Source organism: Prosthecobacter debontii, from assembly GCF_900167535.1.
Classification (GTDB): Bacteria; Verrucomicrobiota; Verrucomicrobiia; order Verrucomicrobiales; family Verrucomicrobiaceae; genus Prosthecobacter; species Prosthecobacter debontii.
Window position 1 is genome coordinate 515,861 of sequence record NZ_FUYE01000002.1, and the last position, 45,478, is coordinate 561,338.

Here is a 45,478-nt window from a genome sequence, read left to right on the forward strand (position 1 = left end):
TACTGAACCACGGACAGGTCCACGTCATAGAAGGTGCAGTTCGTCACCTTCACCCCAATATCCACGAGCTTCATGGGGGCGATGAATTGCCCAGTAAACACACACTGATTGAAGGTCCATTTTGAGGAGTGGTAGCGGACAAACCAAGCCCCGCCCTTCCGCAGCACGCAGTCTTGGAAAAGGGAGTTGGTCGCCACCAGCTCACCACCCAGATCGATTTTCAATTGGGTGTCCGCAAAGCGTGTGCCTTGCGCATTCCATTGGCCTTCGTCGATCAGGATATCGGCCTTTTCGATCTCCGTGCCACTTCCGGTGGTCACCTGTGCAGGCTCCAGCTTCTTATCCCCGGGGATGAGTCTCGCCCCCAAGACCACTTTAAATTTGGGCTGATACTTTCCTGGAGCGATGTCCACCTGCCCCCGCCAATCTTTTTCAACATCGAAAGGCGAGGATTGAGCCAGGACAAAAGCTGGAGATGCCATCGTAAGCACCGCGAGCGAAAACATTAAAATATCCTGGATGGATTTAAATAAGATTTTCATGGCGAGGCCATGCTGAGGCATAACCTCACCCTAGGAAAGCGTTTATTTTACCACCGGCTCACCCAGGTGTTTCTTGAAGAATGCTGCGGCAATTTCCACGGTCTCTGCACACCACGGATCACTCATCCAGAAAGGATGCGGAGCGAATTTTAAGGTGTGCACTTCGGTTTCGATGCCCAGGCTTTTCAGCTTCTTCATCATCTCCGCGCGGCCCACTTTCAGAGTGTCCTTTTCACCTTCAATGAAAATGGTCGGAGGCACTCCTGCACGCACGTGGGTGATGGGGGACGCTGCTTTGTAGAGTTCGGGATTCTCATCGCACGTCACCCCAAAGAACAACAGACTGCTCTCGTTTTTCTTGCCTAGATTGGCTGCCACGAGGTCCTGTGTCGCTGCCATGACGATGGCCGCTTTCACAGTGCTGGATTGATCTTTAAAAGGGCCTTGGCCTTCAAATTCGGGCAAGCCGCTGGTCATCGCTGTCAAACCTGAAAGGTGGCCCCCTGCCGATCCCCCCATGCAGCCAATGCGCTCAGGATCAATTTTGAGCTCCTTGGCATGGGCACGCAGGCAACGCAGAGCAGCCTTACAATCGTGAATGGCCGCCGGATATTTTGCCTCTGTGGAAAGGCGATAGCTGACCAAAGCCGTGACAAAACCGCGCTGAGCCAGCCGCTCCATCATCGGCTTATCCGCCTCCACCTGGCGCTTCTGCCAGCCACCACCGTGAATGTCCAGGATGCAGGGCCAGGTTCCCTCCGCCTCCGGCACATACACATAAAGCTCCACGGTATGCTCCGGGTATTTGGCCACCTCCAGGGTCTTCAGAGTGAAACCAGCCGGGGTCTGGGGATTCAGCTTCTTCCACTTAGGGCCTTCATTCGCTGTGGAGGGCTTGGGTTTCGCGGTTGCGGGCTGAGTAGCCTCAGCAGCCTGAGCTGCTGAGGCAGCGAGTGCCAAAGAGAGGGAAAGAGAAAGAAGTAACAGTGGCTTCATGAGGCAATGGAGAACGGAGAACGTCACAGAACTCCGATCCCCATCAGCATTTACCGTCAAAATCAGGGCCTCAAAGGTTTAATCCAGCTTTTAATCCAGCTCTTCTTCCTCTTCATCAAGGTCGTTGAGATAGATTCGGATGCTGCGGTCCTCCAAGGCATCCCGCACATCGGCGATATCTTGAGCGTCAAGCCCCAGCCAAAAAGTCGCCACACCCCGTTGAAGATCAGCGCGGTCTTGATTCACCTTTTGCAGGGCGAAGCCGAAACGGCCATAAAACGGCAGCACATTCTTACCTGCGCGCATCCACAGCTCCAAAGGCCGCTCCTCGGGCTCTAACAAGGCAATGCGCGCTGCCAAAAGTGTGGTGCCGAATCCACGCCGATGATAATCCCGATGCACCATCCCGTTAACCAGGGCTGCACTGTCTGAGTCTCCGATCAATTCCAAGCCGCCACAGGCGACAATATCGCCGTCATACTCGAGAACCAGTATATACGAGGTGCCGACATTCAAAAACTCCTCAAATCTCTCCAATCCCTGGGGATGCAGGAACTCGGGTGAATTGGAGCGATAAATCTCAAGACAGGCCTCCAAGTCTTCGGGGACGTATTCCCGGATGCGGCAGGGCATTAATTTCGGCGCGATGGCCTGGATCAGTTCAGAAGGGGGAAGGGGCTCGCCTTCGACAGCTTCGAAATCGGATTCAAACTCAGAGTAGGACATGCGGACAGCCAGTGCGGGTGAAGTGAGAAACGGTCAAGGCTAAGGACGAAAAAGCCTCTGAAAACAAAAAACCGCCGTCTCAAAGGGTGAGACTGGCGGTTTATTTTGAAAGGGAAAAGAGATTAGCGAGCAGCCACGGCCGTATTACGGGCGGCAATCGTCGCCTGATGTGCGGCACGCAGACCTTCCAGGCCGCGGTAAGTCTTAGCGACTTTAGCACAAAGACCACGGCTGACGAGTCCCTGCAGCTTCTCATAAGAGCGCAGACGCAGCATTTCCTCACCTCCGCTCACAGCGTTCTTCAGCTTCAGATTGTCGTAGACCATTTTGAACAACTGGTTGAACTCCAGTGTTTCCCCTGAGGACAACACATTGACGAGCTCATCGGTGACATGGTCTGGGACGCGGCGGGAGAAACGTGTTTTGCGAATCGGTGTCGTAGCCATAGAGGCCTTCATAATAACATGGTTTTCGAGCTTTGCGACGTATTTATGCGGGGAAATGTGATTTATCCGACGCCCGATTTTCCTTGATAGAATGCGGAATCCAGCGCGTTTTAGCCTTTCTGTCCAGTTTTCCGATCTGCTTTTGATCGCTGTCAAGGTGTGGCGATTTTAAAAAGCTGTTTTTTAGTCCGGATAAATAGAGCTCCGTCCGCCACGGCAGGTGCCGCCGTCATCGCATCAGGAAGGGTGTTTTCGGCCAAGACCTCGAATTTTGGACCTGCGCGCAGCACTCGAGTATCTCCACGGTCATTGCTGAAATAGAGTCGGTCTCCTGCGGCGATCGGGCTAGGCAGGTGTTGACCGGTTAGGCGTTCTTCCCAGACGTCTTCACCACGGATCGGGTTCATGCAGGTCACGATCCCTCCGCGTGTGATCTGGAACAACAGATCCCCGACCAGAACCGAGTTAGCTTCACTCGCATTTCGCTTCTCGCGATCCCAGATCACATGACTCTCGGTGATGTCACCTTTCATCTGACCATCGATGCGCACGCCGAGGGTGTGGGACCGCTCCGAACCTGTATTCAGGATCAATACGTCCTTGCAGACAAGCGGGCGGATGGCCGCGTTGAATCCGCCGTGACGAACCGTCCACAATTCCTTGCCGCTATCCACAGCATAACCAAAAGCAGCGCGAGAGCCGATGGAAACGAGTGTTTCCACACCTGCTAGATTGAAAACACTGGGGGTATGATACGCCTTACGCATATCCCCATCACGCGTGGGATGTCCTTCGGCATCGAGGTCACCGTAATCCGTGGTTCGTGGTGTTTTCCACAGGGTCTCCCCAGTCTTCTTGTTCAGGGCGGTAACGAACTGCTGATCGATGCCATCGAAGGTGAGGATCAGCATGTCCCCATGAAGGATCGGAGATGACCCAGGACCGCGATAGTGGCGCACATTGATATCCCGGCGTTCCCACACCTTTTGACCTGTCGCCGGATCCAGACGCGCGGTGCCATAGGTGCCGAAATGCACATAGAGAGCGTCTGCTTCCAAGACGGGTGAAGGTGCCGCATAATTGTTGAGCGGGTTCCCTAACTCTTCGGGTGCTGCATTTTCAAAGACCAACAGATGATGGATCACCTTTCCCGTGTGGCGATCAATCCCATAAACATACTGCTTGGTCCCATCCGTCTTAGCTGACGTGAACCAGATCATGTCGCCACCGATGACGGGACTGCTGTGACCTTCATCTTCGAGGTCGGTTTTCCAGGCAATATTCTCGCCGGTTTCAGCATTCCATTTTAATGGCAACCGGGCAGCCTCATCGGCAGGCACGATACCATCAAAGGTGGGACCGTTCTTGTCAGGCCAAAACACCGGCGTGGTGGCAGGCTGCGCCAGAGCGGCAGAAACAGTGAAAAGGGACAGCAGGGCGGCGCGGAAGGTCATGCGAAAGATAAAAATTAACGACAAATGGCGGTCGATCCGAGACAAAAAGAAGTCACGGTGCCACCGCCGTGCTTCTTTCCTGCGGAATGTCTTCTCTCCGTGGAAATGACGTGTTCGGCGTCAGACCACGCCAAAGGCAGTCACTTCGTTTTTATTGGCGCATAACCGCATGAGACGAAAATCGCTGCAGAGGGGTGCCGCTTGTTCTTTGAGCTGATCCAGCAACGCATATTCCTCTGTGCCTTTGAACTTGATGGTCACGATGAACTGACTCATCTGCCCTTCACGCAGCCATTCCAGCAGGAGGTCGATGCTGCGTTGTGGAGCGGCGATGATATCGCAGATCAGCCAGTCCACAGGTTGAGGGGGGCGGAACTTGAAGGCATCGGCCTGCTGAAAAGTGAGCCTTGGATTGCGCATCAAATCTTCTCGCAGCGGGCTGCGATCAATCGCCGTCACATAAGCACCACGCTGAATGGCCACATAGCTCCAACTCCCCGGCGAAGCACCCAAATCCACACAGGTTTGGCCTTTCTGAATGTGACGCCCGAGCCGGAGTTCCGCCTCAATCACCTTGGCAAAAGCCCGACTCGGAGCAGCCTTGTCTTCGGCATGCGCGATGACACCCCCTGGAAACGTCGAGATCAAAGCACGTCGATCAAAAGGCTGTGGGGCCACAGCCACGGAAAGGAAGCCCGCATCAGGCCCCGTGAGCATGGCCTGGACCAGAGAAGTTTGCGACGTCCAGGCCGTACTCCCCTCTTCGAAGCCCTTCAAAAGAGCGCGTCGCTTTTTTTTCAGCCGCTCCATCAGAGCCGCTCGAATCAACTCGCAGCGATGCCAGCCTGCACGCCCTTCCCCATACACCGGCCAGAGATGCAAGCGCCAAGGGCCAGCATCCGACACCACACCGGCGATCCGACCAATGATCTGATCCGCCCAACCATTGATCGAGGCACCCGTCACAGAGATGGCATTGGGAAGCGTTTGCCACGCGAACGCCAGCAGCGAGTGCTCAGGCAAGCTATCCGCCTGAACTAACGGAGCATAGTCTGCGGCGGGAAGAACTGATGGTGTCAAGACACCCGATCTGGCCAGCTCTTCCACCAGGAAAGGGGCCATGTCTGCGGCAGGCAGGAAAAGATGCATCACAGGAAAAGGCTGCGCAGCGGCTCGAGCTCGGGAGCTTCCTCGCACACGGAAGCGAGATTTTTCAGCCCAGCGGGGATGTGCTGCTCGAATTGCGTTTTACCCTGGTTACGACTCAGGTTCCCATAAGCCCCGAGCGCCTGCATCAAGCGTTGCGCGGCGCACTGGAAAAAGACCTTGCGTAACTCCGACAAGGGGATGCCTCTCAATTCAGCATAATACTGGAGCAACTCACCCCGCTCACTGCGGCTGATCGTCACATACGGATCATAAAGCAGGGAGGCCAAATCATACTCGGCCAAACCGGCTCGAAGGCCCTGGTAATCCACCAGCCATGCCGTGCCCTCTCGCAGCAGCACGTTTTGGCTCTGAAAATCTCGATGCACGAGACAGCGCGGGCGGCGAGCCAGACGCTGACGAAGTTCCAGCAAGGTCTGGCGCGCTTCGGTCTGCTCGGTGGCCTCGGAGTTCCGACGCAGAACCCCGCGCACGAAGTGCTCGATAAAGTAGCTCTGCTCCCATTCGTAAAGAGCCTCATCGAACTCAGGCTCCAGAGCGCTCAGCTCCGCCGAGGTTAGGGAAGCAGCTTTCACGCTATGCAACTTGGCTGCCTCCCTCAAGGTCGCCTCATAAAGAGGGCGACGACTAGCCCAGGGCTCTTCTCGATGAGCATGGAGATCATCCCGCCCCAAATCCTCCAACCACACGCAGAGACGCTGCTCATCAAAAGCATAAATGGCCGGGACATTTACGCCTAGAGCTGCCAAGCGGCGAGTCGCTGGAACAAATTTAGGATTGTCACGCCGTGCCATCGTATAGACCATGAGGATCATATCTGGATGAGCTTGGCCTTCCCAAATGAATCGATAGAAGTGCCGGTCAGACCCACCTTTCAGGATGGGCTCGACCCGACATGGCACATCCTCCAACGCAGGAAATTGCTGGCGAGTCAGGATGAGCAGGGCCTCGTGTTCGGGTGGCATGGAAGCCGAGATTTAACCGCACCACGGCCCAAGCTGCAACCTCTTGCTGGAGAGCACCAAAGGTTCATTCTTGAGCACAACCGCATGTTTGGCATCCCGTGAATCCCCTTTATATTCCCCCTCATGAAGCCTGTCTTTGAGAAAGTCCCACGTCGTGACTGGGAGTCGTTCCATTGTGAATTGGTGCATGGACCCGACTACGGCACGCGCTGGCACTTTCACCCGGAATTCCAGATCACCCTCGCCATTCGAAGCCGTGGGCACCGCGTTGTCGGGGATAACATTGCCCCCATCAGCGATGGCGATCTCGTCCTTGTCGGGTCAAATCTGCCCCACGTCTGGCACCAGGAGGAAAACGCCGGTATCGTCGATGCCATCATCATCCGTTTCGATGAAAACTTCCTGGGCAAGGACTTCATGGCCATGCCCGAGTTGGAGTCTGTGCGGCGTTTGTTACGCCGAGCCAGTCGTGGTCTGGAAGTGCGCGGCCCCGTGCGCAAAGAGATCTCCCTGCGTCTGCGCCATCTCGCTGAAAATGACGGCCTCACCCGAGTGGTCGATCTGCTGGCCATCCTCGACTCCATGTCACGTGCGAAGGATCTGAAGCCTCTAGCCAGTGCGGCCTATGAGCCCACGCTGCATGCCACAGATCAGGGCCGCATGGAGCGTGTCTGCGATTACATCCACCAGCATCTGACCGAGGATATTGACCGCGCTCAGCTCGCCCGTCTGGCCCATTTGAGCGAAGGGGCCTTCAGTCGCTTCTTCCGTTCCCGCACTGGGAAAACCGTGCCGGAGTACATCAATGAAGTTCGAATTGGCCGCGCTTGCCGCATGATTGCGGAGGATCAGAATAATATCACTGATATCGCGTTGGATTGCGGTTATCGAAACCTCGCCAACTTCAATCGCCGTTTCCGTGAAGTCGTCGGCAGCACACCGCGTGAATATCGCAGCCAGATGCGGGTCCTAGGCGGTAAGCCCGGCTGAGGCCGGAAGCTTCACCTCACTGGAGCACCAAGACGAAAATCAGCTTCCCCTCCCGCCACGTGGGTCCGGCGATGAAGAGGGGACTGTTGGCTTTCAGAACGGCATCGGTTTTCACGAGTACCTGCTGATCTCGCCAAAACTGGAGGTGTAAATTGACCCCTCCCCCCACGGCGGGACCTTTCGAGTCCACTTTCAAAAAGAGATCCTTCGAGGGCACCACCCAAGATTCATATTCCCGAAAAACATCTTGGAGATGCTGACCCAGAATTTGATAGTGCTTGTAGGGGAAGACTTTGCCGAGACGCTCCGGCAGGTTTTTCAGGCTGGCCGGAGGGGCCTCGTTAGTGCCTCCTTGAGGGGCCGTATCTGAAGCGTAAATCAAGGCACCCCAAACCTGTCCCTCGGTGGCCGGTTTGGTCACGGGTAACTGCTGAACCGTAGGCGGCACTTCTCCTGCCCCCAGAGCGGTCAGGGTCCACAGGGTGAAGCAAGCAGCGATGGGAGCGAGTAACTTCATCATCGAGTCATGGCTGCGGCCAGAAGACGAGGCTGATTGCGCGAATCGGTCGAGACGACCAACACCTCGCCACCGCTACCATACAGGGTCGTGGCTGCCATCTCCGTATTCATCTCACTGCGATCAATGTGATAGCCGACAATCTTCCTATCTGCAGGGATCGCTTCCAAGCCATCCAAGACCAGGACCGTCGCCTGAGCTTCCGCCGACTGGTAGGAACTGACTTGGACCTTACCATTGGGAGCATAGGAGCTTAGCACCAAGCTGTTCCCGACTTCACTCGGCTGTCTCACAATCATCACACCCGCCGTCACCACGGCCACCGCGACAGCGGCTGCCGTGACAAAGCTCGGCAAGCGGAACCAATCCAGCCAGCTCGCCCTCTCTCCCGTCAAGACCGATGAAGACCCCACGGTTTCTTGGGTTAAGCGCACCTGAATCTGTGAATTGAAAAAATCACCATAGGGAACCGGCATCTCGGCAGGGAGTGCGGAGCGGACATCCGCACACATGCGCTGCATGAATTCAGCCTCCGCCTTGAGAGCGGAGTCAGTCTCCAGCCGAGCGGTGAAGCGCTCCAATTCTGTAGCGCTCATCTCTCCATCCAGCCAGCGGATCAGGTCATGGTCTTCAGGTGGCGTTTTCATAGGTGTCTTTCAGCAGTTCCTGGAGTTTCTTTCGGGCGTAAAAAAGACGACTCATCACCGTGCCCAGGGAGCACGGAATCGTGGCGGCGATTTCTTCATATTGAAGGCCTTCCACCTCACGCAAAACGATGACTTGTCGATGCTCCGGGCTGAGCTGGGCAATCGCAGCGTGGATGCGCTGCCCCAGTTCGGCATTTTTCAGCGCTGTGTCCGGAGCATCATCGCCATGAGGCACCGTTTCAGCCCCGGCCGCCGCCTTGTGCTCCGTGCGGGAATCGTCAAACTCGCCATCGCCTTGGATCTTTTTCTTCCGCAGGTAGTCGTAAGTGACATTGTGGGCGATGCGGTAGAGCCAGGTGTAAAAGCTCGAATCCAGCTTAAACCGAGGCAACGCGCGCCAAGCCTTGATGAAGGCCTCCTGCGCGAGGTCCCAAGCCTCGGTTTCATTCTGGATCATGTGGTAAGTCATGGCGTAGATCCTCCCACGATAACGGCTCACGAGCGCATCGAATGCGCGCGTGTCGCCCGCCTGGCAGCGCTTGACCAGGTCAGAGTCCGGGACTTCGCCAGAATCAGGCGCAGTTGAGGCGGGCATGTTTTAGGGATGGCAAAGGCTGAGACGGGCGCCAGGGACGCGTTATTCAGATGAATATTCACCTTTATCCGCGCCGGAGTCAAAGAGATGCGTGAGCGATAGCGCTCTTCCCCTTCTGAGCGTTAGCTCATGACCTCGAAAATCGCCTCCACCTCCACGGCGGCCCCGGTTGGGAGTTGGGCGAAACCGAGGGCGCTGCGGGCATGGTAACCATTTCCATCCTTGCCGAAGATGACGTGCAGCAGATCTGAAGCCCCGTTGATGACGAGGTGCTGGTCCGTAAACTCCAGGGTCGAATTCACACAACCCAGCACTTTGATCACTCGCAAGCCGTCCAGGGTTCCATGGGTGTTCCACACCGAATTCAGGATTTTCTCCACGCAATTGCGGGCGGCCTTATAACCTTCTTCCACGCTCAGATCCGCCCCCAATTTGCCTTTCAAATCACTCACATGCCCTGAGGTAATGAGTTGATTGCCGGAACGAATGCACAGGTTCAGATAACCTGGGGCATACGGTGCAAAGATGACTCCTTGGGCTTCAGCGTTTTTCTGGTAGGACATGGTCGTGGTGAGTTGGCGGTCAGATGAGGCAGGGTTGGGAGTCGGTCAAGAAGTCAAGACTGGGCCGTTAAGAAAGGGTCGAGAGAGGTGATTTTGGTATGCGGAGGCCGAGAAGAATCAGCCGCGTTAAAATGGAGAAATGAGAATCCCGATCATGTGTCGAGTCACCCCAGAGGGGTGGCAGAAATTAGCCGGGGGCGGCGTGAGCGAAGCGAACAAAAAAACCCGGCTCGAAAAAGAACGAGTTCGTTCAGGGCTGCGCGCCGGAGGTGCGCGAGACATCCACAATCAACCCATGATGACCGTTTTACCCCTTCATCGATGGAAGAGCCCAGGGATACTTCTCGCGCACCTCCGGTGCGCGGTATTGACCTGAGGCATTGTCTGCATGCATCCCCGGGTTCTCGCTCACTCCGTTCGCTTCACCCGGGGCGAACCTCTCGCCTCCTTCCAGGAGGCAGCGCAATGCAGGCTAAAGCGACCTGCGGCGAAGCTTGAAAGAAAAATCAAAGAGGCCTAGCAGGGCTTTGACCCCCTGCTTGACCTCTTTGACCTTTGACTCTCTTGACGCTGTTAGTTAGCCCAGCGCACTCATCATCTCTTCCAGCTTGGCCTTCTTCTCCTGCCAGTCGGTCTCGCGCTGCTTGTGCTCATCGAGCACCTTCTGCGGCACCTTGGAGGTGAAGTTTTCGTCGGCCAGCTTGGTGCGGACTTTGTCCAACTCTGAACTGACCTTGGCCAGTTCCTTGGTCACACGGGCACGTTCAGCCTCCACATCGATCAGGCCGTCCAGGGGTAGGAAGAGCTGACCCAGTGGGGTGAGGGCTGTCGGCGTGCCTTTCGGTGGTGCGTAAGCCGTATCCACATCCAGAGGCTCGGCATTGAGAAGGATGCGCAGCACCTCGATCTCGTGAGCGGGGATGTCAGTGTTTGGCTTCAGCACAAAGCGTACGCGCTTGTTGATGTTGAAGCTGCTCTTCAGGCCACGGCCCAGGTTGACCGCTTCATACTTGTCGTTAGCCGTTTTTTCATCTTCCGGCAGAATGCCGAAATAAGCGAGTTCATCCTCATCCAAGAGCTTCGGCCACGGGGCGAACATGATGCTCTTACCGCCCTGGTTTTCTGGCATGTCGGCGCTGAAGCCCATGCCATGCCAAAGCTCCTCCGTGATGAACGGCAGGAAGGGATGGAACAGGCGCAGGGCGTTACCGAGGATGAAGTCGATCACGGCCAGGGTGTTGGCCTTGCGCTTCTCATCGCTACCCTGGAGCACTGCCTTGGAGGCCTCGATATACCAGTCGCAATACTCGCTCCAGAAGAAGCGGTAGAGGCTGGCGGTGGCGTCGCTGAAGCGGTATTCTTCCAGAGCGGTGGTCACCTCGCTAATCGCGGCATTTAGACGCAGCAGGATCCACTTGTCGTCGCTGCTCAGCAGTTCGGCACTGATCTCTGTTTCCGTGGCTCCACCCTGCATTTGACGGAAGCGCGCAGCATTCCACAGCTTGGTGCAGAAGTTGCGACCCAGCTCCACGTTCTTCTCATCGAAGCAGATGTCCTGGCCCAGCGGAGCGCTGCGCATGATGCCGAAGCGGAGGGCGTCGGCGCTGTAGTTGGCGATGAGTTCCAGCGGGTCCGGGGAGTTGCCGAGAGACTTCGACATCTTACGACCCTGCTTGTCACGGATGATGCCCGTGAAGTAGACGTTCTTGAACGGCATCTCACCCATCCACTCGTAACCCGCCATGATCATGCGGGCCACCCAGAAGAAGATGATGTCCGGCCCAGTCACCAGATCGGTGGTCGGATAGAAAGCCTTCAGCATCGGGTTCTGCGCGTCCTTCTCTTTGTCACCCGTCCAGCCCATGGTGGCAAACGGCCACAGCCAGGAGCTGAACCAAGTGTCGAGCACGTCGGGGTCTTGGGACCAGCCATCACCTTCGGGCGCATCAACACCGCAGTAAACTTCTTCACCACGATACCACACCGGAATGCGATGCCCCCACCACACCTGGCGGCTGATGCACCAGTCCTGGAGGCCACCCATCCAATGATCATACACCTTGGCCCAGCGGTCCGGGTAGAAGCGCATCGGACCTGGAGCGCACGCGTCCTCGCGGGCAGCATTCTGCGTCCCCGCGGAATGCCGTTCTGACGTGTTGCCATCTCCAGGGACAGACTCCGGCGAGACGCCGGAGTCTGCACGCGAGACGCGTGCGCTCCCGTCCCAGACACACTCCCGCGCCTCCTTCACGCTCGGGTATTTCAGGAACCACTGCTCGCTGAGGCGCGGCTCAATCGGCACGCCGGCACGCTCGGAATAACCCACGTTATTCTGATGCGGCTCTTCCTTGATGAGGGCCTCCATCTCACGCAGCAGTTCCACCGCCTTCTTGCGGCCTTCGAAGCGCTCCAACCCGGCAAGGTCCTTGCCTGCCAAATCATTGAGCACGGCATTCGGGTGCAGCACGTCAATGATCTCCAGGTTGTGACGCTGACCGATTTCAAAGTCGGCCTTGTCATGGGCAGGGGTTACCTTCAGCACGCCGGTGCCGAATTCGAAATCCACATGGTCATCTCCCACGATCGGGATCGCGGCCTGGTTCTCCAGCGGCAGCGGACGACGGATGTGCTTGCCGATGAGATGAGCATACCGCTCGTCCTTCGGATTCACCGCTACCGCCGTGTCGCCCGGGATCGTCTCAGGGCGGGTCGTGGCGATGGTCAGCCAAGTGTCCGGCTCCTCCACCACCTGCACTTTGAAATGATACATGAAGCCGTTCTGCTGCTTCATCTCCACCTCTTCATCGCTCAGCGCGGTGAGGGAGGAAGGGCACCAGTTCACCATGCGCTTGCCTCGGTAGATGAGGCCTTTTTTATAGAGGTCCACAAACACGCGCATCACGCAGCGGTTGTAGTCATCATCGAAAGTAAAACGCTCGCGGCTCCAATCGCAGGAAGCACCCAGTTTCTTGAGCTGCTGGATAATGATGCCGCCGTGCTTTTCCTTCCACTCCCAGATTTTCTCCACCAGCTTCTCACGGCCCAGGTCATCGCGATGCTTGATCACGCCCTGTTTTTTCAGGGTCTTTTCCACCACGTTCTGGGTGGCGATACCCGCGTGGTCGGTGCCGGGAAGCCAGAGCACTTCCTTACCCAACATGCGGGCGCGGCGGGACAGAATGTCCTGAATGGTGTTATTCAGCACGTGGCCGAGGGTGAGGATGCCCGTGACGTTCGGCGGTGGGATGACGATGGAGTAAGCCGGGCGCTTTTCACTGACCCGAGCAGGGTCGGCTTCAAAGCACTTGTCATCAAGCCAGCGCTGATACCAGCGGGATTCAACTTCCGCCGGGGTGTAGGTCTTTTCGAGTTCGGGCATAGGAGGGTCGACAAGATGGGGGAGACTGAGCTTTTTGCAAATTATCGCCGATTTGCCAAATCACTCCTTTTGTGTCACCATGTGTCACATATGAAAACAGTGTCCATCCGAGAACTCCATGATCGCACCGGGAGCATTGTCCGTGAAGCAGCCCTTCAACCCGTCCGAGTCACTGATCGAGGTCAGGTCATTGCCGTTTTGCAGGCTCCATCTGCCCCCCCACAGGAAGGCGTGTCACTACCTGATCGAGAAAGCTGGATCGCAGGTTTACCTGCCCAAAAAAGTGATGCTGCTGAGATCCTCAGTGACGACCGCGACCGCTGAAGACCATGATGTACTTCGACTCGAACTACATTTTGAAGTGCTATCTTCCTGAGCCGAATGCTCATCTTGTCCGAGCGCTTGCCGCTCAACCGACCACCAAGGTGTGCTCAATCTGGGGACGCACTGAGGTTTTAGCTGCGCTGCATCGTAAACTGTGTGAGGGCAGCCTAACTGCGAAGACATTAAAGACTGTATGGATGCACTTTGAAACGGATGAAAAGGCAGGCGTCTGGACTTGGTTACCGCTGGATCGGCCTGTGCAAAAATTCGTAGAGCGTCATTTTTTATCTCTCAGCACCAGCACCTACCTGCGCTCTGGGGACGCCACACATCTGGCTACTGCTGCCCTCCATGGCCTAACGGATATTTATTCGCATGATAAGCATTTGCTGGCAGCCGCCCCCTCCTTCGGTTTAGTTGGCCGGGACGTACTGCCGTAATCTCTAGGAATTCGCCTCCGATGACTCCCGAAGTGACCGTTTCGCCGCCTCCTGCCACTACCCCGGCTCGTCACGGATCGATGCTCTTGCTGGCTCTGCTTTTCCTGTTGCTCGTGGGAGTCATCCTGCCTCACGGTGACAGTGGCGAAACTCTGCGCGAGACACTGCGCCTGCACCCTTGGTATTTGCAGGCTCTCCTTACCCTGTGGGGCATCGTGTTCATTGAAGGACTTTGGGGGATCTTTCTCGCCACCGATTCCTGGTCCTCCCGCATCAAGCGTTTGATTCTCACCTCACTGATCCCTCCGCTACGGATGACCACCGCGACGAGCACACCGGGGGGATGGCTATGGATTCCACGCGTGGGGTGGAGGCACACAGGACCGGCGACCACGGAAAAACTGGAGCAAAAACTCGCGCTGCCCATGCTCATCCTGACCCTGCTCGTTCTGCCGGTCCTCGGTGTGGAGCTGGGCTCTGGAGAGAATCTGGAAAGTCGGCCTCATCTCGCCCTAACCGTCCATCTGATCACCTGTCTGATCTGGGTGGGTTTCACGGCCGAATTCATCTGGATGGTGGCCGCCACTCCGCAAAAGTTGGCCTATTGCCAGAAAAACTGGATCAACCTCATCATCATCCTGCTCCCGCTGGTGGCGTTCCTCCGCGTGCTCAATGCCTTCCGCTTCGCTCGCTTTTTCCGCGCGGGTAAGCTGCTACGCGCATATCGCCTGCGCACGCTTCAGAGCCGACTGTGGAGGCTGGCTCTGCTCTTCAATCTGATCGAACGGCTCCAACAAAGGAACCCTGAAAAATACTGCGCTGGATTGGAGAAAAAAATCGGGGAACTCGAAACCGAAGTCGAACGCCTCAAAGAAAAGCTGGAGAAATTCCGGATTCATCAACCTGAGAAGCCGTGATTTTCGTCGGCTGACTTCCTTCCGAAAGCCACACACTCTCTAACGACCCAGCCTTTTAGGCCTTCTATGCGGGAGTTTCGCGAGAAACTGACAATGCAGCCAAAGCTGATTCCAGCGCCTCAATGCGAACTGGCTTGATCAAGTGGGAGACAAACCCCGACTGACGACTGTGAGCTAAGTCTTGCTCCATCCCAAATCCACTGACAGCGATGCCCTTCAGAGGAAACCGATCCCGCAGTTCTTCCATCAAGTCATAGCCCGTTCCATCAGGAAGGCCGAGATCCGAAATCAGCAGATCGAACTCCTGCTGCTGCACCTGTTCACGCGCCTCACGCAGAGAGCCGGCCGTCTCGACCCGGTAGTTCCGCCGACGCAATAGCTGGGCCAAGGCCGTGCGAGTGGGCACATGGTCCTCCACGAGCAAAATACGCCAAGCTAAATGAGCCCGTTCGGGCGTCAGTGTGAGTGGCTCACCTTCCTCAGTGCCTGATTCAGGGTCCTTGGATAAGGGATCATTTTGGATCAACGGAATCCGAAGGATGAAGGTAGATCCTTGACCTGGCCCCTTGCTCTTCGCTTCGATATGCCCCTGATGAAGCTCCATCAACATGCGAGAAATGGCTAAGCCGAGACCAAGTCCTCCAAACCTTTGTGAGCCACCGCGCCCCGCATGATCTCCCTGCGAGAACGCATCAAAAATACGCATGATCTCGGCTGTGGTCATGCCGATTCCCGTATCTGTGATCTCGACGATGACACTCCGCCCGGTTTCGCCTAGCCGGGTGCTCACTTGGATACATCCCTCCTGCGGCGTGAACTTCACCGCATTGTTTAAGAGGTTCCAAAGCACTTGCTGTAAACGCACCGAGTCCGCGTGCACGATGAGAGACTCGTCTCCCAACTTCAACTTCACATGGACTCCCTTGGTATGGGCTTCGTTATGAATCGTCGCCAAGGCATCTCGAATGACATCATTCACATTGAGCCGCCGCATCTCGAGCACCAATTTCCCCCGCGTGATACGGGTAATGTCTAACAAATCATCAATCAACCGAGCTTCGAGATCCACATTTTTTCGAATCGTTTCAAAATCCGTTCGAATCTCCTCCGGCAAGTCTTTATTTTTACTCCCTTCACTGGCCAGGAGTAAGACCGGGCTGAGGGGCGTGCGGAGTTCATGAGACAGCCGTGCCAAGAAATCGTCCTTGGCGCGCACTGCCTCCAAGGCACGATCTCGCGCCTGCTCCAAATCATTCTCCACCTGCTTCCGCATGCTGATGTCCGTGAGCACGGCCACAATACCCACCACGACACCATCCGAGCTACGTTCAGGAACGAAAATGACGTGGGCCCACTTCGTCTCCGAAGTCGTGTCTGGAATCGCCATTTCAAACTCAACACGTTCACCCGAGAAGGCCTTCTCCATCATGGGGAGAATGGCTTTATAACCGCTGTCTCCGATGATGTCTCGGGCGTGTCTGCCAATGGCCTCCTGTGGCTCTGCTCCATAGTGACTAGCATACGGTGCGTTGATAAACTTGTAGTGATGCTCACGATCAAACTGCGCAAGTAAAACGGGAGCATGATCGGTCACGAGACGAAGCTGCTCTTCACTGGCGCGCAACGCATCTTCGGCCTCGCGACTGTCGGTGATATCTTGGGTGATGATCAACCCCGCCGTAACGAGACCATGCTCATCGCGAATACCGACCACACTGTTACGAACCCAAGCATAAGTGCCGTCGGGCAAGACATCCCGTTTTTCAATGATGAACGAGGAGCCACCTTTCATCATGGCATCAAAAACCACTTGGTTTTGAGATCGATCATCCGGGTGGGTTAGATCGTGGATATTGAGGCCTAGAAGTTCATCCCGCGTCCTGGCCACGATTTCACAGTAGGCATCGTTCACCATCACGATGGATCCTTGCGTGTCCGTCTGAACAATGCCTGATCCAGCTTGGGCAAAAATAGCGGAGAGATGGGCCTCCCGTTCACGGAGGATGTTGTCGGTCAGCTTGATGTCTTCGATGTCCGTGTTCGACCCATACCATTTGAGGATATTTTTCCCGGCGTCCATCACTGGCACCGCACGGGTTTTAAACCATCGGAACTGACCATCCGCCCGCCGGATGCGCACTTCCGCATCCATGGCTTGACGTGCTGCCACAGCCCGTTCCCAAGCCTGATTCCACACAGGCAAGTCCTCGGGGTGTATGGAATCCCTCCAGCCCCAACTTCGTTGCTCACATTCGGCACGGCCGGTGTATGTGCACCATTGAGGACTGACGAAATCCCAGTTTCCGTCAGGTCCGCAGGTCCAGACCAAGTGAGGCATGGATTCCGCCATCTCACGCCAGCTCTTCTCACTTTCACGTAGAGCGCTCTCGACGGTCTTCACTTGCTCAAGCTCACGCTGAAGACTTGTGTAAAGCTGAGCATTGTCGATCGCGATTGCAGCTTGGGCTGCCATACCCATCAAAATGCCTTCCACGGCCTCTTTAAACACACCCGGTTCTTCGTGCCCCAGAAACAGACCGCCAATGACCTGCCCGGAACTGGAGATCACTGGCACAGCGAGGTAGCTCCGCACGGGTAAATGCCCAGAGGGCAAGCCATGGTAGGGCTCGTTTTTTCCATACCTCGGATCATTGAGCACATCATCGATGCGAACGACGCCCTCTCCGCGAAACGTTGGACCAAATAATTCCGTCTTACGCGGCATTGGATACATGGAGAACGCCTCTTTGGGAGCACCCGAAAGGGTGTAAAGAGTGAATGACTCCCCTTTTTCATCCGCCACATTATAGAAGAAAGCGCCAAACTGAGCTCCTGAGATCTCACGACAGGCGTCGGTCACACTTTGGACAATCTTTTCCAGATTGCGTTCCGCGACCAGCGCACTGCTCACCTGATTGAGCAGGGCGAGAATCTGAGATTGTTGACGCAGAGCTTCCTCTGTTTTTTTGAAGGTCGATATATCCAGATGGATTCCTGCCCAACGAATGATTTGTCCATTTTCATCCCTGATCGGGATGCCGCGTGAAAGCACCGGATGCCATTGACCATCGGTGCCTTTAAATCGGTGCTCCCTTTCCCAAACTCCACCACGGTAAGAATGAGCTTTCCAATCGCTCAACGTCCGTTCGGCATCTTCGGGATGAAGTGCGCGAATGATCCCAAAGTTAGCGCACTCTTCTTGAGTCATGCCCACCAGATTGAGCAACGAATCACTCAAGTAGAGGTTATTGCCCTCCGCATCACAGACCCAGATACCGTAGTTTATCGATTCCCCAATGCTGCGGTAGAGCTGTTCACGCCGCACCAACTCCACCTCATTTTTTTTCTTTTCGGTGATGTCTCGGCCAATTTTTGAGGCACCTATCACTCGGCCTTCGGAATCTTTGATCGGAGAAATGGAGAGAGAAATATCGATTTTCTGCCCATCCTTACGCTGCCTCACAGTCTCGTAATGATGGATGGGATTTCCTTCTCTGACTCCCTCGAGGATGGAATGTTCTTCATGAAGTCGATCTTCTGGGATCAAGATGCTCACAGGCTGTCCAATGACTTCATGGGCCTCATAACCAAAGATTCGTTGGGCTCCCTGATTCCAACTGGTGATAAGGCCATTTAGATCTTTGCTTATGATGGCATCGTCGGATGACGCCACAATAGCAGCGAGGCGTTGGCGCGCTTGTGACGCCTGCAACTGCTCAATGACCAAGGCTGCGGAGTGTGTGACGATTCGAATGAACTTCAACTCGTCTTCATCAAACTGATGCCGAACGCGGCTGGCAAAGGAAAGAGTCCCCAAAAGCTTTCCTCCGGCCATCAGGGGGTGGCAAACGTAGGTCTGGATCTCGAGCTTCCTCACCAGATCGGCACGAGGATCCAACGAGTTTCGGATGTCATTGACCACGAGGCCTCGGCAAGACTTTGCCACTGCACCACAGATCGATTGGCCAAACTCCAGCCGGTGCATCGCCTGCGCGGTTTCTTCAGAAATGCCCGCATAGGAGTGCAGTTCCAATGCATCTCCAGCTTCATTGACCATGAAGTTGAAAAAAGTGTCCGCACTCAGGTGCATCGTCACCTTAGCAAAAAGCTCCCGCACAACCGTGTCAGGATTTCGAGCACTGAGCAATTGTGCCAGCGTCTCTGAAAGCAGTTGCATGCGCTCCGTGCGTTTTTGTAAGGCCTCTGCACCTCGAGCCTGCTCCACAAGCGGCTGAACACGATTCACGACATTTTCGAGCAAGTTCAGCTCATCACTTCGCCACGACCTGACGTCACTCGCAGTGATCGCCAGCAGAGTACGTAAACGACCGGCCTGAGAAAATGGCGCACAGGCAAAGGCCGCTACATCGTGCTCCACCCAGATGTGGGCAGAACGTTGAGTCATCTCATGCGTCGCTGTGTCCTCGACCGCGAGGACTCCCTGAATGAGATCAGACTGCAAGCGGGCTGAACCAAGCGTTTTCACATCCAAAAGCGATGGGAACGACCGACTCCGTTCGCTGTGCCAATCTTCGACAAGGTGTAAATAATCGGCGTTCTCATCGGCTTCCATGAAGCAGCAATGAGCCACCTGGAGGTGGCTTCCCAGCCCTTCTGCCGCAGTGCTGAGAATATCCTTGGGATTATTTAGAAGCCCGAGCTTTTGGCTGAGGGCACTGAGAAAGTTCGCGTGATGAATCGCTCGCTGGCGATCTTCCAATTCTCTCTCGAGCACACGTGCTGCAACACGGGACTCCGTAATGTCTTGGAAGATGTTAATGGCGCCGACGATCTCGCCGCGATCATTTCGAAGCGGATCAATCGTGACGCTAGCCATCAAAGAGCTGCCATCGTGACGAACAGCCTCCGCTTCGACATGCCGAAAGCTTTTCCCCAATCGAATGGCCTCGGCGATGGGCGTCTGCTCGGGTGCGATCTCTGTACCATCGGGCAGTCGCACCCCTCGAAACGCACAAAAGCGCTCTTGCAGATCATTCAGCAGGGGAGTGCGCCGCCACAGCTCCTGAGCTTTGGAATTGAAAAAGGTGATGCGCCCTTCCAGATCGCAGGTGTAAACCCCCGCAGGCAAGACCTCCAAAATATGGCGCAAGTGTTGTTCGGCTTGGTTTGCGTGCCGGGTCGAAGCCTGTCGAATCGAAGCCAAGGCAAGATGTGTGCTCACCCGCGCCAAGAGTTCCCGAGCATCGAAGGGTTTAACCAGATAATCATCCGCACCGGCATCCATGCCTTCGACCCGAGACTCCTCCCCTGCTCTCGCGGATAGAAAGATCACGGGTGTCGAGCGTGTGGACTCATTCTCTCGGAGCGCTTTCAAAAGGCCAAAGCCATTCATCCTCGGCATCATGACGTCCGTGAGCACTAAGTCAGGCAGCGCGCGGAGTGCCATCTCAAGACCTTCTTGTCCATCGCTGGCAATATCGACCACATAACGACTGCCAAGCAGATGCCGAATGTACTCGCGCATGTCCAGGCTGTCATCGACAAGCAGGATGCGTTTCCGGTCATGGTCAGAAACGGTTTCTGAATCCATTTGAGGCAGCTCGTCGGACGAGGTCGAACCCATCCAGCGTTCGGATTCCTGGAGAAAACTCTGCTCCAATTTCGACGGGGATTTGAAGTCCTTGGCACCTCGAGATTCCACTGACGATTCAACTGCTCTGCGAGGTAAGCGGACCGTAAAACAAGTGCCTTCTCCGAGCCGACTGCTGACCAAGATGTCTCCCTCATGCAGTTTGACCAATTCTTGCACCAAGGCCAAGCCGATGCCTGTTCCTTCATGGCTACGGCTCTGAGATCCAGCAACACGATAGAAGCGTTCGAATAGGCGAGGCAAGGCTTCCGGAGGAATACCCGCACCCGTATCGGAGATACAGAGTTCGATGCCTCCATCACTCTCCTGGAGGGTGACCCGGACCGTTCCTTGTTGGGTGAACTTAAAGGCGTTGGAGAGCAGATTGAGAACGATTTTTTCCCACCAATCCAAGTCCACATAAACCGGCTCTCTCAAGGGTGGACAGGTGATCACTAAATCTAACCCCGCCTTTTTCATCAAGGGTTCGAAGCGACCCGCCAATTCTTGAGTGACCTCGGCAAGATCGACTGGCTCAAAGACAGGCTCCATGCGCTGCGCTTCGATTCGAGAAAAGTCTAACAATGTATTGACCAATCTCAGCAAACGCAGGCCGTTGCGATGAGCCATTGCAACGAGCTTCTGTCCAGCCGCTCCAAAGCTCTGGTTAGGATTCTCCAGCAGATCTTCCAACGCTCCAAGCGTCAGCGTCAGGGGAGTACGAAACTCATGACTGACATTGCTAAAGAACTGTGTTTTGGCCTGATCGATAGCCGCGAGCTGCTCCGCCCTCTGCCTTTCATGTTCGTAAGCCCGGATATTGGACAATGCGGTGGAGATCTGCCCAGCAAGAAGGTCCAGAAAGCCCCGATACGCTTCGTCAAACTGCCGATAAGGATTCAACCCGACAATCAGATGGCCGGTGACCTTTTCTCCTCCATGATCGAGGATGGGGACCATCGCGGCTTTCGAAGGCGGTCTATCCCATGACCGATGTGGCACGGAACCAAAACGGTCCGACAAGGGCTCCACCTGCTGAATGCCTGCTTCGGTGACTGTGCCTAGTGGCCAAGCCGAACTCGATTCGGATTCTTTTAACTGAATCACGAAAGGCGCTACCGGATGCTCGCTCTCGATGCCAAAAGAACCTTCCAAATGCGCTTCCACTCCCGAATGATCCGTGAGGTAAAATAAAGCGAAGGGAAGATCTCGATTTTCCTTCTCCAAGCATTGCGCCAACGCTGCCCACAAATCTTGCTGCGACTTCAGTCCGGTTAACCTCACTGCAAGATCCTGGAGAAAGGACAGACGGCGCTCGCTGATCACCCGCTCGGTTTCCTCGGTGACCACACACAGCATGCCTCCCACCCCCGCATCGTCACTGGGAATAGGACTGTAGGAGAAGGTATGGTACGTCTCTTCCGGGAAACCACTCCTTTCCAAAAACAGCAGCAGGTCTTCATCCCACGTGGCCTCTCCCTCACGCACCACATGCTCGGCGCGTGGGCCAGCATCGTTCCAAACTTCATTCCACACCTGACTGGCGGGAGCCCCAAGCCAATCTGTTTTCAAGCCCAGCGTCGGAAGATAGGCATCATTGCAAAAAAATCTGAACTCCCTTCCCCACCCTACCCACATGGCAAATCTCGAATTGAGCATGAGACTGATCGTCGTCTTCAAGCTTTGAGGCCAGCCTTCCAGCGGACCAAGCGGATGAGCCGACCAGTCCATTTCGCGAATGCGCTCCCCCATGAGTCCTCCAGCCCTCACCCATGAGTCGGACCTCTCTGAAGGATGATCTTGGAGGCGATTCATGCGGCGGTGTCTGCGGTAGGAGACTCTTTCGGCAGTGTAAAAAAGAACCGGGCCCCGCCTTCGGGGATAGGTTCACAGCCGAACTCTCCTTTTTGCAGCTCGACCAGCCGACGGGCGATGGGAAGGTTCCATTGTTTCGTACTGTGTCCCTGATGCAATTTGTCAAAAGGCCACATCAGTGCGGCACATTGCTCCAAGGTCAGGTCGGGTCCGTGATCTCGGACCGTAAATAAGAATTCGTGCTCTTTCTCCTCCCAATGTAATTCCACCGACGCCCCCGACTTGGAGCGCTGCACAGCCAGTTGCAGGAGATTCGCCCATACCACTTCCAGCCAAGCGAGCACCCCATGCACTTGCGGCCAGTCTTCGGGTTCGTTCATTTGGATTCGCGATTTCACGGCAGCTTGTTCGGCCGATTGTCGTCCAGCCCAGACAGCTTGTGCCATATCCACTTCTTCCTTCAGGCGATGTTCCGCCGTGGCCCTAGCGACCTGACTCGTTCGCTCGATCAGTTTTAAGACTGCCTGGGTGCAATCAAACAAGGGCATAGTCAAAGCCGCATCTTCCTCCGAATGCTCGGAGAGAATATCTTTCAGGAGTTCAGCCGTGGCTAAGATCCCGCTCAAGTTAGCCCGCAAATCATGGCTGACGCGTCGGGCAAACGTCATCAGATCTCCGCGTAAACACTCGTTTTCTCGAATCAAGCTGTGTGTCTGAAGTGCACCGCGAAAAACCTGTGCCAAAAGCGGCGCGTGCCAGTCTTCGGAGGGAATGACCGTGAGCCCTGAACTCACAATGCCTTCGCCCAAAGCCACGACGGGGTAAGACACTCCGGCCTCAGGCGAAGCTCCGTTCAGTGCTAATTCGAACTCGCTCAACTCGGGACAAATCAGCACGAGCAAGTCGCAGGACGCACGGGAGGGAGCCAGAAAAAATTCATCCACCGAAGCCACCTCGATCAATTCAAGGCCGTCCCCAAAAGCTCGCTCCAACCCTCCCTTTGCAGCGGCTCGCGCCACATCATGACGGTCTGAAAACACGAGGAAGACGGCAGGCATGAGTCGGAGGAAAATCGAATGTTGGAAGGCTTAGAACACGTGCTGTTTAAATCGCATTTCGAGCAGAAACCGGTCGCATCAATCTGAAGCGGAACTCAAAGCGGATAAAATGGCAGCTTCCAGGCCCTGAACTTGAATGGGTTTGGTCAAATGACTGACGAAACCGACCTCCCGGCTCCGCTCGACGTCCTTATCCATGCCGTAACCAGTCAATGCAATGCCACGGAGAGCATGACGACTGTACAGTGTTTCCATCAGATCGTAGCCATTGCCATCGGGAAGACCAATGTCCGAGATGATGAGATCAAACCTGTATTGATCCGCCAATTGCAGAGCTTCTTCCACAGAGGCTGCGCTATGCACCTCATACTTCCGGCGTTTCAACAGATGGGCCAAAGCCGTGCGCGTGGCCTCATGGTCTTCCACCAGCAAGACGGTCACCGGCGAATGCCCTTGCGGCGGGGCTGGTAAAGAAGTAGGTGCCTGTTGCAGGGAGAGGCAGATGTCTGGCACTAGGGGCAGTTCAATGATGAACGAAGCGCCCTCACCCAGACCACGACTTTCCGCTCGGATGTGGCCGGAGTGGCTCTGCACCAGCATGTGGCTGATCGCTAAGCCCAGCCCCAAACCGCCAAACCGATGAGAGCCCCCATCCCCCGCATGATCTCCTTGAGCAAAGGCATCAAAGATTCGTCCCACCTCCGCCATTGTCATGCCTATCCCGGTATCGATGATGGAGATCTCGACGACGTCTTTTTCCAAGATCGTTCGCGTGAGGACCGTGATGCTCCCCCCCTCCGGTGTAAACTTCACTGCGTTTTTGAGAATGTTCCAAAAGACCTGCTGCAAACGCACCGCATCTCCAAGCACGGTGTGGGCAGAAGCGGAGCGCTGAAGGCGCAAGGATAAATGCTTGGCTTCAATTTCTGCAGCGACATTGGCCAAGGCATCACTGAGCACCACCTCGACATCGACGGGCAGCTTCTCCAGCGCCATTTTGCCCCGACTGATGCGAGTGATATTGAGCAAATCATCAATCAGGCGAGCTTCAAGATCCACGTTTTTGCGGATGGTCTCAAAGATCGCGCGGACATGCGGAGGCAGCGTGGCATCCTGAGCCGCATCACTGGAAAGCAACAGAATGGGATTCAGCGGTGTTCTCAGCTCATGAGACAGTGCGGCCAAAAAGTCATCCTTCGCACGCGAAGCCGCCAGCGCGTCATCTCGTGCATTTTCGAGTTCGAACTCCGCCTGCTTCCGCGCCGTGGTGTCAGACATCACCCCCACCAATCCGACAACCTCCCCGTTTTGATTTCGTTCAGGCACATAGACCACGCTCATCCAACGGCAGCCTAACAAGTCATACGGGATCTCCACTTCAAACTCCACCCGATCCCCAGCGAGGACTTGATCCAGATAAGCGGCAATCGATTTAAATGCCTCTTCACCCAAAATCTCGCTGATGTGTTTCCCCACGATCTGCTCGGGCTCCATACCAAACCGCTTAGCATAGGGACGATTCACAAACTTATATCGGCTTTGTGCATCACACAGCGCCAAGAGAACAGCCGCATGATCTGTCACCAAGCGCAATTGCTGTTCACTCTGCCGGAGGCGATCCTCCGCGCGAAGGCGTTCGGACGCTTCTTCTTCCAAGCGTAGGATGTGACTCTGTAGCTCTTCATTTTTATGAGCCAAGGCGCGGCGCTGGGTTTCGAGCTCCCGTTGGATAGCCGCCTTTTCGGTGGCGTTATCCACGGCTCGTCTGAGCACGATCGCGTTGGTCGCACCCTTCGGCAAAAAGTCATGAGCGCCGCTCTGCAGAGCATCCACGGCCAACTCCACCTCATGGTTGGAGGTCAGCATCACGATACCAAACGCGTTTTGGCCATGGTTGGCGATAATCTTCTTCACCAAACTGACACCGTCGCTATCCGGAAGGTTGAAATCCAGCAGCACACAATCCGGCCTCGTGCGTTGAAGAAAGCTCATGGCTTGAGCGGCTGTCGAAACCTCACTGATCTCACAAGGAGTGGATGCACTCCGAGTCAGATACCGCCTAAAAATAACACAATCCGTCAGCGAATCGTCAACGATCAGGACATGAAGTGGACTTGGCACTAGCATGGTCTTCCAAGAGGCAACTCATTCGGTCTTGCCCTCACCATCCGGCTTTTCCAACAAGGACCCCTGAAGACCTGGATAGGGGGGCAAGCGAACGGCTTCCACCCAATAATCCACCAGCAGTTCCACCGCACGCTTGAAGGCGGCGTAGTCGGTCTGCTTCACGTGATAGGAATTGGCTCCATGCTCATAGCACCACTCGATATCCTTGGGATTGCTGGAGGTGGAGAAAATGACCACCGGCGTCCGTTTCAATCTGGGGTGCTGGCGCACAGCCTGTAGGACGACCTTTCCATTCAATCCTGGCAGATTGAGGTCCAACACAATGACGGCGGGCAACTCAGGTGGCGGCCGTCCGGGAACCAAGGGTGCATTGAGCAGCATCAGCACCTGCTCGGCACTGACACACCTCTGGAGATGCACCGGAAGCCCAGGACGAACCCGCCGCACGATGCGCTCCAGAGCCGCATAGTCTTCATCGCTGTCTTCAACGATGAGAAAAGAGGAAAGAGGGAGTTCTGTCATGGAATTTGGGCTCCCTTTCCGAGATTAAAGTAAAATGTCGTTCCCTCGCCTGGGCGAGACTCCAGCCAGATCCGACCCCCATGCCGCTCGATAATCTTGCGGACGATGGTAAGCCCTGCACCGACTCCCCCACCATACTCCTGACGTCCATGAAGTCTTTTAAAAATTTGAAAGATCAACTGCCGGTGCTCAGGAGCAATGCCGATTCCATTGTCTCGGATATAAAATACCGGTCCGTCCTCCTCTTCATCCTCCTGCCATCCGATCTCGATCTCCGCCCGATCTTTATCGTTGTATTTAATCGCGTTACTGATGAGGTTGGACAGAACTTCACTGAGGCGGTCCGCATCCCCGTAAACGTCCGGTAGAGGCCGCGGCACATGTACCTGCGCCCCACTTTCTCGCAGCCGGGCCACAAGCATTTCCTGCGCGTCATGAAGGGATGCATTCATATCCACCCGTCTAGACTGCAGATCTCCACGGGAAAGCCGGGAATAATAAAGCAAGGAATCCAACAAAGTTTCCATTCGCTCCGTCAATCGCATCATCGTGCGGAGGTAATGCATCCCTTGGTCGTCCAACTGAGCTGCGTAGTCTTCGAGGAGGAAATTGGAAAAATTACTGATGCCACGCAGAGGCTCCTTCAAGTCATGCGAGGCCACATAGGCAAACGAATCGAGCTGACGGTTGCGCTCATCCAGTTCTGCATTCAAGCGAGCCAACTGCTCCGCGCGTCTGACTTCCGTTTCCAGGATCGTCTGCCGGAGCATCCGGGCCGCATCTGACTCACAGGCCAACCACGGACGGGACTTCCCTCGGACTTCCTCTTTCCACAGTTGGAAAGATTTTCTCGGTGTCAGGCGGTCCCCATGCGGTCCGGCCTCGACGGGCTTAAAGGGATTCCCCGCCCACTTCACCGTCTGCGTTTCTTCAAGCCGAAACCACAGCACAAACGCGGGAATGTGTTTGGAGAGTCGTGCCGCTAAAACCCCACTGGCCTGATCCTCACCGCCGATCCACTGTGGGAAAACCTTGCTCACATGATCTGTGGACCACACAGGCTGTTCGATGCTTTCCACGAGAGTCAGCGCAAGGGACTTCACTGCGTTTTCATCCGGCGTGCGGCCACGTAGAAAGACGGTATCATTCAAGACCAAAGCCGCACCATCCGCTTCGATGCCAGCTAGAGTCTGCCCCTTGCTCTGATTCAGCACAGTGTGGAATTCAGTATTCATGGCCATCGCATCGGCCAGCAGACGATGCTGCTGGTGCAGGCGCATCTTGTACTCATGCTGTTCATCACTCTCCTTGCTACTCACCTGGAGAGACAACATGTGTGCCAAAAACTCGCAGGCCATCCGAACGGTATGGGGCACATATCGAGGAGAGTAGTGATGGCAGGCAAAAAGCCCCCACAGTTCTTCTCCAACGACGATGGAAATGGACATGGAGGCAGCCACCCCCATGTTCTGAAGATACTCCGCGTGAATCGGGGACATGGAGCGGCTCACACAGTAGCTCATATCCAGAGGCGCACTCGTATCAGGTCTCAGGAGAGGCACCAAGGGAATGGCCTGATATCTGACATCAGGATTCAAACGCAGCTGCGACTTTACGAACAGTATCCTCGCCTGCTTAGGGATGTCCGAGGCCGGATAATGCAAACCCAGATAGGATTCCAAGTCCTCCCTCCGGGCCTCGGCAATGACATGGCCTGAAGCATCGTCGGCAAACCGATACACCATCACGCGGTCAAACCCGGTAAACATCTTCACATGCTCCGCGGCCTGCTGGCAAAACTCCGCCACAGAAGTGGTCCCCTGAAGCTGATTCAGGGTGTGCTTCAGGGAAACATACACTTCCTCTTTCACCGCTGACGATTTGTCGGGCCATGTCTCCAGCTCAAGGATCAAGACGCCCTGATAGCGATGCACGAGAGCCTCAAACGGTTCCGCGTTTTTCCCGATCTGAAGAGGTGGAAGGTAGTGAGGTGAAGCCTCTAAACTCTTCGACAACACCTGCTCGACGACATAGCTACACATGCCCTCATCCACGAGGTCGGACAGCGAACTCTGGAGCAATTCCTCCTGGCTTATGCCCAGGCTCTCAGGCGCATTCGCGCTGACCTGCAGCACCTGCAACGAAGGTTCTTCCAAAACCACAATGATGGCATGGGGCTGCACCGAACCCGGAATATGGATGGGCTCGCGATCACAGTTGGTAAGGTCAACTTGCTCAGACATAACGGGCACCTTTAATTTAACCAGCCCGAGAACGAGGCAAACGTATTTCGGGCAGCATCCACCGCCGCCAGCCATTGCTGCGGGTGTCGTGCCGCCCACGCCTCCGCCCACTCACCGAATTCTTTCCACTTGGCTCCCGTTTGATTCTGATACCCGGCAAAAAAACGCCCTCCCTGATCAGGAGCAATTTGCAGGGATTGTTCCAGCAACCTCGAGATCAATTGCCCCCCTAATGTCGCTCCTTCGACAACGTACAAGCACCCAATCGCTTGAGCATCGCCGTGCAATGTCGGCATATCAGCACAGAAAGGCAGCTTCCTCAGCTCCTCGTCCTCCAAACCAAGAGCTCTCAGGTCGGTTTCGAGCCATGATGTTTTACGTCGTGCCTCAAAGTTCCAGCCCAGGCTCTGCCAATCGGCGGCCTTGCCCAACTCTTTTTCTAACGGCTCGTAAAGAGTGAAAAACCGTTTCAATAACGCAACGTAACTTTCACGGTTTCGAAACTGCTCAACAACATCCAGTTGATCTTCCAGAGCAGTGTGTTCCGTGGCGGTTTGGGCTTTAAGCAATTGCAGAAAAGTCATGCAGAGGCATTGGGGGGGCGGCGGAGTGGCTTTGATTTTTGCAGAAGTAATCGCATGTCCCCTCAAAAGTGGTCGCCTACTAAATGAGCGATGGCCTGCCGTAACCTCTCCATGTGGATCGGCTTCGTTAAATGAAAGCCAAAACCCGCTTCAAAACTCCGCCGAATATCTTCCTCCATCCCATATCCGCTGACGGCGATCCCCTTCAATCCATAACCTTCACGCAGCCGCCTCATCAGTTCCAACCCACTGAGATCCGGTAGGCCAAGATCACTGATCACCAAATCAAATTTTTCCTGTCCGGCCAACTCCAGGGCGCGGGATGCACTCTCGGCGGCAACCACATGATGTCCTCCTCGGCGCAAAAGGTGCGTCATGCTTGAGCGGGTGTCGTCATGATCTTCCGCCAATAAGATTCGTAACTTCGGACCGTCGCTTTTTCCTTTGCCGCCCGCTTTCTGAAGACGCGATTCTTTGGAAACCGCTTTTAACGGCATCTCCAGGGTGAAAGAGGCCCCTCGGTTGGGCCCTTCACTGACTCCGCAAATGCTTCCTTCATGCGCTTCCATGATGGAATGGCTAATGGCTAACCCCAGACCGAGACCACCAAAACGCCGCGTGATCTCACGTCCGCCTTGCTCAAAGGGCTTGAACATGGACGCTTGAATCGAGGGAGTGAACCCCACGCCCGTGTCGATGACTTCAACCCGTATCGTTTTCGCCGTCGGGTTACTGGTATGAATCGTGATCGTGCCTCTCTGAGGGGTGAATTTCACCGCATTGCGTATGACATTCCACAGAGCCTGCTGAAGGCGGACAGGATCTGCCGTCAGTTGATAACGAACCGCATCGAAGACGATGCGCACCTCCTGTTTTTTGGTCTGAATATCTGCCTCGCAAATTTCCAAAGCACGACGGATCGTCGTATGCACATCCACTTTTTTCACGTGCAGTTCCAGTTTGCCTTGCACAATGCGCGTTAGATCCAGTAAGTCATCGATGAGACGTGCTTCCAGTTCCACATTACGCCGGATCATACTCAGCGTGGCACGTGCGCCTTCGGGCAAAGACAGATCCTGCTCCAGCGCCATCGTCGCCATGAGGGCTGGTGTCAAAGGTGTGCGCAGCTCATGGCTTAAGGCGGCTAAAAAAGCGTCTTTGGCTAAGTTGGCTTTTTCGGCCCCCTCTTTGCCCAGCCGGAGTTCCTCACGCTCTTTTTGACTGGTCAAATCCGTCACCACCAGACACATGATGCTCTGGTCCTCCAAGGGCAAGCGACTGGCCGTCAGATTCACCGGGCGGAAGCCTCCATCGACATGATGCAACTGGCACTCATGCTTGATTGCCCCCTGCGACAATTCAAACACACCAGCCAAATCCTCCCAAGCCGAGAGTGGAATGTGCTGGTGGATTTGGGAACTGATGACGCGTTCCAACAGCACCCCGGTCATGTCAGCAAATCGTTGATTGCTGTAGAGAATCAACCCATCTGCGGCGACCGTCACAGCACCTTCCTGCATCTGCTCGACATACACACGATAAGGCTGCTCGGCCCCGCTTAAGCTGTAAACTTGGCTGCCGTGACTGCCACTGACCACTACGGCGTCCACATCTCCGTTACGAATCGCCTCCAAGGTCTCTTGTGCCTCTCGCAGATGATCCTGCAAAAGCTCCAAGTCGGCTTTGGCGATGACAAGGTTTCGTGCCTTGGCCCCTGCCCCCTTCTCCGACGGAGAAGGGGCCGCAGGCTTGGAGATGACCTTCTTACTTTTCATACTTTGATCCAGCGCGTCGGCTCATTTTCTCCCTTCTCAGTTCCATCCGGTTTGATGTTCAAACTGAGCAAGATTTTGTCCTTATCGCCCAGATTACCAACGATCCTTCGCGCCGGTGCCGGCTCCTGTTTGATCAAGGTCGGAGCGGCAATGATTTGCTCAACAGCAGCGGCTCCCGGCTGTTGATAAATGTCAATCACTTCCAGATCGTAACGACCCCGAAGATATTCTTCACACAGAGTACGGATGGAGGCGACTGCCTGCGCTGCCCGGGGGGTTGTGCCTGTCACATATAATTTCAAAACGTAGTGCCCGCTCTGACTTCCCTGCAGGATCAGCGTCTCAAAGTCGTCCGTACTGGAAATGACATCGGTTGGAGGCGCCTTGCCTTTCTTGGTGGTCGCCCGGCTAGCACGGCCCTTGGTGGTGTGTTTTGTGGCCATACGTCAGCTCAGTTCAAAAGGATTTCGGGAAACTATCGTGCCGTGCCAAGCCAATGCGCTCATGCGGAAGCGATACTTTCCATATCGATTCCCACCGTCACTCGCGAAGTGTTCGACAAATCACCGATGACTCGTTTGATCGGTTCGGGTAACTTTCGCACGAGAGTGGGTAAGGCCACAATTTGGTCACTCTGAGCCAAGTGGGGGTTTTTCATCAAATCCACCACTTCAATCTCGTAGCGCCCTGGAAGAAATTCTTCACAAATTTTCTTCAAGTTGGAAAAAGCCGTCAAGGATTTCGGCGTCTGGCCTGCGACGTAGAGTCTGAGATTCCAGATGTCCTTCGCCTTGGTTTTTTTAGAGGCTGTTTTCTTAGCTGTTGGCAGACGCGATGCCGTCACTTTTTTGGGCTCATCGGTGTTCTTATTGCCTTTTTTAACGGCCGACTTCGAAGATGCAGATTTTTTCATGACGTCTCCTTAGGCTGATTCGGATTTTACAGAGCGGATGATTGAACTTTTTGGGCACCGACACGTGATGTCTCCATTTGAAGACGGTTTTTCAACAATTGCTTGCTTCGATCCGCCTCATAGCCGGCCAACCTCTCAAACTCTTCTTCCTCCCCCAACATCTCTGCCTGCAACGTGGCGATCTGAGCTTCCAGAGTTTTTCGCCGATGAAGCAACGCCCGACGTTTGCGGCCCAATTCGTTTTGAAGCGTCTGTTCTTCCTCTTTCTCTTTGGCCTCTTGAGAAAGGCGCGCTGAGCCGGTGAGTACACCACCTTGTCCGAGGTACACCGGCACCAGTGAAATGCCTTTCTTCGTGATGACGAATTCACGGACCTGATTCGAGTGAGCCATACCACGCGATTTTAAAACGTACATCAGGCGATTCCGTTCCCCGCCGATCTCGATGTCTCGCAGCAAGAGCCAGGTGTCCACGATAGAACTCAAGCCTTCATCGGTATGCTCGAGGCTCCCCCCGGGCGTCGTCAGCGTAGCTAAGAAGGCCGTGATATGGTTGGTCCGTAGATACTCAATCAATCGAGACAGCATCGTCGTAGACTCCTCTCCCGTGCCCGCATTTCGCAGGTTCGAAACCGGGTCCACAATCACCGTCTGCGGCTTCATCTCTTCGATCATTTTATGCATCCGCACCAAGTGCATTTCCAATCCATGCACCGTTGGGCGAGCTGAATGAATTTCCAATAGGCCACTCTTCAGATAGGGCGCCAAATTGATGCCGATGGATTTCATGTTGCGCAGAATCTGAGCCGGAGATTCCTCAAAGGAGAAATACAGACAGCGCTCACCCCGCTTGCAGGTTTCATGGGCCAAATGCGCACAAACGCTGCTCTTCCCGGTGCCGGCCGTGCCGCTCAGCAGAATGGTGCTGCCGCGGTAGTAACCTTGGCCATCCAGCATGGTATCCAGCGCTGGGATGCCTGAGCTTACGCGCTCATTGGACACATCGTAGTCCATCGCGCTGTTGGTAATGGGAAGCACCGAGATGCCTTTATCATCGATCAAAAACGGATATTCATTGGTTCCGTGCATCGAACCGCGATACTTCACCACGCGTAGCCGTCGGGTCGAAATCTGACCATGAACCCGGTGATCCAGCAGAACCACACAATCCGACACATATTCCTCCAACCCCTGTCGAGTCAGGGTGCCATCACCACGCTCGCCGGTGATCACGGTGGACATGCCTTTGTCCTTGAGCCAGCCAAAGAGGCGACGTAGCTCAGAACGTAGAATGGCCTGATTGGTTAAGCCGGAGAAAAGAGTCTCAATCGTATCCAGCATCACCCGCTTAGCGCCGATGCTGTCGATGGCATAACCCAGTCGGATGAAGAGACCCTCCAAGTCATACTCGCCATTCTCTTCGATCTCATTCCGCTCCACATGCACATGATCGATGATCAGCTTTTTTTGGGCCACGAGCTCGTCGATATCGAACCCTAAAGAGGCGACGTTCTTCCGAATATCATCCGCCGTCTCCTCAAAGGTCATGAGCACACCGGGCTCATTGTAGGCTAAGGCCCCTCGAATGAGAAACTCCGTCGCAAACAAAGACTTCCCGCAGCCTGCCGAGCCGCAGATAAGAGTTGGCCTCCCCTTGGGCAAACCGCCTTCGGTAATTTGATCGAAGCCAGTGATCCCAGTAGGTGCCTTTTCAAGGCGTGGCAGAAGTTTAGCGCGTGATTTAGCCATACCTTGTGCAAGGCAAGAGTATCCCTCCTGCTAGGCGTTAGTGTCAAACTCCATTGTGGATTATAAGAAGAAAAGGTGGTTACACATCCATCCTTAACGCTGCATCCGATTACGCGGCGAATGAATGAGATACTTAGCATCGGTCATGGAAGACCTTATCCCCTCGGAGCCACTCCAGGGAAAGGTGGCGTCAATTTTTCCCTCTTCTCAGCACACGCGGAAAAAGTCGAGTTATGTCTTTTCGATGCCGTCGAAGGCGGCAAGGAAACTCGTATCGAACTCCCTGAGTGTACCAATCATGTCTGGCATGGATTCATCCATGGGATAGGCCCAGGTCAGCTTTATGGCTACCGTGTTCACGGCCCTTACGAACCTGAAAAGGGCCATCGATTCAATCCTAACAAATTGTTACTGGATCCCTACGCCCGCGCCATTGGTCGTCCACTCAAAGAATGGGATTCCTGTCTTTTCGGTTATGAGATCGGTGATCCTGGAGAAGATCTCTCCTTCGATACACGTGACTCGGCCAGCCATGCACCGCTCGGCATGGTGATCGACCCTGCCTTCGACTGGGAGGGCGATACACCCCCAGAAACCCCATGGCATCGAACGATCATTTATGAACTGCACGTCAAAGGTTTCACGGAGAAGCTGACCCACCTGCCCGAGCATCTTCGGGGCACCTATGCAGGCCTAGCTTCAGATGAAGCCATGGACTATCTGAAAAACCTGGGTGTTTCGGCAGTGGAGTTACTCCCCGTTCATCATCACCTGGATGACTCCTTCCTTCAGGAGCGCGGCCTAACGAATTATTGGGGATACAACACCCTGTCGTATTTTGCTTTCGAGCCCACCTACGCGTCGGTTCAAGATCCCCACGATGCCATGCGCGAGTTCAAAGGTATGGTCAAACGACTGCATCGCGAAGGCATCGAAGTAATCTTGGATGTCGTGTACAACCACACCGCCGAAACCAGCGAACGAGGCCCCACCCTCTCCTTCCGTGGCATTGACAATGCTTCCTACTATCGCCTTTCCCAAGAGCATCCCCGCTACTACGAAGACTTCACGGGCTGTGGCAATACCCTCACGATGGAGAACCCTACGGGCCTGCGGCTCCTCATGGATAGCCTTCGCTATTGGGTGACTGAAATGCATGTGGATGGTTTCCGCTTTGACCTCGCCAGCGCTCTTGCACGTGAGCTTTACGGATGGAACAAACTCAGTTCGTTCTTCGATGCCATCAGCCAAGACCCTATCCTTTCACAGGTGAAGCTCATTGCAGAGCCTTGGGACATCGGCATGGGCGGATATCAAGTGGGTAACTTCCCCACCGGGTGGGCCGAGTGGAATGGCCGCTACCGTGATGAGGTGCGCCGCTGCTGGAAAGGCAATGACCGAGCCAACGAACTTTCCAAGCGTCTCTGTGGCAGTGCCGACCTCTACAATCATAGCGGACGAGGCCCTCATGCCAGCATCAACTTCATCACCGCTCACGATGGCTTCTGCTTGCGAGATCTGGTCAGCTACAATGAAAAGCACAACGAGGCTAACAAAGAAGACAGTCGTGACGGAGCCAATGACAATGAAAGCTGGAACTGTGGGCACGAGGGCGAGACCGATGACCTCGGCATTCAGACTCTCCGTCTTCGTCAGGCCAAAAATCTGATGGCCACCCTCCTCCTCTCGCAAGGTGTGCCCATGATCCTAGCCGGTGACGAGCGCTGGCACACTCAGCAGGGGAATAACAATGCCTATTGCCAAGACAATGACATCTCCTGGCTGCCTTGGGACCTTTCCTCCACCGGAAAGGAAATGCTTGAGTTTACCAAAGAGCTGATCCGCCTCCGCCAAGAACTCCCGGTGCTTTCCCGGAAAAATTTCCTGACCGGTCAGGCTCCTGAAGAAGGCAAACCGAAAGACGTGATTTGGTGGAACCCAGAAGGCCGGGAAATGAGTGACCACGATTGGGAGTCCGGCTTTACCCGCTGCTTCGGCATGTGGCTACCTGGGGAATCACTTCAAGAGCTTGGACGAAACGGTCAACAACGCGTTAGCGACTCGGTCTTCATTCTCAGCAACGCCCACTTCGAAGATTTGGCCTTCAAAATGCCTCAGGCGGATGCCAGCCCCTGGCATCTCCAATTGGCCACCACTCCCATTAAATTCGACAAACGTCAGCGCAAAACCCCCACACTCACCATGCCTTCACGCTCGCTGGCTGTCTTCATCTCAAAACGCGTCTCTGGCTGAGAAGCCCTTCGGTATGGGCGCACCGAGGCTCAAACCAACCCGCGTCTTACCAGCGATTCCTCCATCGCTTGTTCCACCAATCGAACGGCGAGTTCTTGAGTCGCATCATCTAGGGTTTGATTTGCGACCTTCAGAGCGCGGGCATCGTGATCAACAGCCGTCAAGACAGATCGAACCTGCGCCGCCGCTGCTTCGATGACGGCTTTTTCTTCCGCGGTGACTGCATCCCCGAATTGTTCAAGAGCGGCGTCCACCGCAGGCAGAAGCTCCTCGGCCTTCAGCTTCGCCTCGGTCCAGACACGCTCATTCATGTCTTCGAAAGCATACTCCACACTTTCTGCGATCATCTGTTCGACTCTCTCATCATCCACATTCACGGCGGTGTTTTGAATCTCCAACACGGTGTCGGTATTGGTGGCCGTATCACGTGCGAGCACCTGGAGAATACCGTTGGCATCAATGGCAAACTGCACCCCCACTCGCGCGCTTCCTTTCGGTCCTGGTGGAAAGGGAATCTCGATACGGCCAAGCTCCCAGTTATCTTTGGCGAGTTCACGTTCGCCTTGAAGCACGCGGATCAGCATGTCTTTCTGGTTCGCCACCGCGTTGGTGAACATCTCTCCTGCTTTGCAAGGAATGGTGGTGTTACGTGGAATGATGATGTTCATCAAGCCTCCGAAGGTCTCGATGCCTAGCGACAAAGGTGTTACATCAAGCAGGAGTACATTTTTCAGGGAACCGCTCAGGATACCAGCCTGGATCACCGCCCCCATAGCCACCGCTTCATCAGGGTTTTGAGACACATTGGGCTCACGACCGAAGATCTCCTTCACATAACTCCTCACCAGCGGAATGCGGGTGCTGCCACCGACTAAGATGACCTCGTCGAGGTCTTCGGGTTTGATCCCGGCATCACTCAGAGCACGCAGGCAATGGGGGCGTGTGTGTTCGATGAGAGGACGAATCCGTTTCTCAAACTCCGCTCGGCCGATCTCGACGCTCAAGCTTTGAGAACCCTCAAAGAAGGGGATTTCGACGCGTGTGCTTTCCTCTGTGGAAAGGCGCTTCTTCGCTGCTTCCGCCGCTACCAGGAGGGTGGCCATCCGGGCCTCATCAGGGAGGCTGGATGTTCCGGCAGCCTCCAGCACATGTTCCATCAGCACTCGATCCACATCGTCTCCACCGAGTTGGGTATCGCCAGCCGTGCTCAGCACTTGGAAGACTCCATCCCGCATCTCCAGCACGCTGATGTCAAAGGTGCCGCCTCCCAGGTCATAGACGGCGATCTTCTTGTGCTCTTCCAGCTTATCCAGACCATAGGCCAGCGCCGCGGCGGTGGGTTCGCTGACAATACGCTCCACCGTTAGTCCGGCCAGTTCACCCGCTTGTTTGGTGGCATTGCGCTGAGCATCGTTGAAGTAAGCCGGCACGGTGATCACCGCTCGAGAAACGGTCTGCTCCAGGGCCCTCTCGGCAATGGCTTTGAGACGCTTGAGAATCTCGGCAGAAACCTGCACCGGTGTGACGTCGAGCTGGCGCAAATTATAGGCAGGCTGCCAGGAACCTTCCCCCGCACGACGACCAATGAGGCGCTTCACGCTCGTGACCGTTCTCTGCGGTTCCAGGGCTCGCTTACGCAGAGCCGCTTCGCCAACCAATACACTCCCATCCATCGCATAATTGACGGCTGAGGGCGTGCTGCGCTGGCCGGCCTCATCCGCGAGCAGGATGGGAAAACCGCTGTCCACCACCCCCACGAGGGAATTGGTGGTGCCGAGGTCAATGCCGAGGATGGGGGTGGGATCAGCCATGTCTTTTTCATGTGATAGACACGCCTTTAGAGGAAAGACAAGGAATCGTTGCGTCACTGCGATTGCCAAAACCGGACATCTCTGCCAGCATCAACGCCACATGCAGACCCTGATGACCCCTCTCACCGAAGGTAAAAGCCTGACCGAAGCTCAAGTGCGCGAAGCCGCCGCCTTTTTGGTGGATGAGCACGAGTCCCCAGAGACCAAGGCCGCCCTGCTGCGTGCGCTTTCCGACAAGGGAGAGACCCCGGTCGAAATCGCAGGCTTCGTCCATGAGTTTCTCCGCCTCGCCGTGGATCCCCTGCTGGACCGCAGCAAGCTACCCGGCCCCATGCTGGATGTCGTCGGCACCGGGGGAGATAAGCTGCATCTCTTCAATGTCTCCACCACCGCCATGTTCATCCTGGCTGCAGGTGGAGTCTGCGTGACCAAGCACGGTAACCGTGGCATCACCAGCAAGGCAGGCGGTGCCGATGTCTTAGAGGCTCTGGGCATCCGCATTGACTTGCCGACGGAGCGGGTTGCGCGTGGGATCGAGACCAATGGCCTCGGTTTCTTTTTCGCCCCCCTTTACCATCCCGCTTTCAAGGCCGTGGCCGAGGCTCGAAAAATCCTCAACAGCGAAGGCCGCCGTTCCATCTTCAACATCCTCGGCCCGCTACTCAATCCGGCCCGTCCGGACTACCAACTCATCGGTGTTTTTGCGCCCGGCCTTACCCGCACCTTTGGCGAAATCCTGCAAACGCTAGGCCGCAAGGGTGCCTGGGTGGTGCATGGCTCCGCACGGGATGGCAGTGGCATGGATGAACTTTCCACGCTGGGCACGAATCAAGTCTGTCAATTGACTGACGGGACTCTACGCGAAATGCAAATTGAGCCCGCCGCTTATGGCTTTGCCAAAGCCAAGCTGGAAGACCTTGTGGGCGGGGATGCGCGCGAAAACGCCTGCGTGGTGGAAGGCATCTTGGATGCGACCATCAAGGGGCCGAAGCGAGACATCGCCGTGCTCAATGCGGCCGCGGGCTTCGTCATTACTGGCAAAGCGGCTGATTTGGCCGAAGGCAAAAGCCTCGCCGAGTCCCTGCTCGATCGTGGGGCCGCTCACGCGAAGATGCGTGCGATGCGGGATTGGTGCTGAGAAACCCGTACGCTTGCGCCAAGGGCTATTTCAATTCACCCGCGAGCTTCGCGGCCGCGGATGGCCACTGAGCTTCTGCGGTAGCCCCAAAGCTGGTGATCATCTTCCAAGTGCCGGTGAATCCCGCCGGCACGCTGTCATCACTGAAACAGGTGAGGTAATACTTCCGATAGGTGCCTGGCACGTTCCAGATCTTCGAGATGTGCTCGCCTTTTTCGGGCGCTTCGAGTAAGCGAGAGACCCCGTATTGCTGGCTTTTCGGTTCATAGACCGAGATCCAGTCCACCTTCTCGTTGATGTACATCTTCCGGGCCACCTCCTGCGCATCGGTGAGGGCTTCCGGTGTCGTGACCGCATCGCCCGTGCCTGCCAGATAGGCTGAGACGGTCGGCACCCAGGCATGCATGAAATGATACACCAGCTTCAGCGGTTGCTCCTGCTCCGTGTGCACCGTGGTGGTCTCGTAGAGGCGATTGTCATGAATCTCGATCACACAGGTGAGGTCAAAATTCCGAATGCGCGATTTCCTCTCGAGACGAAAACGATCTCCCCTCATCGCCGCAGTGGGCGTGACGGATTGGCCATCTAAAATGAAGGTCAGAGACGTCAAAACCTCCGGCTCATTTTCCAAGTGGCCCGTGCCGATAAAGCCGACCCCAGGGAAAGAAAATACCGTCCCATAGGCACTGCGTTCGGTGGTCATCGGCTGCCCCCGGAAGTCCAATCGCCCCGGTGTCCACTGCGAGGCCTGCCGCAGCAGCAGCGTTACCTCGCCGCAGGTCACGGTGATGGTGGGGAGATCAGGCCCGAGGTTGGGCTTGAAGGGCGTCTTAGCGAGAACCAAACCGGGAAGAACCAACGCCAAAAGCAGCGCAGGAAGAAAAAGGCGAAAAGAAGACATCTCCACACGAACGCCGCGGCAGACTCCAGATTTCGATACTTCCGAACCCTGGAGTGATAGGAAAAATAGCCTAACAACTCGAATAACCATCTTTTCACAAACGCGCCTGCTACTTCGTTTCCGAATTAAGGGCATGAAAGACATTAATTTCATCCCTCTTCTCGCTGGTCTGGTTCTCGCTTTCACCCTCGCCATGGCCGCCATCGGTGCCAGTGATTCTGCGGAGCCCTTTCCAGATAACGTCGTGGAAAAACAAGCGCCTGCCAAACCCGACTATCGGGTGGTGGCGGAATGGTCGGGGGTGGCTCTGCCCTGAAAATAGGTAGGGACTGCTCAGCCGAGCTTCCACTTGGCCATGCGTAGCACAGCTTTTTTGGGTTCCTTCATGGTCTCATACCAAACGCTGAGCAGGGTGCCATCCGCCAGTTCCACTGTGCTTGGATAGCCCAGATCCCCTCCGATGCCATCGCCTGAGATGATCATGGCTTCGCCCCAGGTCTGGCCATCGTCGGTGCTGAGGCGGGCTTGGTTGCCAAATGGCTTCCGGCGGTGCCCGTAGGTCATGAGAAGACGGCCATCGCGGAGTTTCAGGAGATGGGAGGGCAGACCATAGACGCCAGTGCTGTGGGGTTCGCTCCACGTCTTACCGCCATCTTTGGACTCGGTTTGCAGGGTCTCGCCTTTGTTGGCGTCGTTGTGATTGCGGATCTGGACGATGATCGTGCCATCGGCCGCTTCCACGCCGTGGAGTTCATGATAACCAGCAGGCACTTTGTCTCCCTGACGAGTGGGGATTTCCCCCAGCCATTGCCAGGTCTGGCCATCGTCCTTGGATTCTGCGACGCCGATCTTCTTTTCCTCGGTCCAGAGTTGCTTACCCGCATAGAGCAAGCGACCGTCTTTGAGCTGGAAGGGGCCGTGCGGGCTATTGACCACCGTCGGGATCGGAGCTGACCAAGTGACGCCGCCATCGGTAGAACGCAGCACCCATTCACCCAGGGCCGCCTTGCGCTGCTGGGGTGTGAGGAAATCTTGTGTGGCCTTCCACATCGCATACTCTTCGGCAGGCATCTTTTGGATGGTCCAACCTTTGGAGGTGAGCGCTTCAAACTTGCTCTGCTTTTCCAGATAGGACTCATAAGCCAACGAGGTAAAAGTGGTGGCGAGCAGGGTGCCTTTAGCGGTCTCCAGCACTCCGGAATCCCGGTCATCCATGGGACTGTCATGCAGCACGCGGGCACGTGTCCAGGTGGCCCCATCATCTCGCGAGCACATGGAGACGACCTGACCGAAGGGGCACACGTGCTCCTCACGCCCCCCGGACCACACGACCCAGAGTTCGCCATTGGCCCGACGCGCCACGGTCGGCCAACCATGATAAAACTCCGGCTGACGGGAGATGACCTTGGTCTCCAGCACCTGGATCGTGGGTGCCGCCGCCTGCGCTATCCAAGGCGCCGACACCACAGCGCCCGCTTGAAGCGATTGGGAGAGAAAACGACGACGGCTGAAAGAGGTGGTGGGACTCATCATGGTTGTGGTGGGTTGGGTTGGTGCCAAGACTACGGAGCCGCAGGGAGGGGTTTTGCGGTCAGCCGCAGAGTTCGAGATTGTCGGCACAGTTTCGTCGTGTTGAGTGGCCGCCATCATGCCCTTCCGCACCATTGAGGTCTCTCTACCCAAGTTTGCCCCCCCAGGCGTTTCCTTCGTCACGGTGAAATCCGCCGCCCTGAAGCGCCGAGCAGACCTCACACTGTATGTGCCGCCCACCGCACCCGATCATGGCCCCCTCCCGCTGGTGACCCTCTTGCACGGCGTGTTTGGCAGTCACTGGGCCTGGATGTTCAAGGGCGGGGCTCATGAGGTGCTAAACCGATTGATCACGGAGGAAAACCTGCCCCCAATGATGCTGGCCATGCCCTCCGATGGTCTGTGGGGGGATGGCAGTGCCTATGCCCGCCATGCGGAAGCCGATTATCACCACTGGATCGTGCAGGAGGTGCCCGCCGCAGCCACCCTGGTGGACCCACGCATTGCCCGAGGACCGCGCTTTCTCGCTGGCCTCTCCATGGGCGGCTATGGAGCGCTACGGCTAGGGGCTCTGCATGCAGACAAGTTCAACGCCATCAGTGCCCACAGCCCGTGCACGGATGTCGCGCAGATGATGCATTTCGTGGAGGAGCCGTTGGAACAATTTCATCTGACGGAAGACGAACCGATGTCCGCCTTCGAATGCCTGCGAAAAAACGCCCATTGTTTACCTCCGGTGCGCTTCGATTGCGGAAATGAAGACGTGCTGCTGGAGCACAGCCGTCTGCTTCATCATCAGCTGCAGCATGCGGGCATCCCGCACGTGTATCAGGAGTTTCCGGGTGGGCACACCTGGGACTACTGGCACGAACATCTCGCCGACACGCTGCGCTTCTTTGCCAAGACCCTGTGGTAAACAAGCCTCAGAACTGGCCCGTGGCCAACAGAACCAGAGTACACGCCTCTTCTGGGTGAATCCCCGCTGCGGCAAGCTGGCTCTCCAGCTCAGGGTTTTCGGAGCCGGGATTAAAAATCACCCGCTGAGGTTTCAACGCGATGAATTTCTCCGCCAAGCCCGAGGAAATCGCTGGGCTGACATACATCGTCACCGTGTCCACGGGCTCGGTCACATCGCTGATATCGGCATGCACAGGCAAGCCATCGATCTCTTTCAACCGGGGATGCACCAGGACGACACCGTGGCCATGATGCCGGAGGGCCACCAGGGCCTTGTGGGCATATCGATCGGGTTTATCACTGGCACCGACAATGAGCACACGTTTGGAAGAATTCATGAGCGGTTCAATTCGTCGTCTTCGAGGTGAAAAAGGTGCAGTGTCCGATGGGCAGCAGGAGCCAGCACGATTCCCATGACGGAAATGAACACCAGCCCGCTGAAAAGTGCATACGCACTGGCAAAGAGCTTGGCGGCATCACTTTTCAGCTCCCCCATCGGCCCCATGCCTCCGAGGATCATGGAAGCATTCAGAAGGCTATCCACCCAGTTCATCTCAGCGATGTAATGATAACCCAGCACCCCGATGAGCAAAGCCACCCCGGCCAGCGCCAGTGCCACCCCCGTGAACTTAAACATCCGCCAGGCAAAGACGGAAAATGGGGCCAGACGTGATCGCTTGGACTCAAACATCGGATTCAGGTGATTGGGAGAAGCTTCAGCGGAAATCACGTATCTTGCAACATCGTCGAATCCCTGGGGGCCGATAACGGTCTTGAATGCGAACCTGGCCTTGTCTATGCTTGGGCTGTTAAATATGGAAAGCCTGCTTGGCTTTCACTGTTCTTTGACATCGCTTTTCCAGGAGCAGGGCCTGCCTTGCCTGCTCCTACCCTTTCCTGCCGTGTTCGTTATCGAGCTGTTAGTGACCCGGCCCGTTTTTATGACATCGGGAGTCACGTGACCTGGGATCGTCATGTCATGCCTTCACTGGAAGACAGCACCCTTGTTCATGGGCACCCACCTCGTCGCCTTTGGGATACGAGGTCCTCAGACCGGACGGCACATGTGGGACCCAAAGCGCCCTGGCTTTTGTCCAGGGCGCTTTCTTTTTGGGATGTCTGAGGGAATTTAAAACACGACAGGTAAGAATCTCTCGCGAGGCGCTTTACCTTGATGCTAAACAAGCCCTCCGGTGTCATCAGACAGCATCCAACTCCAAGCATCTTTTCTAGCTCACGTAGCGAGCGGCTGTCACTTTGGACAACTGTTCGACGAACTGCCTGGCGTGTCTTTTTTTGCGAAGAACCAAGACTTCCAATTCATTGCCGCCAATCGTCGTTTCTGGCGGCGCTTCGGGTTCCAATCCGAAGCGGAATTGATTGGTAAAACCGACTTCGATCTCTTTCCCGAACAGCTCGCCCGGAACTATCGCGCCGATGATGAGGACATCCTCTCCAGCGGTGAGCCCAAACGCAAAATCGTCGAGCCGTTCTTCAATCAACAAGGTCTGCCTGATTGGTTTTTCACGCACAAGCTGCCCATTCGTTCCGTATCGGGGGCTGTCATCGGTATCATGGGCATCATCGAAACCTATGCGGCGGCCAGCGCGGTCAAAACCCCGTATTTCCAGCTCGACCGAGCGGTGAATCATATCCGTGAGCATTTCCGCGAAACCATTGCGGTCACAGATTTAGCCAAGCTCGCAGGTCTTTCGGTCCGGCAATTCAATCGCCTCTTCCAACAGGTCTTTCAAAGCAGTCCCCGCACCTTCCTGATCAAGACCCGCATCCAAGCGGCCTGCCAAGAACTGCGCCGCAGCGATCTCGACCTGACTGAAATCGCCCAACACTCCGGCTTCTGTGATCAAAGCGCCATGACCCTTCATTTCCGGCAACACATGGGCACCACCCCCGCCCGCTACCGCCGGGATCACCGCCAGCGAGCTTCCGACGCTTCGGATGATTGAGACCAACGGGTGGTTTCGGCTTCTCAAGCCAGTCATTATGTGATTTCGGCCAAGAAGTCACCCCGATAACAGGATTAAGCTTGTGCTCTTCGAGCCACGTTTCAGCATCGCGCCCCATGAACCACGGCGAATTTTTCCCAAGCATCCCCAAAATCCAATTCGAGGGCGCGAAGTCCCGGAATCCCCTTTCCTTCAAGCACTACAATGCGGAGGAACTCGTGGGGGGTAAGTCCATGAAGGATCATCTGCGTTTTGCCTGCGCCTATTGGCACACCATGCGCAACGGGTTGGCAGATCCCTTTGGCGGTCCGACCGCTCAGCGCCCCTGGGATGATGGCAGCGACTCCGTGGCTAATGCTCAGAAGCGTGTGTGGGCCATGTTCGAGTTCATGCAGAAGGTCGGTATCGACTACTACTGCTTTCATGACCGGGATGTCGCTCCTGAACTGGGGGATCTGGCCAAGTCCAACGCGGCTCTGGATGCCGTGGCGGATGAACTGGAAAAGGCTCAGAAACAAACGGGACTGAAACTGCTGTGGGGCACCGCCTGTCTGTTCTCCCACTCTCGCTACAATCAAGGTGCGGGCACTTCCCCTTATGCCGATGTCTTTGCCTATGGAGCCGCCCAGGTGAAAAAGGCCATCGATATCACCCATCGCCTCGGTGGTGAAGGCTATGTCTTCTGGGGCGGCCGAGAAGGTTACGCCACGCTCTGGAACACCGACATGAAGCGTGAGCTGGATCATCTGGCCCGCCTGCTGCATCTCGCGGTGGATTACAAAAAGAAGATCGGTTTCAAAGGTGCCTTCTACATCGAACCCAAGCCACGCGAACCCTCCACGCACCAGTATGATAGCGATGCGGCAGCCTGCTTGAACTTCCTCCGCGAATACAATTTGTTAGGCGAGCTATCTCTGAATCTGGAAACCAACCACGCCACCCTGGCTGGGCATACCATGATGCATGAAATGCGTGTGGCTCGTGAGGCAGGTGCTCTGGGCTCCATTGATGCGAACACCGGCGATGAGCTCATCGGCTGGGACACCGATCAGTTCCCGACCGATATCTACCTCACCACGCAGATCATGATCGAGCTTCTGCGTGCAGGAGGCTTCACCACCGGTGGTCTTAACTTCGATGCCAAGACCCGTCGTGAATCCTTCGAACCCGAAGACCTTTTCCACGCCCACATCGGCGGCATGGACGCCTTCGCTCGTGGTCTCAAGATTGCTCACGCGATCATCGAAGACGGTCGCTTGGATGACTTCGTCAAAACCCGCTACTCCAGCTATGACAGCGGCATCGGCGCGAAGATCGAGTCTGGCAATGTCACCCTGGAAGAACTGGAGGCCTACTCCCTCGCCAACGGAGAACCGACCACCAAGAGCGGACGCCAGGAGATGATCGAGAATCTGATCAACGACTTCATCTGATTGAAGTCGCCTTGATCTCTTAACGGCTGTGCATCACCTGCGGCGGTGATTACAGCCGTTTCGCTTTCCCGGCGCCCAGCCTAACAAAACATCCATCAACACCTTTAGAGCATATTAAATAATACTATAACCGCAAGAAGCGAACCAACCCATGGCGTCTTTGGCGGTGACCTTTGAGAACGCTACGCTGATGGCTGCATCCAATGCCGCCGGTGTCCGGGCCTCCAGGCTGCGCAGCGAGTTCTTGATCTTGCTCCACATCTTCTCAATCGGGTTGAGGTCCGGCGAGTAAGCTGGAAGGAAGCGCACCTCGGCTCCCACCGCCTCGACAAGCCTCTGGACTTCTGGACTCTTATGCACCGACAGATTGTCCATGACCACGATATCTCCCGATCTCAACGTCGGGCAGAGCACCTGCTCAATGTAAGTGACAAAAGCTGCCGTG

Annotated in this window: 38 protein-coding genes and 1 other RNA gene (1 of these 39 only partly in view); 11 read left to right on the forward strand and 28 right to left on the reverse strand. The window is 55.6% G+C overall.

Features of this window, described 5'->3' with window-relative positions; genetic code table 11:
- The 7 genes from B5D61_RS04600 to B5D61_RS04630 form a co-directional block, all read right to left on the reverse strand.
- Positions 1-542: the 5' portion of a hypothetical protein gene (locus B5D61_RS04600; protein ID WP_139373063.1), read on the reverse strand. The gene continues 319 nt to the left of window position 1, outside the view; 542 of the gene's 861 nt are visible here — the first part of the coding sequence; its start codon is at positions 540-542; its stop codon lies beyond the left edge, outside the window.
- 42 nt (positions 543-584) lie between these two features.
- On the reverse strand, positions 585-1,538 hold the full coding sequence (locus tag B5D61_RS04605; protein WP_078812120.1) for an alpha/beta hydrolase: 954 nt from the start codon (positions 1,536-1,538) through the stop codon (positions 585-587).
- Positions 1,539-1,628: 90 nt separating this feature from the next.
- Positions 1,629-2,264 carry a GNAT family N-acetyltransferase gene (locus B5D61_RS04610; protein WP_078812121.1) on the reverse strand — a complete coding sequence of 212 codons (636 nt, stop codon included), beginning with the start codon at positions 2,262-2,264 and terminating at the stop codon, positions 1,629-1,631.
- A 122-nt stretch (positions 2,265-2,386) separates the two neighbouring features.
- Positions 2,387-2,710 (reverse strand): hypothetical protein, encoded by a 324-nt coding sequence (locus tag B5D61_RS26770; protein ID WP_245846460.1) that lies wholly within the window; start codon positions 2,708-2,710, stop codon positions 2,387-2,389.
- Between the two features lie 152 nt (positions 2,711-2,862).
- Positions 2,863-4,164, reverse strand: a complete 1,302-nt coding sequence (locus tag B5D61_RS04620) for an outer membrane protein assembly factor BamB family protein (RefSeq protein WP_078812122.1) — start codon at positions 4,162-4,164, stop codon at positions 2,863-2,865.
- A 120-nt stretch (positions 4,165-4,284) separates the two neighbouring features.
- On the reverse strand, positions 4,285-5,313 hold the full coding sequence (locus B5D61_RS04625; RefSeq protein WP_078812123.1) for an SAM-dependent methyltransferase: 1,029 nt from the start codon (positions 5,311-5,313) through the stop codon (positions 4,285-4,287).
- Complete coding sequence (locus B5D61_RS04630; protein WP_078812124.1) at positions 5,313-6,296, reverse strand: aminoglycoside phosphotransferase family protein; 984 nt, start codon at positions 6,294-6,296, stop codon at positions 5,313-5,315. Before B5D61_RS04630 ends, B5D61_RS04625 begins: the two co-directional genes overlap by 1 nt.
- Before the next feature lie 123 nt (positions 6,297-6,419).
- Between B5D61_RS04630 and B5D61_RS04635 the strand changes: the two genes are divergently transcribed.
- Positions 6,420-7,286: a helix-turn-helix domain-containing protein gene (locus B5D61_RS04635; RefSeq protein ID WP_078812125.1), complete on the forward strand. Its 867-nt coding sequence runs from the start codon at positions 6,420-6,422 to the stop codon at positions 7,284-7,286.
- A gap of 16 nt (positions 7,287-7,302) precedes the next feature.
- On the opposite strand, the gene B5D61_RS04640 is transcribed toward B5D61_RS04635, so the two are convergent.
- From B5D61_RS04640 to B5D61_RS04660, 5 genes are all read right to left on the reverse strand, one after another.
- Positions 7,303-7,806: a hypothetical protein gene (locus B5D61_RS04640; RefSeq protein ID WP_078812126.1), complete on the reverse strand. Its 504-nt coding sequence runs from the start codon at positions 7,804-7,806 to the stop codon at positions 7,303-7,305.
- Positions 7,803-8,450 (reverse strand): anti-sigma factor family protein, encoded by a 648-nt coding sequence (locus tag B5D61_RS04645; protein ID WP_078812127.1) that lies wholly within the window; start codon positions 8,448-8,450, stop codon positions 7,803-7,805. The genes B5D61_RS04640 and B5D61_RS04645 overlap by 4 nt, the downstream gene beginning before the upstream one ends.
- Entirely contained in the window at positions 8,434-9,045 is a 612-nt protein-coding gene (locus B5D61_RS04650; protein WP_078812128.1) for a sigma-70 family RNA polymerase sigma factor, read from the reverse strand. The genes B5D61_RS04645 and B5D61_RS04650 overlap by 17 nt, the downstream gene beginning before the upstream one ends.
- Positions 9,046-9,167: 122 nt before the next feature.
- Positions 9,168-9,608 (reverse strand): RidA family protein, encoded by a 441-nt coding sequence (locus B5D61_RS04655; RefSeq protein WP_078812129.1) that lies wholly within the window; start codon positions 9,606-9,608, stop codon positions 9,168-9,170.
- Between the two features lie 577 nt (positions 9,609-10,185).
- A complete protein-coding gene (locus B5D61_RS04660; RefSeq protein ID WP_078812130.1) occupies positions 10,186-12,987 on the reverse strand; it encodes a valine--tRNA ligase in 2,802 nt (933 codons plus the stop codon).
- A 90-nt stretch (positions 12,988-13,077) separates the two neighbouring features.
- On the opposite strand from B5D61_RS04660, the gene B5D61_RS04665 reads away from it, so the two are divergent.
- Genes B5D61_RS04665 through B5D61_RS04675 form a run of 3 tightly spaced genes read left to right on the forward strand, consistent with a single transcriptional unit; the run spans position 13,078 to position 14,668 of the window.
- Positions 13,078-13,311 (forward strand): hypothetical protein, encoded by a 234-nt coding sequence (locus B5D61_RS04665; RefSeq protein WP_078812131.1) that lies wholly within the window; start codon positions 13,078-13,080, stop codon positions 13,309-13,311.
- A 5-nt stretch (positions 13,312-13,316) separates the two neighbouring features.
- Entirely contained in the window at positions 13,317-13,751 is a 435-nt protein-coding gene (locus tag B5D61_RS04670; RefSeq protein WP_078812132.1) for a type II toxin-antitoxin system VapC family toxin, read from the forward strand.
- 20 nt (positions 13,752-13,771) lie between these two features.
- Positions 13,772-14,668, forward strand: coding sequence for a hypothetical protein (locus B5D61_RS04675; RefSeq protein WP_139373064.1), 897 nt, complete (start codon positions 13,772-13,774; stop codon positions 14,666-14,668).
- Between the two features lie 64 nt (positions 14,669-14,732).
- Here the strand turns inward: B5D61_RS04675 and B5D61_RS04680 are convergent, their stop codons facing one another.
- From B5D61_RS04680 to kaiC, 10 genes are all read right to left on the reverse strand, one after another.
- Positions 14,733-22,073: a PAS domain S-box protein gene (locus B5D61_RS04680; protein ID WP_078812134.1), complete on the reverse strand. Its 7,341-nt coding sequence runs from the start codon at positions 22,071-22,073 to the stop codon at positions 14,733-14,735.
- Positions 22,070-23,131: a sensor histidine kinase gene (locus tag B5D61_RS04685; protein WP_078812135.1), complete on the reverse strand. Its 1,062-nt coding sequence runs from the start codon at positions 23,129-23,131 to the stop codon at positions 22,070-22,072. The genes B5D61_RS04680 and B5D61_RS04685 overlap by 4 nt, the downstream gene beginning before the upstream one ends.
- A gap of 78 nt (positions 23,132-23,209) precedes the next feature.
- Positions 23,210-25,258: a hybrid sensor histidine kinase/response regulator gene (locus tag B5D61_RS04690; protein ID WP_078812136.1), complete on the reverse strand. Its 2,049-nt coding sequence runs from the start codon at positions 25,256-25,258 to the stop codon at positions 23,210-23,212.
- Between the two features lie 18 nt (positions 25,259-25,276).
- Positions 25,277-25,780, reverse strand: coding sequence for a response regulator (locus tag B5D61_RS04695; RefSeq protein ID WP_217698910.1), 504 nt, complete (start codon positions 25,778-25,780; stop codon positions 25,277-25,279).
- On the reverse strand, positions 25,777-28,023 hold the full coding sequence (locus B5D61_RS04700) for an ATP-binding protein (RefSeq protein WP_176159225.1): 2,247 nt from the start codon (positions 28,021-28,023) through the stop codon (positions 25,777-25,779). Before B5D61_RS04700 ends, B5D61_RS04695 begins: the two co-directional genes overlap by 4 nt.
- An 11-nt stretch (positions 28,024-28,034) precedes the next feature.
- Positions 28,035-28,607, reverse strand: coding sequence for a biliverdin-producing heme oxygenase (locus tag B5D61_RS04705; protein WP_078812138.1), 573 nt, complete (start codon positions 28,605-28,607; stop codon positions 28,035-28,037).
- 62 nt (positions 28,608-28,669) lie between these two features.
- Complete coding sequence (locus tag B5D61_RS04710) at positions 28,670-30,382, reverse strand: ATP-binding protein (RefSeq protein WP_078812139.1); 1,713 nt, start codon at positions 30,380-30,382, stop codon at positions 28,670-28,672.
- On the reverse strand, positions 30,379-30,825 hold the full coding sequence (locus B5D61_RS04715; protein ID WP_078812140.1) for a circadian clock KaiB family protein: 447 nt from the start codon (positions 30,823-30,825) through the stop codon (positions 30,379-30,381). The genes B5D61_RS04710 and B5D61_RS04715 overlap by 4 nt, the downstream gene beginning before the upstream one ends.
- Positions 30,826-30,884: 59 nt before the next feature.
- On the reverse strand, positions 30,885-31,295 hold the full coding sequence (locus tag B5D61_RS04720) for a circadian clock KaiB family protein (RefSeq protein WP_078812141.1): 411 nt from the start codon (positions 31,293-31,295) through the stop codon (positions 30,885-30,887).
- A gap of 26 nt (positions 31,296-31,321) precedes the next feature.
- Positions 31,322-33,043, reverse strand: coding sequence for a circadian clock protein KaiC (gene kaiC / locus B5D61_RS04725; protein WP_078812142.1), 1,722 nt, complete (start codon positions 33,041-33,043; stop codon positions 31,322-31,324).
- A gap of 120 nt (positions 33,044-33,163) precedes the next feature.
- Here kaiC and glgX point away from each other — a divergent pair, with 120 nt between their 5' ends.
- Positions 33,164-35,296 carry a glycogen debranching protein GlgX gene (glgX, locus tag B5D61_RS04730; RefSeq protein WP_078812143.1) on the forward strand — a complete coding sequence of 711 codons (2,133 nt, stop codon included), beginning with the start codon at positions 33,164-33,166 and terminating at the stop codon, positions 35,294-35,296.
- Positions 35,297-35,325: 29 nt separating this feature from the next.
- Here the strand turns inward: glgX and B5D61_RS04735 are convergent, their stop codons facing one another.
- Positions 35,326-37,107 (reverse strand): Hsp70 family protein, encoded by a 1,782-nt coding sequence (locus B5D61_RS04735; protein ID WP_078812144.1) that lies wholly within the window; start codon positions 37,105-37,107, stop codon positions 35,326-35,328.
- 112 nt (positions 37,108-37,219) lie between these two features.
- Between B5D61_RS04735 and trpD the strand changes: the two genes are divergently transcribed.
- Positions 37,220-38,245: an anthranilate phosphoribosyltransferase gene (gene trpD, locus B5D61_RS04740; protein ID WP_245846461.1), complete on the forward strand. Its 1,026-nt coding sequence runs from the start codon at positions 37,220-37,222 to the stop codon at positions 38,243-38,245.
- Between the two features lie 25 nt (positions 38,246-38,270).
- Here the strand turns inward: trpD and B5D61_RS04745 are convergent, their stop codons facing one another.
- Positions 38,271-39,146, reverse strand: coding sequence for a hypothetical protein (locus tag B5D61_RS04745; protein WP_078812146.1), 876 nt, complete (start codon positions 39,144-39,146; stop codon positions 38,271-38,273).
- Positions 39,147-39,279: 133 nt separating this feature from the next.
- Here B5D61_RS04745 and B5D61_RS04750 point away from each other — a divergent pair, with 133 nt between their 5' ends.
- Positions 39,280-39,462 carry a hypothetical protein gene (locus B5D61_RS04750; RefSeq protein ID WP_078812147.1) on the forward strand — a complete coding sequence of 61 codons (183 nt, stop codon included), beginning with the start codon at positions 39,280-39,282 and terminating at the stop codon, positions 39,460-39,462.
- Between the two features lie 17 nt (positions 39,463-39,479).
- Here the strand turns inward: B5D61_RS04750 and B5D61_RS04755 are convergent, their stop codons facing one another.
- Positions 39,480-40,679 carry a sialidase family protein gene (locus B5D61_RS04755; RefSeq protein WP_078812180.1) on the reverse strand — a complete coding sequence of 400 codons (1,200 nt, stop codon included), beginning with the start codon at positions 40,677-40,679 and terminating at the stop codon, positions 39,480-39,482.
- 115 nt (positions 40,680-40,794) lie between these two features.
- Between B5D61_RS04755 and B5D61_RS04760 the strand changes: the two genes are divergently transcribed.
- Positions 40,795-41,592 carry an alpha/beta hydrolase gene (locus B5D61_RS04760; protein WP_078812148.1) on the forward strand — a complete coding sequence of 266 codons (798 nt, stop codon included), beginning with the start codon at positions 40,795-40,797 and terminating at the stop codon, positions 41,590-41,592.
- 7 nt (positions 41,593-41,599) lie between these two features.
- Here the strand turns inward: B5D61_RS04760 and B5D61_RS04765 are convergent, their stop codons facing one another.
- On the reverse strand, positions 41,600-41,971 hold the full coding sequence (locus tag B5D61_RS04765; RefSeq protein WP_078812149.1) for a CoA-binding protein: 372 nt from the start codon (positions 41,969-41,971) through the stop codon (positions 41,600-41,602).
- The gene (locus B5D61_RS04770) at positions 41,968-42,363 is read right to left on the reverse strand and encodes a hypothetical protein (protein ID WP_217698912.1); all 396 of its coding nucleotides are present in this window, start codon (positions 42,361-42,363) and stop codon (positions 41,968-41,970) included. Before B5D61_RS04770 ends, B5D61_RS04765 begins: the two co-directional genes overlap by 4 nt.
- 161 nt (positions 42,364-42,524) lie before the next feature.
- On the opposite strand from B5D61_RS04770, the gene ssrS reads away from it, so the two are divergent.
- The 3 genes from ssrS to xylA all read left to right on the forward strand — a co-directional run bounded on the left by ssrS (position 42,525) and on the right by xylA (position 45,033).
- Positions 42,525-42,710: non-coding RNA, 6S RNA (gene ssrS, locus B5D61_RS27180), on the forward strand.
- A gap of 188 nt (positions 42,711-42,898) precedes the next feature.
- A complete protein-coding gene (locus tag B5D61_RS04775; RefSeq protein WP_281251747.1) occupies positions 42,899-43,600 on the forward strand; it encodes an AraC family transcriptional regulator in 702 nt (233 codons plus the stop codon).
- 116 nt (positions 43,601-43,716) lie between these two features.
- Positions 43,717-45,033 carry a xylose isomerase gene (xylA, locus tag B5D61_RS04780; RefSeq protein ID WP_078812151.1) on the forward strand — a complete coding sequence of 439 codons (1,317 nt, stop codon included), beginning with the start codon at positions 43,717-43,719 and terminating at the stop codon, positions 45,031-45,033.
- A 114-nt stretch (positions 45,034-45,147) separates the two neighbouring features.
- Here xylA and B5D61_RS27185 read toward each other — a convergent pair.
- Positions 45,148-45,478: transposase (locus B5D61_RS27185; protein ID WP_139373065.1), on the reverse strand; the 331-nt coding region annotated here is incomplete at its 5' end.

Bases quoted from the DNA above. Each gene is read 5' to 3' on its own strand.
- B5D61_RS04605 (WP_078812120.1), bottom strand. From the start codon at position 1,538: ATGAAGCCACTGTTACTTCTTTCTCTTTCCCTCTCTTTGGCACTCGCT.
- B5D61_RS04610 (WP_078812121.1), bottom strand. From the start codon at position 2,264: ATGTCCTACTCTGAGTTTGAATCCGATTTCGAAGCTGTCGAAGGCGAG.
- B5D61_RS26770 (WP_245846460.1), bottom strand. From the start codon at position 2,710: ATGGCTACGACACCGATTCGCAAAACACGTTTCTCCCGCCGCGTCCCA.
- B5D61_RS04620 (WP_078812122.1), bottom strand. From the start codon at position 4,164: ATGACCTTCCGCGCCGCCCTGCTGTCCCTTTTCACTGTTTCTGCCGCT.
- B5D61_RS04625 (WP_078812123.1), bottom strand. From the start codon at position 5,313: ATGCATCTTTTCCTGCCTGCCGCAGACATGGCCCCTTTCCTGGTGGAA.
- B5D61_RS04630 (WP_078812124.1), bottom strand. From the start codon at position 6,296: ATGCCACCCGAACACGAGGCCCTGCTCATCCTGACTCGCCAGCAATTT.
- B5D61_RS04635 (WP_078812125.1), top strand. From the start codon at position 6,420: ATGAAGCCTGTCTTTGAGAAAGTCCCACGTCGTGACTGGGAGTCGTTC.
- B5D61_RS04640 (WP_078812126.1), bottom strand. From the start codon at position 7,806: ATGATGAAGTTACTCGCTCCCATCGCTGCTTGCTTCACCCTGTGGACC.
- B5D61_RS04645 (WP_078812127.1), bottom strand. From the start codon at position 8,450: ATGAAAACGCCACCTGAAGACCATGACCTGATCCGCTGGCTGGATGGA.
- B5D61_RS04650 (WP_078812128.1), bottom strand. From the start codon at position 9,045: ATGCCCGCCTCAACTGCGCCTGATTCTGGCGAAGTCCCGGACTCTGAC.
- B5D61_RS04655 (WP_078812129.1), bottom strand. From the start codon at position 9,608: ATGTCCTACCAGAAAAACGCTGAAGCCCAAGGAGTCATCTTTGCACCG.
- B5D61_RS04660 (WP_078812130.1), bottom strand. From the start codon at position 12,987: ATGCCCGAACTCGAAAAGACCTACACCCCGGCGGAAGTTGAATCCCGC.
- B5D61_RS04665 (WP_078812131.1), top strand. From the start codon at position 13,078: ATGAAAACAGTGTCCATCCGAGAACTCCATGATCGCACCGGGAGCATT.
- B5D61_RS04670 (WP_078812132.1), top strand. From the start codon at position 13,317: ATGATGTACTTCGACTCGAACTACATTTTGAAGTGCTATCTTCCTGAG.
- B5D61_RS04675 (WP_139373064.1), top strand. From the start codon at position 13,772: ATGACTCCCGAAGTGACCGTTTCGCCGCCTCCTGCCACTACCCCGGCT.
- B5D61_RS04680 (WP_078812134.1), bottom strand. From the start codon at position 22,073: ATGAATCGCCTCCAAGATCATCCTTCAGAGAGGTCCGACTCATGGGTG.
- B5D61_RS04685 (WP_078812135.1), bottom strand. From the start codon at position 23,131: ATGCCTGCCGTCTTCCTCGTGTTTTCAGACCGTCATGATGTGGCGCGA.
- B5D61_RS04690 (WP_078812136.1), bottom strand. From the start codon at position 25,258: ATGCTAGTGCCAAGTCCACTTCATGTCCTGATCGTTGACGATTCGCTG.
- B5D61_RS04695 (WP_217698910.1), bottom strand. From the start codon at position 25,780: ATGACAGAACTCCCTCTTTCCTCTTTTCTCATCGTTGAAGACAGCGAT.
- B5D61_RS04700 (WP_176159225.1), bottom strand. From the start codon at position 28,023: ATGTCTGAGCAAGTTGACCTTACCAACTGTGATCGCGAGCCCATCCAT.
- B5D61_RS04705 (WP_078812138.1), bottom strand. From the start codon at position 28,607: ATGACTTTTCTGCAATTGCTTAAAGCCCAAACCGCCACGGAACACACT.
- B5D61_RS04710 (WP_078812139.1), bottom strand. From the start codon at position 30,382: ATGAAAAGTAAGAAGGTCATCTCCAAGCCTGCGGCCCCTTCTCCGTCG.
- B5D61_RS04715 (WP_078812140.1), bottom strand. From the start codon at position 30,825: ATGGCCACAAAACACACCACCAAGGGCCGTGCTAGCCGGGCGACCACC.
- B5D61_RS04720 (WP_078812141.1), bottom strand. From the start codon at position 31,295: ATGAAAAAATCTGCATCTTCGAAGTCGGCCGTTAAAAAAGGCAATAAG.
- kaiC (WP_078812142.1), bottom strand. From the start codon at position 33,043: ATGGCTAAATCACGCGCTAAACTTCTGCCACGCCTTGAAAAGGCACCT.
- glgX (WP_078812143.1), top strand. From the start codon at position 33,164: ATGAATGAGATACTTAGCATCGGTCATGGAAGACCTTATCCCCTCGGA.
- B5D61_RS04735 (WP_078812144.1), bottom strand. From the start codon at position 37,107: ATGGCTGATCCCACCCCCATCCTCGGCATTGACCTCGGCACCACCAAT.
- trpD (WP_245846461.1), top strand. From the start codon at position 37,220: ATGACCCCTCTCACCGAAGGTAAAAGCCTGACCGAAGCTCAAGTGCGC.
- B5D61_RS04745 (WP_078812146.1), bottom strand. From the start codon at position 39,146: ATGTCTTCTTTTCGCCTTTTTCTTCCTGCGCTGCTTTTGGCGTTGGTT.
- B5D61_RS04750 (WP_078812147.1), top strand. From the start codon at position 39,280: ATGAAAGACATTAATTTCATCCCTCTTCTCGCTGGTCTGGTTCTCGCT.
- B5D61_RS04755 (WP_078812180.1), bottom strand. From the start codon at position 40,679: ATGATGAGTCCCACCACCTCTTTCAGCCGTCGTCGTTTTCTCTCCCAA.
- B5D61_RS04760 (WP_078812148.1), top strand. From the start codon at position 40,795: ATGCCCTTCCGCACCATTGAGGTCTCTCTACCCAAGTTTGCCCCCCCA.
- B5D61_RS04765 (WP_078812149.1), bottom strand. From the start codon at position 41,971: ATGAATTCTTCCAAACGTGTGCTCATTGTCGGTGCCAGTGATAAACCC.
- xylA (WP_078812151.1), top strand. From the start codon at position 43,717: ATGAACCACGGCGAATTTTTCCCAAGCATCCCCAAAATCCAATTCGAG.